Annotated in this window: 53 protein-coding genes (1 of these 53 running past the window's edge); 22 read left to right on the forward strand and 31 right to left on the reverse strand. The window is 65.6% G+C overall.

Annotation, left to right across the window (positions count from 1 at the left end; genetic code table 11):
• Positions 1-102 precede the first annotated feature (102 nt).
• Positions 103-1101 (reverse strand): TRAP transporter substrate-binding protein, encoded by a 999-nt coding sequence (locus L995_RS17050; RefSeq protein WP_047472746.1) that lies wholly within the window; start codon positions 1099-1101, stop codon positions 103-105.
• A gap of 267 nt (positions 1102-1368) precedes the next feature.
• Between L995_RS17050 and L995_RS17055 the strand changes: the two genes are divergently transcribed.
• Positions 1369-2601 carry a multidrug effflux MFS transporter gene (locus tag L995_RS17055; RefSeq protein WP_016445793.1) on the forward strand — a complete coding sequence of 411 codons (1233 nt, stop codon included), beginning with the start codon at positions 1369-1371 and terminating at the stop codon, positions 2599-2601.
• 28 nt (positions 2602-2629) lie between these two features.
• Here L995_RS17055 and L995_RS17060 read toward each other — a convergent pair whose 3' ends face one another.
• From L995_RS17060 to orn, 3 genes are all read right to left on the reverse strand, one after another.
• Positions 2630-4099: a sensor domain-containing diguanylate cyclase gene (locus L995_RS17060; RefSeq protein ID WP_016451114.1), complete on the reverse strand. Its 1470-nt coding sequence runs from the start codon at positions 4097-4099 to the stop codon at positions 2630-2632.
• A gap of 150 nt (positions 4100-4249) precedes the next feature.
• Positions 4250-6316: a DEAD/DEAH box helicase gene (locus L995_RS17065; protein ID WP_047472747.1), complete on the reverse strand. Its 2067-nt coding sequence runs from the start codon at positions 6314-6316 to the stop codon at positions 4250-4252.
• A gap of 332 nt (positions 6317-6648) precedes the next feature.
• The gene (orn, locus tag L995_RS17070) at positions 6649-7254 is read right to left on the reverse strand and encodes an oligoribonuclease (RefSeq protein ID WP_016445790.1); all 606 of its coding nucleotides are present in this window, start codon (positions 7252-7254) and stop codon (positions 6649-6651) included.
• 30 nt (positions 7255-7284) lie between these two features.
• On the opposite strand from orn, the gene L995_RS17075 reads away from it, so the two are divergent.
• The 3 genes from L995_RS17075 to rsgA are packed head-to-tail and all read left to right on the forward strand — an operon-like array spanning position 7285 to position 9922.
• Positions 7285-8586: a M48 family metallopeptidase gene (locus L995_RS17075; protein ID WP_047472748.1), complete on the forward strand. Its 1302-nt coding sequence runs from the start codon at positions 7285-7287 to the stop codon at positions 8584-8586.
• A gap of 16 nt (positions 8587-8602) precedes the next feature.
• The gene (locus L995_RS17080) at positions 8603-8935 is read left to right on the forward strand and encodes a 4a-hydroxytetrahydrobiopterin dehydratase (protein WP_047472749.1); all 333 of its coding nucleotides are present in this window, start codon (positions 8603-8605) and stop codon (positions 8933-8935) included.
• A gap of 18 nt (positions 8936-8953) precedes the next feature.
• Positions 8954-9922 carry a ribosome small subunit-dependent GTPase A gene (gene rsgA / locus L995_RS17085; protein ID WP_016445787.1) on the forward strand — a complete coding sequence of 323 codons (969 nt, stop codon included), beginning with the start codon at positions 8954-8956 and terminating at the stop codon, positions 9920-9922.
• Positions 9923-10013: 91 nt separating this feature from the next.
• Here rsgA and L995_RS17090 read toward each other — a convergent pair whose 3' ends face one another.
• The 6 genes from L995_RS17090 to rpsP all read right to left on the reverse strand — a co-directional run bounded on the left by L995_RS17090 (position 10014) and on the right by rpsP (position 14109).
• Positions 10014-11003: a CobD/CbiB family protein gene (locus L995_RS17090; RefSeq protein ID WP_026062341.1), complete on the reverse strand. Its 990-nt coding sequence runs from the start codon at positions 11001-11003 to the stop codon at positions 10014-10016.
• Positions 11004-11071: 68 nt separating this feature from the next.
• A complete protein-coding gene (locus L995_RS17095; RefSeq protein ID WP_047472750.1) occupies positions 11072-11800 on the reverse strand; it encodes a CoA pyrophosphatase in 729 nt (242 codons plus the stop codon).
• A gap of 87 nt (positions 11801-11887) precedes the next feature.
• A complete protein-coding gene (gene rplS / locus L995_RS17100) occupies positions 11888-12268 on the reverse strand; it encodes a 50S ribosomal protein L19 (RefSeq protein WP_016445784.1) in 381 nt (126 codons plus the stop codon).
• A 110-nt stretch (positions 12269-12378) separates the two neighbouring features.
• Entirely contained in the window at positions 12379-13149 is a 771-nt protein-coding gene (gene trmD / locus L995_RS17105; protein ID WP_017405202.1) for a tRNA (guanosine(37)-N1)-methyltransferase TrmD, read from the reverse strand.
• 12 nt (positions 13150-13161) lie between these two features.
• A complete protein-coding gene (gene rimM, locus L995_RS17110) occupies positions 13162-13731 on the reverse strand; it encodes a ribosome maturation factor RimM (protein ID WP_016445782.1) in 570 nt (189 codons plus the stop codon).
• A 123-nt stretch (positions 13732-13854) separates the two neighbouring features.
• Positions 13855-14109 carry a 30S ribosomal protein S16 gene (gene rpsP / locus L995_RS17115; RefSeq protein ID WP_012207143.1) on the reverse strand — a complete coding sequence of 85 codons (255 nt, stop codon included), beginning with the start codon at positions 14107-14109 and terminating at the stop codon, positions 13855-13857.
• Between the two features lie 145 nt (positions 14110-14254).
• Here rpsP and L995_RS17120 point away from each other — a divergent pair, with 145 nt between their 5' ends.
• The gene (locus L995_RS17120; protein WP_047472751.1) at positions 14255-14779 is read left to right on the forward strand and encodes a GNAT family N-acetyltransferase; all 525 of its coding nucleotides are present in this window, start codon (positions 14255-14257) and stop codon (positions 14777-14779) included.
• A gap of 7 nt (positions 14780-14786) precedes the next feature.
• Positions 14787-15290, forward strand: a complete 504-nt coding sequence (locus L995_RS17125) for an NINE protein (RefSeq protein WP_016445780.1) — start codon at positions 14787-14789, stop codon at positions 15288-15290.
• Positions 15291-15366: 76 nt separating this feature from the next.
• Here L995_RS17125 and L995_RS17130 read toward each other — a convergent pair whose 3' ends face one another.
• From L995_RS17130 to L995_RS17160, 7 genes are all read right to left on the reverse strand, one after another.
• Positions 15367-16377, reverse strand: coding sequence for an inorganic phosphate transporter (locus L995_RS17130; protein ID WP_016445779.1), 1011 nt, complete (start codon positions 16375-16377; stop codon positions 15367-15369).
• A 22-nt stretch (positions 16378-16399) separates the two neighbouring features.
• Entirely contained in the window at positions 16400-17047 is a 648-nt protein-coding gene (locus L995_RS17135) for a DUF47 domain-containing protein (protein ID WP_016445778.1), read from the reverse strand.
• 143 nt (positions 17048-17190) lie between these two features.
• The gene (locus L995_RS17140) at positions 17191-17553 is read right to left on the reverse strand and encodes a DMT family protein (protein WP_016445777.1); all 363 of its coding nucleotides are present in this window, start codon (positions 17551-17553) and stop codon (positions 17191-17193) included.
• Positions 17554-17805: 252 nt separating this feature from the next.
• Positions 17806-18552: an ABC transporter ATP-binding protein gene (locus tag L995_RS17145; protein WP_047472753.1), complete on the reverse strand. Its 747-nt coding sequence runs from the start codon at positions 18550-18552 to the stop codon at positions 17806-17808.
• Positions 18553-18555: 3 nt separating this feature from the next.
• A complete protein-coding gene (locus tag L995_RS17150) occupies positions 18556-19350 on the reverse strand; it encodes an ABC transporter ATP-binding protein (protein WP_016445775.1) in 795 nt (264 codons plus the stop codon).
• Between the two features lie 17 nt (positions 19351-19367).
• The gene (locus L995_RS17155) at positions 19368-20447 is read right to left on the reverse strand and encodes an ABC transporter permease subunit (RefSeq protein WP_013800924.1); all 1080 of its coding nucleotides are present in this window, start codon (positions 20445-20447) and stop codon (positions 19368-19370) included.
• A gap of 10 nt (positions 20448-20457) precedes the next feature.
• Complete coding sequence (locus tag L995_RS17160; protein ID WP_016445773.1) at positions 20458-21387, reverse strand: branched-chain amino acid ABC transporter permease; 930 nt, start codon at positions 21385-21387, stop codon at positions 20458-20460.
• A 305-nt stretch (positions 21388-21692) separates the two neighbouring features.
• Between L995_RS17160 and L995_RS17165 the strand changes: the two genes are divergently transcribed.
• Positions 21693-22040, forward strand: coding sequence for a GFA family protein (locus tag L995_RS17165; protein ID WP_016445772.1), 348 nt, complete (start codon positions 21693-21695; stop codon positions 22038-22040).
• 8 nt (positions 22041-22048) lie between these two features.
• On the opposite strand, the gene L995_RS17170 is transcribed toward L995_RS17165, so the two are convergent.
• Together L995_RS17170 and L995_RS17175 are read right to left on the reverse strand one after the other, a co-directional pair.
• Complete coding sequence (locus L995_RS17170) at positions 22049-22654, reverse strand: 2-hydroxychromene-2-carboxylate isomerase (protein ID WP_047472754.1); 606 nt, start codon at positions 22652-22654, stop codon at positions 22049-22051.
• 52 nt (positions 22655-22706) lie between these two features.
• Positions 22707-23435, reverse strand: coding sequence for an SDR family oxidoreductase (locus tag L995_RS17175; protein ID WP_016445770.1), 729 nt, complete (start codon positions 23433-23435; stop codon positions 22707-22709).
• 91 nt (positions 23436-23526) lie between these two features.
• Here L995_RS17175 and L995_RS17180 point away from each other — a divergent pair, with 91 nt between their 5' ends.
• Positions 23527-23976 (forward strand): winged helix-turn-helix transcriptional regulator, encoded by a 450-nt coding sequence (locus L995_RS17180; RefSeq protein ID WP_016445769.1) that lies wholly within the window; start codon positions 23527-23529, stop codon positions 23974-23976.
• A 38-nt stretch (positions 23977-24014) separates the two neighbouring features.
• Here L995_RS17180 and L995_RS17185 read toward each other — a convergent pair whose 3' ends face one another.
• On the reverse strand, positions 24015-25325 hold the full coding sequence (locus L995_RS17185) for a replication-associated recombination protein A (RefSeq protein WP_047472755.1): 1311 nt from the start codon (positions 25323-25325) through the stop codon (positions 24015-24017).
• A gap of 442 nt (positions 25326-25767) precedes the next feature.
• On the opposite strand from L995_RS17185, the gene brnQ reads away from it, so the two are divergent.
• Positions 25768-27081 carry a branched-chain amino acid transport system II carrier protein gene (gene brnQ, locus L995_RS17190; protein WP_016451105.1) on the forward strand — a complete coding sequence of 438 codons (1314 nt, stop codon included), beginning with the start codon at positions 25768-25770 and terminating at the stop codon, positions 27079-27081.
• Here brnQ and L995_RS17195 read toward each other — a convergent pair.
• From L995_RS17195 to L995_RS17205, 3 genes are all read right to left on the reverse strand, one after another.
• Positions 27068-28558 carry a methyl-accepting chemotaxis protein gene (locus L995_RS17195; protein WP_231574454.1) on the reverse strand — a complete coding sequence of 497 codons (1491 nt, stop codon included), beginning with the start codon at positions 28556-28558 and terminating at the stop codon, positions 27068-27070. The genes brnQ and L995_RS17195 overlap by 14 nt on opposite strands.
• A gap of 203 nt (positions 28559-28761) precedes the next feature.
• Positions 28762-29397, reverse strand: coding sequence for an outer membrane lipoprotein chaperone LolA (gene lolA, locus L995_RS17200; protein WP_047217411.1), 636 nt, complete (start codon positions 29395-29397; stop codon positions 28762-28764).
• A 28-nt stretch (positions 29398-29425) separates the two neighbouring features.
• On the reverse strand, positions 29426-31789 hold the full coding sequence (locus L995_RS17205; protein WP_016445764.1) for a DNA translocase FtsK: 2364 nt from the start codon (positions 31787-31789) through the stop codon (positions 29426-29428).
• A 260-nt stretch (positions 31790-32049) separates the two neighbouring features.
• Here L995_RS17205 and trxB point away from each other — a divergent pair, with 260 nt between their 5' ends.
• The 3 genes from trxB (at position 32050) to rpmG (ending at position 33696) form a co-directional block, all read left to right on the forward strand.
• Positions 32050-33003, forward strand: a complete 954-nt coding sequence (trxB, locus tag L995_RS17210) for a thioredoxin-disulfide reductase (RefSeq protein WP_016445763.1) — start codon at positions 32050-32052, stop codon at positions 33001-33003.
• A 268-nt stretch (positions 33004-33271) separates the two neighbouring features.
• Positions 33272-33505, forward strand: a complete 234-nt coding sequence (gene rpmB / locus L995_RS17215; RefSeq protein WP_012207163.1) for a 50S ribosomal protein L28 — start codon at positions 33272-33274, stop codon at positions 33503-33505.
• 20 nt (positions 33506-33525) lie between these two features.
• Positions 33526-33696: a 50S ribosomal protein L33 gene (rpmG, locus tag L995_RS17220; protein ID WP_012207164.1), complete on the forward strand. Its 171-nt coding sequence runs from the start codon at positions 33526-33528 to the stop codon at positions 33694-33696.
• Between the two features lie 66 nt (positions 33697-33762).
• On the opposite strand, the gene L995_RS17225 is transcribed toward rpmG, so the two are convergent.
• Positions 33763-35247 carry an aminotransferase-like domain-containing protein gene (locus tag L995_RS17225; RefSeq protein WP_016451100.1) on the reverse strand — a complete coding sequence of 495 codons (1485 nt, stop codon included), beginning with the start codon at positions 35245-35247 and terminating at the stop codon, positions 33763-33765.
• Between the two features lie 211 nt (positions 35248-35458).
• Here L995_RS17225 and L995_RS17230 point away from each other — a divergent pair, with 211 nt between their 5' ends.
• A complete protein-coding gene (locus L995_RS17230; protein ID WP_016445761.1) occupies positions 35459-35827 on the forward strand; it encodes a hypothetical protein in 369 nt (122 codons plus the stop codon).
• Here L995_RS17230 and L995_RS17235 read toward each other — a convergent pair.
• The gene (locus L995_RS17235) at positions 35802-37025 is read right to left on the reverse strand and encodes a DesA family fatty acid desaturase (RefSeq protein WP_016451099.1); all 1224 of its coding nucleotides are present in this window, start codon (positions 37023-37025) and stop codon (positions 35802-35804) included. The two genes, L995_RS17230 and L995_RS17235, sit on opposite strands and share 26 nt — an antisense overlap.
• A 116-nt stretch (positions 37026-37141) precedes the next feature.
• Positions 37142-38470: an RsmB/NOP family class I SAM-dependent RNA methyltransferase gene (locus L995_RS17240; RefSeq protein ID WP_047472756.1), complete on the reverse strand. Its 1329-nt coding sequence runs from the start codon at positions 38468-38470 to the stop codon at positions 37142-37144.
• Positions 38471-38562: 92 nt separating this feature from the next.
• On the opposite strand from L995_RS17240, the gene L995_RS17245 reads away from it, so the two are divergent.
• On the forward strand, positions 38563-38835 hold the full coding sequence (locus L995_RS17245) for a DUF1653 domain-containing protein (protein ID WP_047472757.1): 273 nt from the start codon (positions 38563-38565) through the stop codon (positions 38833-38835).
• A gap of 7 nt (positions 38836-38842) precedes the next feature.
• Here the strand turns inward: L995_RS17245 and purN are convergent, their stop codons facing one another.
• Positions 38843-39421 (reverse strand): phosphoribosylglycinamide formyltransferase, encoded by a 579-nt coding sequence (gene purN / locus L995_RS17250; RefSeq protein ID WP_016445757.1) that lies wholly within the window; start codon positions 39419-39421, stop codon positions 38843-38845.
• A 96-nt stretch (positions 39422-39517) separates the two neighbouring features.
• Here purN and L995_RS17255 point away from each other — a divergent pair, with 96 nt between their 5' ends.
• The 3 genes from L995_RS17255 (at position 39518) to L995_RS17265 (ending at position 42674) form a co-directional block, all read left to right on the forward strand.
• The gene (locus L995_RS17255) at positions 39518-40198 is read left to right on the forward strand and encodes a YceH family protein (protein WP_016445756.1); all 681 of its coding nucleotides are present in this window, start codon (positions 39518-39520) and stop codon (positions 40196-40198) included.
• A gap of 109 nt (positions 40199-40307) precedes the next feature.
• Entirely contained in the window at positions 40308-41489 is a 1182-nt protein-coding gene (locus L995_RS17260; protein ID WP_017405188.1) for an acyl-CoA dehydrogenase family protein, read from the forward strand.
• 69 nt (positions 41490-41558) lie between these two features.
• Positions 41559-42674, forward strand: a complete 1116-nt coding sequence (locus L995_RS17265; RefSeq protein ID WP_047472758.1) for an acyl-CoA dehydrogenase family protein — start codon at positions 41559-41561, stop codon at positions 42672-42674.
• Between the two features lie 102 nt (positions 42675-42776).
• Here L995_RS17265 and L995_RS17270 read toward each other — a convergent pair whose 3' ends face one another.
• The 3 genes from L995_RS17270 to L995_RS17280 form a co-directional block, all read right to left on the reverse strand.
• Complete coding sequence (locus L995_RS17270; protein WP_016445753.1) at positions 42777-43724, reverse strand: bestrophin family protein; 948 nt, start codon at positions 43722-43724, stop codon at positions 42777-42779.
• A gap of 124 nt (positions 43725-43848) precedes the next feature.
• The gene (locus L995_RS17275) at positions 43849-46104 is read right to left on the reverse strand and encodes an IPTL-CTERM sorting domain-containing protein (RefSeq protein WP_231574455.1); all 2256 of its coding nucleotides are present in this window, start codon (positions 46102-46104) and stop codon (positions 43849-43851) included.
• Positions 46105-46511: 407 nt separating this feature from the next.
• Complete coding sequence (locus L995_RS17280; RefSeq protein ID WP_047472760.1) at positions 46512-47213, reverse strand: response regulator transcription factor; 702 nt, start codon at positions 47211-47213, stop codon at positions 46512-46514.
• A 168-nt stretch (positions 47214-47381) separates the two neighbouring features.
• Here L995_RS17280 and L995_RS17285 point away from each other — a divergent pair, with 168 nt between their 5' ends.
• The 3 genes from L995_RS17285 (at position 47382) to L995_RS17295 (ending at position 52856) form a co-directional block, all read left to right on the forward strand.
• Positions 47382-49361 carry a sensor histidine kinase gene (locus L995_RS17285; protein ID WP_047472761.1) on the forward strand — a complete coding sequence of 660 codons (1980 nt, stop codon included), beginning with the start codon at positions 47382-47384 and terminating at the stop codon, positions 49359-49361.
• Complete coding sequence (locus L995_RS17290; protein WP_047472762.1) at positions 49349-51418, forward strand: sensor histidine kinase; 2070 nt, start codon at positions 49349-49351, stop codon at positions 51416-51418. The genes L995_RS17285 and L995_RS17290 overlap by 13 nt, the downstream gene beginning before the upstream one ends.
• 121 nt (positions 51419-51539) lie before the next feature.
• Complete coding sequence (locus L995_RS17295; RefSeq protein ID WP_197065154.1) at positions 51540-52856, forward strand: methyltransferase domain-containing protein; 1317 nt, start codon at positions 51540-51542, stop codon at positions 52854-52856.
• 9 nt (positions 52857-52865) lie between these two features.
• On the opposite strand, the gene L995_RS17300 is transcribed toward L995_RS17295, so the two are convergent.
• Positions 52866-53474, reverse strand: coding sequence for an HNH endonuclease (locus tag L995_RS17300; protein ID WP_016445747.1), 609 nt, complete (start codon positions 53472-53474; stop codon positions 52866-52868).
• 157 nt (positions 53475-53631) lie between these two features.
• Between L995_RS17300 and L995_RS17305 the strand changes: the two genes are divergently transcribed.
• Both L995_RS17305 and ileS read left to right on the forward strand, forming a co-directional pair.
• On the forward strand, positions 53632-54681 hold the full coding sequence (locus L995_RS17305; RefSeq protein ID WP_034399628.1) for a bifunctional riboflavin kinase/FAD synthetase: 1050 nt from the start codon (positions 53632-53634) through the stop codon (positions 54679-54681).
• Between the two features lie 105 nt (positions 54682-54786).
• Positions 54787-56321, forward strand: partial view of an isoleucine--tRNA ligase gene (ileS, locus tag L995_RS17310; protein ID WP_047472764.1) — the 5' portion only. 1321 nt of this gene lie beyond the right edge of the window; only the first 1535 of its 2856 coding nucleotides appear in the window; the start codon lies at positions 54787-54789; its stop codon lies off the right edge, out of view.

Consider the following 56321-nt stretch of genomic DNA (forward strand, 5'->3'; position numbering starts at 1 on the left):
CTCAGCTGGTAGAGCAGCGGACTCTTAATCCGTTGGTCGAGTGTTCGAATCACTCAGGGCCCACCACCAACACCCCGAAAAAGGCACTCAGCGCACCGGCGCTCAGTGCCTTTTCTTGTTGTACTCCATCAGCACCGACATATTGCTGCTGCCGGCCTTGGCCACCCACTCGCGACCAAAGCGCTCGCCCACCAAATCCAGCATGTGGCGCAGATCCGCCGACGGCGCGGCCACGGACACCTTGTTATCGGCAAGGATCTTCTTGCCCAGCTCATCGGCCTGCTGGGCCAGCGCCCAGCCATCTTTTTCAGCCGACTCGGCAGCGCGGCCAATGGCCTGGCGCTCGGGCTCGGTGAAGCCCCTCCAGGCAAGTTCGCTGACGCAAAGCATGTTCTTGGGAATCCAGGCCTTGATATCCAGAAACACCTTCATGGCCTTCCAGGCCTGGATGTCGGCGCCCGTGGCGCTGGAGGTAATCATGGCATCGATGCCACCTTGCTCCACGACGGCACCCAGATCGCCTGCGGCAATCACCACCGGCTGCGCCCCCCAGAGCTCGGCCAACCGCTTGGTCGCATCGCTTTGCACACGCAGCCTGAGGCCCTTGAGATCCGCGATGCTGTGGACCGGGCGCCGACTCAGGAGACCCTGCGCCGGCCAGGGCACGGCAAACAGCAGGCGCGCGCCCTGCTGGGCCAGCAAGAACTCCTGCAGCACGGGGCGGGTCAACTGCCACAGGCGCGCGGCCTCGTCAAAGCCACGCACCATGAAAGGCAGCGAGTCCATGGCCAGCAGCGGGTGGATATCCGCACAGGACGACATGAGCACTTCGCCGAACTGGAGGTCATTGCGCTTGAGCGCAGGCAGCACCTGCGCCATGGGCTTGAGCGCCGAGCCGGACACCACCTCGATCTCCAGCGACTGCCGGGTGTCGGCACCCACGCGTGCCGCGAAATTGCGCAGGTTCTGCGTGTGGAAGATGCCATCGCCATAGGCCGCCGACAGCTGCAGCCGGTGGCCCTTGGACCAGGCCGCGCCGGCGGTCAGCTGCAACGCGGCCGGAGCCAGGCCTGATATCAACGTGCGGCGAGAAACAGTCATGAAAGATCCTTGGCGAAAGCGCCCAGAACCATGCCATCCACCCGACGGCGGACCTGTGCATGCGGGCGAAAAAGATAAATTTTATCGATATTTATATAATTTAGATACAAACTATCAACTCATTCCATCGCCCAGGTCATTCGCCAAGCCATCCGTCACACCGGATTCCAGCCAAGCCGCTACAGTGTCACCCTGCCGCAGACGCATGAGTGTGCGGCCCTCTTCTGCGCCTGTGGCCCGCCTGCAGCGCACAACCGCCTCGCCTGCATGCCACAAAATGTTTCCCCGCTCTGGCAGGGCCCGCGCTGGGCCCTGGCCGTCCTGCTTGCCATCCTGGGCATGCTGGGGCCGTTCTCGATCGATACCTACATCCCGGCCTTCTCGGGCATCGCCCAGGCCTTGAACGCCACGCCGCTGCAGATGCAGCAGACGCTGTCGGCCTATCTGTTCGGCTTTGCCTTCATGAACCTTTTCCATGGCGCCATGGCCGACAGCTTTGGCCGCCGCCCCGTGGTGCTATGGGGACTGGCCGTGTTCACGCTGGCCTCGGCAGGCTGCGCGCTGTCGCAGAACATCACGCAACTGGTGCTGTTCCGGGCGCTGCAGGGCCTGTCCACGGGCGCCGGCATCGTGGTGTCGCGCGCCGTGGTGCGCGACCTGTTTCCGCCTGCCCAGGCCCAGCGCGTGATGGCCCAGATCACCATCTTCTTCGGCATTGCCCCGGCGCTGGCGCCGGTGCTGGGCGGCTGGCTGTTCGTGCACCTGGGCTGGGCGGCCGTATTCTGGTTCCTGACGCTGGTGGGCGTGCTGCTGTGGAGCATCAACTGGCGCTTTCTGCCCGAGTCTCTGCCGCAGGCGCAGCGCCAGCCCTTCCGGTTCAAGCCACTGATGCAGGGCTACAAGGCGCTGTGCAGCGATCCGCGCTTTGTGCTGCTGGCCTTTGCCAGCGGCGTGCCGTTCAACGGCATGTTTTTGTACGTGCTGTCGGCCCCCGCCTTCCTGGGCGACCTGCTGCACCTGCAGCCGCAGCAGTTCTTCTGGTTCTTCGTGATTTCGATCTCGGGCATCATGGGCGGCGCCTGGGTGAGCGGCCGGCTGGCCGGGCGCATTCCACCCAAGCACCAGATCCGCCACGGCTTCGTGATCATGTTCGTGGTGTCCATCGTCAACCTGGTTGCCAACCTGATCTGGCCTGCCCATGTGAGCTGGGCGTTGATTCCCGTGGGTGTGTTCGCCTTCGGCTGGGCCATGATGGTGCCCGTCGTGACCTTGCTGGTGCTGGACATCCATCCCGAGCGGCGCGGCCTGGCCTCATCGCTGCAGGCCGTGGTGGGCTCCACGGCCAATGGCATCGTGGCCGGCGTGCTGGCGCCTCTGGTGATGCATTCGACGGTGCTGCTGGCCCTGGGCTCGATCAGCATGATGCTGATCGGGCTGGCGTCGTGGATCTACCTGCATCACCGCTGGCCCGAAATCGGGCGGCATGCCTCGGAGGCCTGAAGGCCACTGCTCCCGGGATCCCGGGCGTCTATGCCCGGCCCGCGCGGCGGTCCAGCATTTTTTCCTTGTAGTAGCGCGCCTTTTCGGCATACATGGCCTGGTCCGCGCGTGACACGGTGGCCTCCAGCTGGCTGCCCTCGTTGCAACAGGCCACGCCCATGGACAGGCTGACCAGCTGACCCGGATAGAACTGGTTGTTGAGCTCCAGCAGGGACAGGATGCGCTCTTTGACGGCTTCGGCGCCGCGCTCGTCCGAGGCTGGCAGCAGCACCATGAATTCGTCGCCGCCCACGCGTGCCGCACAAGCGGGCGCATCCACGGCCTTGGTCAGCACTTCGCCCACGCGGCGAAGCATGTCGTCGCCTGCGGCATGGCCATGCTCGTCATTGGCCTCCTTGAGACCATTCATGTCGATGGCGATCACGGCCAGCGGCCACGGCCCCTTGCGCGCCAGGCGGTTCAATTCCTCGATATAGAAGGCGCGGTTGCGCAGTTGGGTGAGCACGTCGTGCTTGCCCAGGTATTCCAGATAGGCCTCGGCCTTCTTGCGTGCCGTGATATCCACCAGGGACAGCAGCACCAGCCCCCAGTCGTCCGCATGGCCGTCCAGCACGGCCAGCTGCATGTGGATGTGCAGCGTGTCGCCCGACAGCGCGTAGTTCACCACTTCGCGGTGCTGCACGAGCTTGCCGTTCCACAGGTCCTGGAGTTGATCGGCAAAGGAGTCGATCATTTCATCGCGGAAGATGCGGCCCAGCCGGCTCAGCAGCTGCAGCTTGTCGGTGGCACCGAACATGCGCAGCGTCTGGCGGTTCACGTCGATGACGCGAATCTCCTGCATGCAGCGCGAGATGAATTCCGGATGCACCTTGAGGAAGGTGGCGAAATCGCTGATGCCCTGGGCGCGCACATCGTCGAGCAGGCGCTTGATGGAGCTGAAGTCCTCGACCCACAGCGACACGGGCGAGTACTCGAACAGGTCGCGCGAGTACTGCTCGCTGCGGTGCAGCTGCCGCGTGCTGCGCATCTCGGCCGTCACGTCCTCCAGCGACACCAGCACGCAGTCCCAAAGCTCCTCATGGCCGGGCAGGATGCGGCCACGGATCTGCACGTCCAGCCGGCGCCCGTCCAGCGTGTAGTTGGCGGTGCGGTTGGCAAAAGTCGGCGAGCCCTTCCAAAGCTCCTGCAGCTCGCAGGCCAGGCCGGCATGCATGTCGTCACGGAACACCTGGCCCAGGCTGTCGAGAAAGGTCTGCTGGTCCGCGGCGCCGAACAGGTCCAGCGTGCGCTGGTTGACGCGAACCACCCTGAGCGCGGCACTGCACTGCTGCAGTGCCTGCGGATGGGCAGAAAAATGCGCCTGCAGATCGGTCACGCCCTGTGCTCGCCACTGGTCGAGCAGGCGCTTGAGCGCGCTGTAGTCCTCCAGCCATAACGAGACGGGGGCCAGTTCGAACATGTGCTCAAAATCCACACTGGACGCGATCAAAGACTCCACAGGGCACCTCCGCGCCGCGATTATGGCAGTCGCAGAGCCCGCCAGACAGCAGGTTCTGCGCCACGAACACAGGCAGCGCCAGGCAGGCAGGCGGATTGCCCAAAAAAAACCGGCCCCGAAGGGCCGGTCTGCATGCAAAGCCGGAATCGATCAGCGCACGGCGCGCTTGCGATCGCCGCCCTGGGGCGAGTAAGGCTTGGGAGCGCTCTTGCCAAAGGCCGGACGGCGCTCACCACCGCCGAAGCCGCCGCGGGATTCACCGCCGAAGCCACGCGACTCACCGGATGCACCACGGAAGCCGCCATCGCGGTGGCCGCCATCGCGGTGGCCGCCATCGCGGGGAGCACCCTCACGACGGTCGCCGCCGCGCGCAGCGCCACGGTCGCCGCCGAAGCCACGGCCTTCGCCGCCACGGCCAAAGCCGCCTTCACGCGGAGCCTGGCTGTAGCCGCCTTCGCGCTGGCCCTGGCCAAAGCCGCCTTCGCGCTGACCCTGGCCGAAGCCGCCTTCACGCTGGCCGCCACCGAAGCTGCCGAAGCCGGCCTTGCGGCCATAGCCTTCCGAATCACGGCGGGGGCCGAAGCCACGGTCGCCACCGCGATCACCAAAGCTGCGCTCGCGGTCACCACCGCCGAAGCCGCGGTCGCCACCGAAACCACCACGACCACCGCCGGCGGAGCCTCGGCGATCACCACCACGGCCTTCAAAGCCGCCGCCACGACGGCCGCCACGGCCTTCGTTGCTGCTGGGTGCGCGCTGTGCAGGCTCGAGACCAGGAATCACCTCGGCCTTGAATTGCTGACGGCTGTAGCCTTCGATATCGAAAATGCGGCGGCGGTCACGGAATTCCGCGAACGTCACGGCCACGCCTTCGCGACCGGCACGACCCGTGCGGCCGATGCGGTGGGTGTAGTCCTCGGCCTTCATGGGCAGGCCGTAGTTGAAGACGTGGGTGATGGAGGGCACGTCAATGCCGCGTGCCGCCACATCGGTCGCCACCAGCACCTGCACCTGGCCGCTGCGCAGCGCCATCAGGCGGCGGTTGCGCAGGCCCTGGCTCAGGGCGCCGTGCAGCGCCACGGCCGAGAAGCCGTCCTGCTGCAGGTCGTTGGCCAGGCCGTCGCACTCGACCTGGGTCGATGCGAAGACGATGGCCTGGTTGATGGTGGTGTCGCGCAGCCAGTGGTCCAGCAGCTTGCGCTTGTGCTGGGAGTTGTCGGCCCAGAACAGCACTTGCTTGATGTTGGCGTGCTTTTCCTGGGGCGTGTCGATGGTGACCTTCTTCACGCCCGATCCGCCGTCATGCATCACGCGCATGGCCAGCTGCTGGATGCGGGGCGCGAAGGTGGCGCTGAACATCATGGTCTGCTTGCGCTGGGCCGTCAGGTCGTTGACTTCGGCCAGATCGTCCGAGAAGCCCAGGTCCAGCATGCGGTCGGCCTCGTCGACCACCAGGAACTGCACCTGGTCGAGCTTGATCTGCATCGAGCGCTGCAGGTCCAGCAGACGGCCAGGCGTGGCCACCACGAGGTTGGCGTTCTGCAGCTTGGCAATCTGCAGCTGGTAGGGCATGCCGCCCACCACGTTGGCAATGCGGATGCCACGGCAGTGCTTGACCAGTTCGATGGCGTCATGCGCCACCTGCTGAGCCAGCTCGCGCGTGGGGCACAGGATCAGGGCGCCGGGAACGGCCGCCTTGAAGTTGCGGGGATTGGTGGGGTCCTTGCGCTTGTTGCGCTTGGGCGTGGGCTGGCCGCTGGCAGTGGCCTCGGCGCACTGGCGGTCATATTCGGCGCGGATGGCGGCTTCCTCGTCAGCCTTTTGCTGGATCAGCGTGTGCAGCACGGGCAGCAGGAAGGCGGCGGTCTTGCCCGAGCCGGTCTGGCTGGAAACCATCAGGTCGATGAAGGCCTGATCACCACTGCCCATGGCCAGGGGAATGGCTTGCGCCTGCACGGCCGTGGGCTGGGTGTAGCCCAGATCGGCAACGGCGCGGACCAGCTCTTCAGCCAGGCCCAGCTCGACGAAGGCGTTGGGGAGTTCGGGAGCTGCCTGAGCGGCTTCGGCGCCCTCGACGGTTTCAGCAGCGGCCTGCGACTCGGCGGCCTGCTCGGCACCGGCAACGGCGGCGTCCAGCACGGAAGAGGCTTGGGCAGCGCAAGCAAAAGAGGAATCGGCAGCGGCAATGATGCCCTGCTCTTGAGAGATGTCGTTCATGAATGGCTCTAACGAAAAGCACGCGCAGTCAGCGATCTGCCACGCTTTTCTCGACGGTTGGGTCAACATCCACCGTCAGACTTGACCGGCCCTTCGCAAAAGGGCGGATGGGCGTTTTCGGCTGGTCCGAAACCGATGGTCCCGCCATCCATGAAAGCCTTCATGGATGGTCTGTGGACATCGACCTCAGACACACAGCGCAGGAGCCCTTGTGTGATGGAGATGTGCAAATTGCCCCTTGTTGATGGAGGCAAGCTGTAGATTGTCGCACTCCTGGGGTTTTCCCGCAAGCCCCCTGCACAAAAATGGCCGGAGGGCCCCGGCTCCGGGCGCTAGACGCTCAGCAGGCGTGCGCGATAGTGCGCCAGCTCATCGATGGATTCATGCACATCGGCCAGCGCCGTGTGGCGCTGGGCCTTCTTGAAGGATGCGTAGGCATCGGGCTTCCAGCGCCTGGCCAGTTCCTTGAGGGTGCTGACATCAACGTTGCGGTAGTGAAAGAAGTCGTTGAGCTTGGGCATGTAGCGCTCCATGAAGCGCCGGTCCTGGCCAATGCTGTTGCCGCACAGCGGCGCCTTGCCCTTGGGAACGTACTGCGCCAGGAACTTGATCAGCGCGGCTTCCGCATCGGCCTCGGTGGTGGTCGATGCCTTGACGCGCTCGATCAGGCCGCTCCTGCCGTGCGTGCCCTTGTTCCAGGCGTCCATGCCGTCGAGCAGGGCATCGCTTTGATGGATGGCGAACACAGGACCCTCGATGCGCGTGGCAAGGTCCGGGCTGGTGACGACCACGGCGATCTCGATGATGCGATCGGTGTCGGGCTGCAGCCCGGTCATCTCGCAGTCGAGCCAGACGAGATTGAGGTCGGATTTGCTCAGGGTGACGGGCGTGCCGGATTCGGCGGGGACGGGAATGCAGGCGCTGGAGGCTTCGGACATGGCCCAAATTGTCGCCTACACTGCGGCCACATGGTCTTCAACCCCGATTTTTCATCGACGCTTTCCCTGCTGTTTGCCGCAGCCGTGCTGGCCCAGTGGCTGCTGCGCGCCTGGCTGGCCTCGCGCCAGGTGCGCCATGTGGCAGGCCACAGAGCGCAGGTGCCCGAGGCCTTTGCGCAGCGCATCAGCCTGGCCGCCCACCAGAAGGCCGCCGACTACACACTGGCGAAGGCACGCGCTGCCCTGATCGACATGACGCTGGGCGCCGTGGTGCTGCTCGCATGGACGCTGCTGGGCGGGCTGGATGCACTCAACCAGCAGTTGCTGGAATGGATGGGCGCCGGCCTGTGGCAGCAATTGGCGCTGCTGGCCAGCTTTGCTCTGATCTCCGGCCTGGTGGAGCTGCCGCTGTCGCTCTACCAGACCTTTGTGCTGGAGCAGCGCTTCGGCTTCAACCAGATGACGCTGCGGCTGTGGCTGGCCGATGCCGCCAAGTCCACGGCCATGGGCGCAGCCATCGGCCTTCCGATTGCGGCACTGATCCTGTGGCTCATGGGTTCGGCCGGCGACCTGTGGTGGCTCTGGGCATGGGCCGTCTGGACGGGCTTCAACCTGCTGCTGATGTGGATCTTCCCGACCTTCATCGCACCGCTGTTCAACAAGTTCGATCCACTGGAGGACGGCCCGCTCAAGGAGCGCGTGAGCGCACTGATGCAGCGCTGCGGCTTCACGGCCAAGGGCCTGTTCGTGATGGACGGCAGCCGCCGCTCGGCACATGCCAATGCCTATTTCACGGGCTTCGGCCACTCCAAGCGCGTGGTGTTCTTCGACACCTTGCTCAAGCAGCTGGACGCCGACGAGGTGGAGGCCGTGCTCGCGCATGAGCTGGGCCATTTCAAGCACCGCCACATCCTCAAGCGCATGCTGCTGATGTTTGCCGCCAGCCTGGCGGGCTTTGCGCTGCTGGGCTGGCTGTCGCAGCAGCTGTGGTTCTACCTGGGCCTGGGCGTCCGTCCGGGTCTGGACCTTGCGCTGGGACACAGCGGCATCGGCGCCGGCAACGAGGCCGTGGCGCTGCTGCTGTTCCTGCTGGCCGTGCCGGTGTTCAGCTTCTTTGTCACCCCACTGTTCTCGGCCCTGTCGCGCCGCGACGAGTTCGAAGCCGATGCCTACGCCATGCAACAGGCCAGCGGCGCCCACCTGGCCTCGGCACTGCTCAAGCTGTACGAGGACAATGCTTCAACGCTCACGCCCGATCCCTGGTACGTGAGCTTTTACTACTCGCATCCGCCCGCCCTCGCCCGGCTGGCGCGCATGCCCTCTCCGACCTGAACCATACGCACTCACCATGAGCACACAACGCTTGCAACAACAGGACTGGTCCAACCAGCAGCGCCGCGCGCTGACTTCCGACGAACTGCACACCGCACTGGCCGCCCTGCCGGGCTGGCAGCTCGATGGCGATGCCATCGCCAAGAGCTACGCCTTCGCCAACTACTACGAGACCATGGCCTTCGTGAATGCGCTGGCCCTGATCGCCCACCAGCAGGACCACCATCCCGACCTGACCGTCAGCTACGGCCGCTGCGGTGTACGCCTGAACACGCATGACGTGAACGGCATCTCGTCCACCGACATCGAATGCGCACGCCGCATCGATGCGTTGCTGACGCGCCCATGAATCGCACCCCGCTGACCCATGGCTGAGCGCTCCGCACTGCACGAAGGCCTGGTCGTCTCCAGCCATGGCCGCCATTGCGTGGTCGAGACCGAAGACGGCTCGCGCCACATCTGCCACCCGCGCGGCAAGAAGAGCCAGACCGTGGTGGGCGACCGCGTGCGCTGGCAACTTCCGCCCCCAGGCCAGGGGGAGGAAGGCACCATAGAAAAGGTGCTGGAGCGGCGCAACCTGTTCTACCGGCAGGACGAGATACGCACCAAGTCCTTTGCAGCCAACATCGACCAGGTGCTGATCCTGATCGCCGCCGAGCCGGTCTTCTCCGAAAGCCAGCTGGCCCGCGCCCTGATCACTGCCGAAGCCACCCACATCAAGCCCCTGATTGCCCTCAACAAGCGTGACCTGGCCGAGCCCTTTGCCGACGCCTGGGAGCGCCTGGAGCCTTATCGCGAGATGTACCTGGGCCAGGAAAAGCCGCACTACGAGGTGCTGTCGCTGTCGCTGGCCAATGAGGGCGAGGCCGATCGGCAGCTGCTGATGAAGCACCTCAAGGGCAAGGCCACGCTGGTGCTGGGCCCTTCCGGCTCGGGAAAGAGCACCCTGATCAACCTGCTGGTCCCCGGCGCACGCGCGGCCACCAACGAGATCTCGCAGGCACTGAACTCCGGCAAGCACACGACCACCACGACCAGCTGGTACTGGATGGACGAGGAGCGCACGACAGCCCTGATCGACTCGCCGGGCTTCCAGGAGTTCGGCCTGCGCCACATCGAACCCACCGACCTGCCCCGCTGCATGCCCGACATCGGCGCCCATGCGCAGGAATGCAAGTTCTACAACTGCACCCACCTGCACGAGCCCGGATGCGCGGTCATGCCGCGCGTGGAGGATGAGGAACACGGCATGGACGCCGACCATGACATCAGTGCCAACCGGTACTGCATCTATGCCGAGCTGTTTGATGAGTTGAGTCAGGCCACGAAGTATTGAGCCTCCCCCAAACGCCACCGGGCCGCTCCGGGAGGGAGGAAACGACGCCTCCAAAGGGGCGTCATCCAGGACTCGCCCGCAGGCTCCGCACTCAGCCCAACAGGCGCGCCAGCGACAGCAGCGCCAGCAGCAGCAGCCAGACCACGACCGAGCGCCAGACCAGGCCGACCACGCTGCGCAGGTGGCCGATCTCGGGCTCACGGCCCGGCGTGGCTTCGCTGTCCACGTCGAGGTCGATCTCCTCGCCGTCGTCCCGGGTCACCGAGATGCCCTCGCGGCGCTTGAGTGCCTCGCCGCCCAGGCGCACGTTGATGGCGCCCGAGGTGGCGGCCAGGATCACGCCGTCGTTGTCGTTGGGAAAGCGCTGGGCATGGAAGCGCCAGCCCTCGATGGCCTCCTCGAAACTGCCGACCACGGCAAAGGAAAGAGCCGTCAGCCGTGCGGGCAGCCAGTCGATCACGGTCCAGGCCAACCGTGAGGCGTGCTGCAACTGGACACTGACCTGGCTGCCACCCAGCAGGCCCTTGCGCGACCAGGAGCGCGACAGGTGCTCGGTCATGCGGTAGAACACGGCACCCAGCGGACCCAGGCCCAGCGCCGCCAGTGCAGAGAACCAGAACAGCACGCCAAACACATGGCGATGCGCCGCCAGCACCGAGTACTCGATCACATGGCGCACCACCTCGCTGCGGGGCACTTCGCTGGCGTCCACCTGCTGCCAGTGGGCGAGGGCTTCGCGCGCCGCGTACTCGTCACCTGCATCCAGCGCATCGCGGATGCGCGTGAAGTGGTGGCTGAACTGGCGAAAGCCCAGCGTGACGTAGAGCACGGCCACATTCCAGACCATGGCCAGCGGCCAGCCCACGCCCCACAGCAGCAGCAGATAGATGCCTGTCACCAGCACGCAGGGCAGCGCCACCGCCACGGTCCAGGCCAGCCAGCCGTGGTGCGCCTGGCCGGCATCGAAGTTGCGGCGCACCGAAACCGTCCAGGCCCTATAGCCTGTGTGCACCAGGTTGGCCGGCGTCAGGGGGCGCGCCTGCTCGATCAGCAAGGCGATCAGAATGGCAAAGAAACTCATCCGGCCATCATACTGGCGCATGCGGGCAGGCCCGTGACCCCGGGGTGGCACGGCACCCCATCCGGGCATCAGGCCGACAGGAATCGGTAAAGATTGCGCAGCATGCCGGCCGTGGCGCCCCAGATGTAGCGCTGGCGGTCTCCATCCTGGTAGGGCATGGCAAACCATTCGCGCGGCACGCCGTTCCAGACCATGGCGTGGCGCTCATGGTTGGCAGGATCGAGCAAAAAGGACAGCGGCACCTCGAACACGTCCGCCACCTCGTAGGGATTGGGATGCAGGCGCGCCCGGGGATCGACCAGGGCCACCACCGGCGTGATCAGAAAGGCCGTGCCCGTGGTGTAGATGGGCAGGTTGCCCAACACTTCCACATCGCCGGCAGCAAGCCCGACTTCCTCCTGCGCCTCGCGCAGGGCCGTGGCCTGGGCAGACACATCCTCAGGATCGCGCTTGCCACCCGGAAAGGCCACCTGGCCCGAATGCGTGGACAGATGGGCCGTGCGTTCGGTCAGCAGCACCGTGGGCTCGGAGCGCAGCACGATGGGCACGAGCACGGCGGCATCGGTGGGCTGGCGATCGCTGAAGCGTTTCTCGCACACCACCTCGGGAGCCCAGCGGGGCGGCCGCGCAAAGCGCTGGCGCAGGGCATCCGGCGCGCGGGCCTCCAGAGGCACGGCGGGCAGGTGGCTGTCCCTGCCCACCAGTTGCGCCATGCGCGGGTCGGCGACCGAGGCGACGGCCGCTGGCGTCGGGCCGCCGGTCGGCACGGGTATGGCGGTATCGGGCAGAGAGGACACGAATGAAGGAATGTGGTGAGAAACGACCGGGCAACAAAAAAGCCGCTACAGGCGACTGTAGCGGCTTTCCAGCTGTGACGCAGGTGCTCAGGCTTCGGCAGAAACCTTGACACGCGACGGCAGCTTTTCCTTGATGCGGGCCGACTTGCCGCTGCGCTCGCGCAGGTAGTACAGCTTGGCACGACGCACATCACCGCGACGCTTGACTTCGATGCCGGCGATCAGGGGCGAGTAGGTCTGGAACGTACGCTCCACGCCTTCACCACTGGAGATCTTGCGCACGGTGAAGCCGCTGTTCAGGCCACGGTTGCGCTTGGCGATCACGACGCCTTCGTAGGCCTGCACGCGCTTGCGGCTGCCTTCGACCACGTTCACGCTCACGATGACGGTGTCACCGGGGGCGAACTGGGGGATGGTCTTGTTCAGACGGGCGATTTCCTCTTGCTCGAGGGTCTGGATCAGATTCATGGTCAACATCCAATCGATCTTGTCCGCGCCAGGATTGGCAAGCGCCGGGATTGGCGCCATGGCTGCTTTGTTCGTAGCAGCGGCCGGATAGAGGATCGAAGAATCGCGGATTATAGCCCGGCGGCGTTTTTTGCCAAAAACCCCTCGTCCTTGGCATTGAGCAGGCCCTGGGCGCGCGCCTGCTCTATCAGCTCGGGCCGGTGCCTGGCCGTGATGGACAGGCGCTGGTCGCGGCGCCAGCGCTCGATCTGCGCGTGGTGCCCAGACAACAGCGGCGCCGGCACTTCGCGCCCTTCCCAGACTTCGGGGCGCGTGTAGTGCGGGCAATCGAGCAGGCCGTCGAGCGCGGGATTGAAGCTGTCCTGCTGGAAGCTGCCCTCGTCGTTGAGCACGCCGGGCTGCAACCGGGCCACGGCATCGAGCAAGGCCATGGCGGCAATCTCGCCACCGGAGAGCACGAAGTCGCCCAGGCTCAGCTGGTGCGTGACATGGGCATCGATGAAGCGCTGGTCCAACCCCTCGTAGCGGCCGCACAGCAAGATGGCACCCTGCCCCTGCGCCCAGTCGGCGACCACGCAGTGGCGCAGCGTCGTGCCTATCGGCGAAAACAGCACCACCGGCGCCGGCTCGGTCTCGCCCGCGTCGCGGCGCGCCTGCTGCGCCGCCTCCAGGCAGCGCTGCAGCGGCTCGGCCATCATCACCATGCCCGGCCCGCCGCCGAAGGGGCGGTCGTCCACGCGCCGGTAGTTGCCCTGGGCATGGTCGCGCGGATTCCACAGGTGCACGCCGACCTGGCCCGAGGCATAGGCCCGGCGCGTCACGCCGCTTTCGAGAAACGGCGTGAACAGCTCGGGAAACAGCGTGAGGATGTCGAAGCGCATGGATGTCGGCGATCAGTAGTCGGGCTGCCAGTCGGCAACGATGGTCTTGCCCGGCAGATCCACCTTGTCCACATAGGCGTCGACAAAGGGAATCATGCGCTCGCGCTCCTTGCCATCCTCTTCATAGGCCAGCACCAGCACGGTCTGCGGGCCGGTGGACAGCAGGTCTCGGACGATGCCCAGGGCCACGCCTTCGCGGTTGACCACGGACAGGCCCAGCAGGTCGACCCAGTAATACTCGCCATCCTCGGGCTGCGGAAAATCGCTGCGCGCCACGAAGATGCGTGCACCGCGCAGGGCCTCGGCAGCGTTGCGGTCGTTCACGGCGGGCGAGGTGGCGACGACGGAGTCGGAGTGCACGCGCGCCTGCTTGACCGGCAGCAGCACGGTTCCGGTGAACTGCCGGGCGCCTTTTTCGGCGGGCTGCAGATACCACTGCTTGGCCGTGAACAGGGCCTCGGGGTCGGAACTGAAGGCCGCCACCTTGAACCAGCCCTTGATGCCCCAGGCATCGGCGATGCGCCCGACCTCCACGGCATCGGCAGGCAGGACGCTGGCTTCGAGTTCAGGCATGTGGCTCATGGCAGTCGGTAGGCAGTAGGTGGACGGTCAATGCAGATCGGTGCAAGGCGATCCGGAGGGGGAAAACAAAAACGGGCCCCGTCAGACAAGCCAACGGAACCCGATTTCAGAAGGGGTGCTGGATTAAGCAGCAGTCTTCTGGGTGGCCTGCTTGATCAGGCGCTCTGCGGTCTCGGAAGCCTGCGCGCCAACGCCCTTCCAGTAGTTCACGCGGTCCAGAGCAACGCGCAGACCCTCTTCGCCACCACGGGCGTTGGGGTTGTAGAAGCCCAGACGTTCGATGAACGAACCATCGCGGCGAACGCGCTTGTCAGCAGCAACGATGTTGTAGAACGGACGGGCCTTGGAACCGCCGCGAGAGAGTCGAATGACGACCATGATTTTCCTTCGGGTGGCGCAGCCACCACGTAATTAACACACAATAAATGGCTGCACAGAGTTTTGCGGCGTTTGAGACACGCGACATGGCCACCCGGCCAGCGACACGCCGTAAAACCAGCGATTATATCGAACTTCTTTTCTCATGCCTACCATCCGCCCAAGCCAGTACAGCGATCTCGCTGCCATCACCGCCATCTACCGCCACCACGTGCTGCATGGCACAGGAACGTTCGAGACCGATCCCCCTTCCGAAGCCGACATGGCCACGCGCCGCGCGGATGTGCTGGCCAAGGGCCTGCCCTATCTGGTCGCCGTGGACGCACAGGGCCAGGTGCTGGGCTTTGCCTACGCCAACTGGTTCAAGCCGCGCCCGGCCTATCGTTTTTCTGCCGAGGATTCCATCTATGTGCATGACGCGGCACGCGGCCAGGGCGTGGGCCGCCTGTTGATCGATGCGCTGTCGCACGACTGCGAGGCGGCCGGCGTGCGCAAGCTGCTGGCGGTGATCGGCGACTCGGCCAATGCCGGCTCCATCGGGGTGCACCGCGCTGCAGGCTTCACCCCTGCGGGCACGCTGCGCTCCATGGGATGGAAGTTCGGCCGCTGGCTGGACATCGTGCTCATGGAGAAGACCCTGGGAGACGGCGACCGCAGTTCGCCCGAATAATGGGCGCATGAACCGACCCAGCACGCCCCTGCCCCAGACCACCGGCGCCGACCGGGCTCCCCGCCCCAGGAACAAGACACTGGCCGCCTGGCTGGCCTTTGTGGGCGGGCCGCTGGGGCTGCATCGCTTTTACCTGCATGGGCTCGGCGACTGGCTGGGCTGGCTGCTGCCCGTGCCCACGGCGCTGGGCGTGTACGGCATCGAACGCGTGCAGCAACTGGGACAGGACGACCAGCTCAGCTGGCTGCTGATTCCGCTGCTGGGCTTCACCATCGCCGGCTGCGCGCTGCGCGCCATCCTCTACGGGCTGACCGATACCGAAGCCTGGAACCGGCGCCACAACCCCGGCATTGACGTGCAGGCGCAGGCCGGACGCACGGGCTGGTCAACCATCTTTGCCATTGCGCTGTCGCTGATGCTGGGCGCCGCCGTGCTCATGGCCAGCATTGCCTACAGTTTCCAGCACTACTTCGAGCACCAGGTGGAGGAGGCGCGCAAGATTTCGCAGTGAGGCGCAGCCAACGCCTCCCCCGAAAAAAGAAAGACCGCCATGAGCGGTCTTTCTTTTTGGCGGCAGCAGCCCCGGCTCAATACAGCTGCAGGCTGATCCAGTAGGCAATCGATGCCACGAAGGCGCTGGCAGGGATCGTCAGCACCCAGGCCCAGACGATGTTGCCTGCCACGCCCCAGCGCACGGCGCTGGCGCGCTGGGTGGAGCCCACGCCGACGATGGCGCCGGTGATGGTGTGCGTGGTCGAGACCGGCACGCCCAGGAAGGTTGCAAAGAACAGCGTCAGTGCACCACCGCTTTCGGCGCAGAAGCCGCCCACGGGCTTGAGCTTGGTGATCTTCTGACCCATGGTCTTGACGATGCGCCAGCCGCCGAACATGGTTCCCAGGCCGATGGCCAGGTAGCAGCTGACGATGGTCCACAGCGGCGGCTCGGCGTCGCCGGCATTGGCATAACCGGTGGCGATCAGCAGCAGCCAGATGATGCCGATGGTCTTTTGCGCGTCATTGCCGCCGTGGCCCAGGCTATAGGCACCGGCGGAGACCAGCTGCAGCCTGCGGAACCAGCGGTCCACCCTGTTGGGCGCGGCGCGCCGGCAGACCCAGGCCACCAGCACCATCATCAGCGAGCCTAGCAGGTAGCCCAGCAGCGGCGAGACGAAGATGAAGGCCACGGTCTTCCCGATGCCGCTGGCAATCAGTGCGCCTGCGCCGGCCTTGGCCATCACCGCGCCCACGATGCCGCCGATCAGCGCATGCGAGGAACTGCTGGGGATGCCGTAGTGCCAGGTGATCACGTTCCAGGCAATGGCACCGACCAGGGCACCGAAGACCACATGCGTGTCGACGATGCCGGGCTGCACGATCCCCTTGCCCACGGTGGCTGCCACGCTCAGGTGAAAGACAAAGACCGCCACCACGTTGAAGAAGGCCGCGAAGGCCACGGCCTGCGTGGGCTTGAGCACGCCCGTGGAGACCACGGTGGCGATCGAGTTGGCAGCATCGTGGAAGCCGTTCATGAAGTCGAACAGCAGGGCCAGCACCACCAGCAGGATCACGACCCACAGGGCCGCTTGTACGGATTCCATAGAGAAACGACTCCGCGAGGGCTCAGGAATTCTCGAGGACGATGCCCTCGATCAGGTTGGCCACGTCCTCGCAGCGGTCGGTCACCGTCTCCAGCAGCTCGTAGATGGCCTTGAGCTTGATGACTTCGCGCACATCGGGCTCTTCGCGGAACAGCTTGCTCATGGCCGAGCGCATCACGCGGTCGGCGTCCGATTCGAGGCGGTCGATTTCCTCGCAGGTCTTCATCGCCGCGTCCACCACCGAGGGATCGGAGATGCGCGACAGCAGCTTGACCGCATCGCGCAGCCGCTCGCAGCAGCGCACGCACAGGTCCGTCAGGCGCGTGATCTCTTCCGTCATGTGGCGCACGTCGTACAGCGCCATGGTCTCGGCCGAGTCCTGGATCAGGTCGGCCACGTCGTCCATGGTGTTGATCAGCGAGTGGATGTGCTCGCGGTCCAGCGGCGTGATGAAGGTCTTGTGCAGCGCCTTGGTGACGTCGTGCGTCACGCGGTCTGCGGCACGCTCGGCGTTGTTCACGTCCTCGTTGTACTTCTCGCGAAGATGAGGATCGTTGTAGTTGGCGACAAGCTGCGAGAAGGCATGCGCGGCTTCGACGATGCGATCGGCATGCTGGTTGAACATCTCGAAAAAATTGCCTTCGCGCGGCAATAACTTGCCAAAAAGCATGAATGCTCCTTACCGGGAAACAGGGGGAACCAGGCGACTCACTGCGTCACATTGCGGATGCTTGGCATGGCTTCCCGGCTTGAACGGGGCGAAGTGTACTCTTGAGTCCCAGGCGCGTTTTTGCGCGCCGGCGCGCCGCCCTGTCAGCCGCTGCGAAAAATAAAGTACACCGCGCCCACCATGCACAGCCCGGCCCAGAGGAAGTCCCATTTGAGCGGCTGGTTCAGGTAGAGCACGGCAAAGGGCGCGAACACCGCCAGCGTGATCACCTCCTGGATGATCTTGAGCTGCGCCACGCTGAACTGCGTGTGGCCTATGCGGTTGGCGGGCACCTGCAGCAGGTACTCGAACAGCGCGATGCCCCAGCTGACAAGGGCTGCCACGTACCAGGGCGACGAGGCGTGGTTCTTCAGGTGGCCATACCAGGCGAAGGTCATGAAGACATTGCTCATGGCCAGCAGGACCACGGTCTGCAGCCCGACGGGGATGTGTTGGAGCCAGTTCATGTGATGTGCAGCCCGACGCGGGGAAACCCAAATTATCGCGTCCGGCACTGGGCAGGGCCGATTTTCGATTTCTTTCCAAAAATTGCCTTTTTGCGCGAATTTCCTCGAATAACCCATTCCATCGCACAAATACGCAAAGTCTCGCACCGATCGACGCTTGATGAATCTTCATCAAATCGTCATATTTTTGCCATATCCCGTCAGTGGCACGGGGCATTCCATCCATCCCCGCGCTCACGGCAGCCGTGGCGCTCACTCGCCCAGATAGGCAGCCCGCACGCGCGGGTCGCTGAGCAGGGTCTGGCCGGGTCCCGTCATGGTGATCAGGCCGGACTCCATCACATAGCCGCGATCGGCCAGCGCCAGCGCACGGCTGGCATTTTGCTCGACCAGCACAAGGGTCACGCCCAGGCCGTGCACGTCGCTCACCACCTCGAAGATCTTGTCCACCATGATGGGCGACAGGCCCATGGAGGGCTCGTCCAGCAGCAGCACCTTGGGCTGGCTCATCAGCGCGCGCGCCATGGCCAGCATCTGCTGCTCGCCACCCGACATGGTGCCGGCCAGCTGGTCGCGGCGCTCCTTCAGACGCGGGAAGATGCCGAACATGCGCTCGATGTCGGCGGCAATGCCGGCCTTGTCGTTGCGCGTGTAGGCGCCCATGAGCAGGTTCTCGGTGATGGTCATGCGCGCGAACACGCCGCGCCCCTCCGGCACCATGACCAGGCCCTGGGCCACCAGATCCCAGGCGCCCACGTTGCGGATGCTGCGGCCCAGGTAGTGCACGTCGCCGTCCGCCATCTGCAGGCTGCGCGTGACGGCCTTCATGGTCGTGGTCTTGCCCGCACCGTTGGAGCCGATCAGCGAGACCAGCTCGCCCTGGCGCACCTCGAAGTCCACACCCTTGACGGCCTGAATGCCGCCATAGGCCACCTTCAGGCCCTCGACCTTCAGCAGCACCGGAGGGGACACGCCCTTGTCTTGCTCTTGCTCGCCCATGGTTCAGTGTCCTCCCGTGCCCAGATAGGCTTCGATCACCTTGTCGTTCTTCTGCACCTCGGCCGGCGTGCCTTCGGCAATGGGCTTGCCATAGTCGAGCACGGTGACGCGGTCGCACAGGCCCATGACCAGCTTCACGTCGTGCTCGATCAGCAAGATGGTGCGCTGGTCGCGGCGGATGCGGTCGATCAGCTCGCGCAGCTGCACTTTCTCGGTGGCATTCATGCCGGCGGCAGGCTCGTCCAGCGCGATCAGCTGCGGGTCGGTGGCCAGGGCCCGCGCGATCTCCAGGCGCCGCTGGTCGCCGTAGCTCAGCGTGCGGGCCTTGAAGTCCGCGTACTTGGAGATGCCCACGTAGTCCAGCAATTCACGGGCGCGCGCGCGGATGGCGGCCTCCTCGGCCTTGAAGCCGCGCGTGCGCAGCACCGCGCCGATCAGGCCCGAGTGCGTGCGCACATGGCGCCCGACCATCACGTTCTCCAGCGCCGTCATCTCGGCAAACAGCCGGATGTTCTGGAAGGTGCGCGCAATGCCGGCCTTGGCCACCTTGTGCACGGCCGTGGGCTCGTAGGCCTTGCCGGCCAGCTCGAAACTGCCGCTGTCGGGCGTGTACAGGCCCGTGATCACGTTGAAGAAGGTGGTCTTGCCCGCGCCATTGGGTCCGATCAGTCCGTAGACCTGGCCCCGGCCAATGGTCATGCCCACATCGGACAGCGCCTGCAGCCCGCCGAAGCGTTTGGAAATGCCCGAAACCCTGAGCACCGGAGCGCTGGAGCTGTTGTCTGCCGTATTCGCCATCTGCGGTTTCTCCATGCTCAGGACTGGTGCGGCAGGTTCTTGCCATGCTCGGGCGACGGCCACAGGCCGCGCGGACGCATCAGCATGATGACGATCATGGCCAGCGCGATCAGCAGCTGGCGCAGGATGGAGGCATCGAGCCGCCCATCGGTCATCTGCTGCAGGGGACCGGCCACATAGCGCAGCACCTCGGGCAGGGCCGACAGCAGCACCGCACCCAGGATCACGCCGGGCAGATGGCCCAGGCCGCCGAGCACCACCATGGCCACGATCATGATGGACTCCATGAGGCTGAACGACTCGGGAGAGACGAAGCCCTGGAAGGCCGCGAACATGGCGCCCGAGACACCACCGAAGGAAGCGCCCATGCCGAAGGCCAGCAGCTTCATGTTGCGCGTGTTGATGCCCATGGCTTTGGCGGCGATCTCGTCCTCGCGGATGGCCATCCAGGCGCGGCCTATGCGCGAGTCCTGCAGGCGCCAGCAGATCACGATGCTGACCAGCACCAGGAAGAGGAACAGGTAGTAGTACAGCGTGACCGAGCTGATGTCGTAGCCGAAGATCTCCTGGCGCTTGGCCAGGTCCAGCCCCAGAATCTTGACCGAGTCGATCTGGCCTATGCCCTTGGGGCCGTTGGTGATGTTGACCGGCTGGTCCAGGTTGTTCATGAAGATGCGGATGATCTCGCCGAAGCCCAGCGTGACGATGGCCAGGTAGTCTCCGCGCAGCTTGAGCACCGGGATGCCCAGCAGTATTCCCGTGATGCCCGCCAGCAGCGCCGCCAGCGGTATCACCAGCCAGATGGAGGTATGCAGCCCGTCCGGGAACATGGCGGCAAAGCCCTCGAAGGTCTCCGCCAGATGCGGCGAGGCCATCAGCGCAAACATGTAGGCGCCCACGGCGTAGAACGCCACGTAGCCCAGGTCCAGCAGGCCTGCATAGCCCACCACCACGTTCAGGCCCAGTGCCAGCAGCACATAGAGCAGCGCCAGGTCGGCGATGCGCACCCAGGCATTGCCGAAGTACTGCAGCACCAGCGGCAGCACCATCAGCGCCAGGCCGCCCAGAATCCATTGCACGGTCTTCTTGCTGTTCATGCGTCTCTCCTCAGGCGCGGTCGGCCACACGCTCACCCAGCAGGCCCGAGGGGCGCAGCGTCAGGATGATGATGAGCACGATGAAGGCGAAGATGTCGGTGTAGTGGCTGCCCAGCACGCCGCCCGTGAGATCACCGATGTAGCCCGAGCCAATGGACTCGATCAGCCCCAGCAGCATGGCGCCGACCACGGCGCCCGCCAGGTTGCCGATGCCGCCGAACACGGCCGCCGTGAAGGCCTTGAGCCCCGGCAGAAAGCCCATGGTGTGGTGGGCCGTGCCGTAGTTGGAGGCGTACATGATGCCCGCGATGGCCGCCAGCACGGCGCCGATGATGAAGGTGGCAGAGATCACCATGTCAGGCTTGACACCCATCAAGGCCGCCACGCGCGGATTCTCGGCCGTGGCCCGCATGGCGCGCCCGAGCTTGGTGTAGTTGACCAGGTAGGTCAGCGCAGCCAGCGCAATCGCCGTGACCACCAGCACCAGGATCTGGGTGGGCGTGATCACCGCCGTGCCGATCTCGAAGGGCGTGCTCGGCAGCAGCGTGGGATAGGCCTTGTAGTTGGGCTTCCAGATGATCATGGCCAGCGTCTGCAGCAGCAGCGAGACGCCGATGGCCGTGATCAGGGGCGCCAGGCGCGGGCTGCTGCGCAGGCGCCGGTAGGCCACTTTCTCGATCACGAAATTCAGTGCGGCGGCCACCACGCAGGCGATCACCGTCGCCAGCAGCAGGATCAGCCAGCCCGGTGCGCCCGGCATGGCCTCCTGCATCAGGCCTATGCAGCTCCAGCTGGTCAGCGCCCCGACCATGAGCACCTCGCCATGGGCGAAGTTGATGAGCTGGATGATGCCGTACACCATGGTGTAGCCCAGGGCGATCAGGGCATACATGCTGCCCAGGACCAATCCGTTGATGACCTGCTGAAGCAGTATGTCCATATGCGCTCTCCCCTTTTGCTCAGGATGGAGACATTCAGCGTGCCTCGCATCCAAACGAACGGAGCCAGCAATGCCATGGTGGTGGAAGCTCTCCTGCCGCATCCCGGCTTGTGATCAGGAAGCCGCAGGGGATGGGCGATTCTAGGCACCCCCCGGTGGCCTGCAACGCCTTGTTGCAGCGGGGTTTCCCGAGGCTTTACAAGCCACGCGCTCTTATGTAGCACTGCAGCAATTTGCCGCAGCCAGCATGAACTCCTACCATCAACGACAGTGCCGCCAGCAAGCGGTGGCCACGGAGAACCCCGATGAAATACCACGGCAGCTGCCACTGCGGCGGCATCGCTTTCGATGTGGAAGGCGAACTCACCCAGGTCATGGCCTGCAACTGCTCCATCTGCGCGCGCAAGGGCGCCCTCATGTGGTTCGTGCCCCGCGAACAGCTGCAGCTGAGCACGCCCGAGGAGCAGATGCGCTCCTACACCTTCCACCGGCATCTGATCCAGCACCGCTTCTGCCCGACCTGCGGCATCCACCCTTTCGGCGAAGCCACCGATCCCAAGGGCCGGCACATGGCGGCCGTCAACGTGCGCTGCCTGGAAGGCGTGGATGCCGAAGCCTTGCGCATCACGCGCTACGACGGACGGTCGGCCTGAGGCTGGCTTCAGGCCCGCAGCGCTTCTTCCTCCACATCGCGCAGGCGGTCCTTGCCGAAATAGATCTCGTCGCCAACAAAAAAGGTGGGCGCTCCGAAAGCGCCACGGTGGAAGGCCTGCTCGGTATTTGCCAGCAGCCGGGCCTTGACTTCTGGCGTCTGGCTTGCGGCAATCAGGGCTGGGGCGTCCAGACCCGCCCCGGACAGCTCGGTGCCGATCACCTGGGCATCGTCCATCTTGCAGCCCTTCTCCCACATGCTGGAGAACACCGCATCGACATAGCGCTCGAAGCAGCCCATGTCCTGGGCGGCCACGGCCCCACGCATGATCTGCAGGGTGTTCACGGGAAAGTGAGGATTCATCCGGAAGCGCGTGAGGCTGTGCCTGTGCACGAAGCGCTGCAGCTCCAGCGCCTCATAGGCGCGCTTGTTGGGAATGTCGGCATTGGCCTCGGCCGGGGAGCGGTTGTTGGCCAGCTTGAACAGGCCTCCCAGCAGGACAGGCACATATTCGAAGCGGATGCCGCTGCGCGCCTCGATCCGGGGAATGACCTGGTGGCAGAGATAGGCGTTGGGGCTGCCGAAGTCGAAGAGAAATTGCACCTTGGTGTTCATGGCGTGGCCTGCGGGAGTGGGAGGAAGTGACGATGCGATAAGGCAAGGCGGCTCACCACGGCTCCATCCAGGGACGGATCTCGGTCTCGTGCGTCCAGGCGTCGCGCGGCTGCTGGTGCAGTTGCCAGTAGAGGTCGGCAATGTGCTCGGGATTGAGGATGCCGCCCTGCTCCTTGAGGGCATAGCGCTCGGGGAAATTGCTGCGGATGAATTCGGTGTCTATGGCGCCGTCGATCACGGGATGGGCCACATGGATGCCCTTGGGCCAGAGTTCGCGCGCCATGCTCTGCGCCAGGGCGCGCAGGCCGTGCTTGGCACCGGCAAACGCGGCAAAGCCCTCGCGCCCGCGCAAGCTGGCCGTGGCGCCCGTGAAGATGATGGTGCCCCGGCCGCGCGGCAGCATCACCCTGGCCGCCTCCCGCCCCATCAGAAAGCCGGCGAAGCAGGCCATCTCCCAGACCTTGAAGTAGACGCGCGCCGTGGTTTCGGTGATGCCGAAGCGCACATTGGCGCCGATGTTGAAGACGGCGACCTCGATGGGTGCGATCTCGGCCTCGATCTTCTGCACCAGGGCCACCATTTCCTCTTCCTTGCGCGCGTCGCTGCCAAAACCATGGGCTTCACCCCCTGCGGCGCGGATCTGCTCGACCAGCGGCTGGAGTTTGTCGGCATCGCGGCGGGTGACGCAGGCGATATAGCCTTCGCGCGCAAAGCGCCGGGCAATCGCCCCGCCCGTGGCGTCACCGGCACCGATGACGAGGATGGCTTTCTTGTCGGTCATGGAATCTCCGTGGATGAAGAAGTAAGTTCATTTTTTGAACTTTATGCACAGTAGGTTTAAAATCTGAACCCGTCAAGCGGGGAACTGCCCAATGAAATGGAACGAACTGGAAGAGGAGCGCTGCTCCATCGCACGCACGGTCTCGGTCATCGGTGACCGCTGGACGCTGCTGGTGCTGCGCGACTGCTTTCTGGGAGTGCGCCGCTTCGATGAATTCCTGGGGCGCCTGGGCATTTCACGCCCCATGCTGTCGGACAGGCTGGCCAGGCTGGTCGAGGCCGGCGTGCTCAAGAAGGTGGCCTACCAGGAGGCGCCGGTGCGGCACGAGTACCGCCTCACGTCCAAGGGACTGGACCTGCATCCCGTGGTCATGGCCATCGTGCACTGGGGCGATGTGCACATGTCCGGCGAGGAAGGCCGGCCCCTGCTGCACCGGCATTCGGTGTGCGGCCACACGTTCGATCCCCTGATCGTCTGCTCGCACTGCCACGCTCCCTTGCACGCGCGGGATGTGACGGTGGAGCCCGGCCCGGGCGCCTAGCCCTGGCTCCAGCCCCGGCCTGCTCTCACGGGATTCGGCTATGCGCCGCCGCCGCCAGCCTCTTCATCCCACTTGCGCAGCACGGCCAGCTTCTCGCCGATCTTGATCTCCAGGCCCCGTGGCACGGGCTGGTACCAGCCCGGCTCCGCAATGCCCTCGGGCAGATAGGTCTCGCCGGCCGCGTAGGCGTTGGGCTCGTCGTGCGCGTAGCGGTATTTATGGCCGTAGCCCAGCTCCTTCATGAGCTTGGTGGGCGCGTTGCGCAGGTGCACGGGCACCTCGCGGCTCCTGTCCTGCTTCACGAAGGCCCGGGCCTTGTTGTAGGCGTTGTAGCCGGCGTTGCTCTTGGGAGCCATGGCCAGATAGATGACGGCCTGGCCCAGGGCCAGCTCGCCTTCAGGGCTGCCCAGGCGCTCGTAGGTCAGGGCCGCATCGTTGGCGATCTGCATGGCGCGCGGATCGGCCAGGCCTATGTCTTCCCAGGCCATGCGCACGATGCGCCGCGACAGGTAGCGCGCATCGGCGCCGCCGTCGAGCATGCGGGTGAGCCAGTAGAGCGCTGCATCCGGATGGGAGCCGCGCACGGACTTGTGCAGGGCCGAGATCTGGTCGTAGAAGTTGTCGCCCCCCTTGTCGAAGCGCCTGGCATTCAGGGTCAGCGCGTTCTGCACGAATTCGGCATCGATCCGGGTGACGCCTGCAGCGCCCGCCGCCGTCTGGCATTGCTCCAGCAGGTTCAGGAACCGCCGGGCGTCGCCATCGGCATAGCCGATGATGGTGTCCCGCGCCAGGTCGTCGAACTGCAGGCCGCCCAGGGCCTTTTCCTGCGCACGCTGCAGCAGCTGCCTGAGCTCTTCGTCGGTCAGGGACTGCAGCACATAGACCTGTGCGCGCGACAGCAGGGCCGAGTTCACCTCGAAGGACGGATTCTCCGTGGTGGCGCCGATGAAGGTCACCAGGCCGCTTTCCGCATAGGGCAGCAGCGCATCCTGCTGGGATTTGTTGAAGCGGTGGATCTCGTCCACGAAGAGGATGGTGTGCCGGCCCATGGCCAGGTTCTGCTGCGCCTGCTCCATGGCCGCACGGATGTCCTTGACCCCGGAGAACACCGCAGACAGCGCAATGAACTCGCACTTGAAGGCCGTGGCCGTGAGCCGGGCCAGCGTGGTCTTGCCCACGCCGGGTGGCCCCCAGAAGATCATGGAATGCGGCTTGCCCGACTGGAAGGCCAGGCGCAGCGGCTTGCCTTCGCCCAGCAGGTGGGACTGGCCCACGACCTCGTCCAGGGTCTTGGGCCGCAGGGCTTCGGCCAGTGGTGCGGAGGGCTCCTGGGTGAACAGATCAGCCATGGGGCAGCTCTCTCGAAGGCCGCTCCCCGCACGCGAGGTGCGGCAGCCCGTGTTGCGGATTCTTCGCCAAAGGGAACAGATGCAGTTGCAGAACCATGGCGCCATTGTCCACGCCATGGCTGGCGCAGGTGCGCCAGGCCTTGATGCCTGATGTCGGCCGTGGACTGAAACTCCTGATCTTCAGACGGGAATATGGCCATCGCCTCCAGGCATGTCACTGAAACGACATGGATTGTTTGCATGCACCCCATCAAGAGCAATCACTGACATTTCACACCTGCTTCGGGCCGCAGCCCTAAAATGCTGCCCTTTGCGGAGCCGGCCGCGCGATCCGCACGCGACCTTCGGGCCTGCGTCATCGCAGCCTTCCAACCCCGCGCCTCCCTCCGTTTACGGAACCGCCTGCCATGCGGCAATGCGGGGCCTTTTCATTTCTGCATCCATGCAAACACTCAAGACCAGGGACCTGATCGCCCTAGGCTTCATGACCTTTGCGCTGTTCCTCGGCGCGGGCAACATCATCTTTCCGCCCATGGTCGGCCAGGGCGCCGGCGAGCACGCGGCTGCCGCGGCCACCGGCTTCCTGCTGACGGGCGTGGGCCTGCCCCTGCTCACGGTGGTCGCACTGGCGCGCGTGGGCGGCGGCATGGACGCACTGACCTCGCCCGTGGGCCGCAAGGCCGGAATGGTGCTGGGCCTGCTGATCTATCTCATCCTGGGGCCGCTGTTCGCCACGCCGCGCACGGCGACGGTGTCGTTCGAGATGGGCTTTGCGCCCTTCATGGGCCACAGCAGCACAGCCCTGTTCATCTACTCTGCCGTGTACTTCGCCCTGGTCATGGGCCTGTCCCTGTTCCCGGGCAAGCTGATCGACAACATCGGCAAGCTGATCACGCCCGTGTTGATCCTGGCGCTGGTGGTGCTGGGCGCCGCCGCCGTGCTGCTGCCGGCCGGGGAGGCCACCAGGGCCAGTGGCGACTACCTGGTGTCGCCGCTGACTGAAGGTTTCCTGGAGGGCTACCAGACCATGGACGCGCTGGGGGCGCTGGCCTTCGGCATCGTCATCGTCAACGCCATCCGTGACCGCGGCATCTCCGATACCGGCCTGCAGACGCGCTACGCCATCGTCGCGGGCGTGATCGCCGCCGTCGGACTGGGCATGGTGTATCTGTCGCTGATCCATCTGGGCGCCACCAGCCAGTCCATCGCCCCGCAGGCACAGACCGGCGTGCTCATCCTCACGCGCTATGTGGATCACACCTTCGGCCCCATCGGCAGCCTGCTGCTGGCCGTGGTGATCTCCCTGGCCTGCCTGACCACGGCCGTGGGCCTGGTCAGTGCCTGCGGCGCCTACTTCAGCCAAATGCTGCGCCTGCCCTACCGTGCAGTGGTGGTGGCCATCGGCCTGGCCTGCATTCTGGTGTCCAACCAGGGCCTGGCCCAATTGATCGCCGTATCCGGACCCGTGCTCGTGGGCATCTACCCGCTGGCCATCGCCCTGGTGGTGCTGAGCCTGCTGTCTGGCCTGTGGCGCAATGCGCAGCGGGTGTTCGCACCGGTGCTGGCCGTGGCCCTGTTGTTTGGTCTCATCGATGCAGCCAGGGCTGCCGGCTGGCAGGACTGGCTGCCCGCGTTCCTGAACAGCCTGCCGGGCAACGGCATGGGCTGGGCCCTGCCCGTGGCCGCGACCCTGGTGCTGGCCGCCCTCCACGACCGGCTGCGCCCTGCGCCCGCCGCCGCGTTCAAGCCGTCCTGAACCTTGACATGAGTTCGACCAGCTGATGGGCCTGCTTGCGCAGGCTCTCGGCGGCCGAACTGGTCTGCTCCACCAGCGCGGCGTTCTGCTGGGTGCCTTCCTCGATGCGGACGATGGCGCTGTTGACATGGCTCACGCCCGCGCTCTGTTCGCCGCTGGAATGGCTGATGGCGCCGATCATGCGCGAGACCTTGGCAATCGCCTCCTGCACCGAGGCCATGGTCGCGCCCGCACTGTCCACCTCCTGGGCGCCCAGGGCCACGCGCTGGGCGTTGGCCTGGATCAGGTCGCGGATCTCCCGCGCCGCACCCGAGCTGCGCTGGGCCAGCGTGCGCACCTCGGCGGCCACCACCGCAAAGCCCCGGCCCTGCTCGCCGGCCCGTGCGGCCTCCACGGCCGCGTTGAGCGCAAGAATGTTGGTCTGGAAGGCAATGCCGTCGATCACCTCGATGATGCTGACCACGCGTTCGGACGCATCCTGGATGCTGCGCATGGTGCCCACGACGGCCGAGATGGCATCGCCGCCGCGCGTGGCAATGTCGCTGGCGGACGAAGCCAGCAGGTTGGCCTTCTCTGCGTGATCGGCATTGCCGCGCACGGTGGAGTCGAGCTGGTCCATGGACGATGCCGTCATCTGCAGGGCCGACGCCTGCTGCTCGGTGCGCTGGGCCAGGTCGCTGTTGCCCGCTGCGATCTGCGAGCTGGCGGATGCCACCTGCTCCGCATTGCCGCGCACTTCCACGACGATGCTGCGCAGCTGTTCCTGCATGGCGCCCAGCGCCCGCAGCAGCTGGCCCAGCTCGTCGCGGCCGCCGCTCGCTATGGCATTGGTCAGATGGCCACGGGCCACGTTCTCGGCCAGCCGGACCGCGCTGCGCAGCGGTGCCACCACGGCGCGGGTGATGAGCCAGCCAATGGCCACGCCGGCCACGGCCGCCACCAGCATCAGCGCCAGGCTCAATTCCGTGGCGCGCCTGCCGCTGCTGTAGGCATCATCGGCCACGGACTTGCTCTGGGCAGCGATGCCGGCCTTGAGCCGGGACAGCAGCTCGGCCGGCTCGCGGTCCACGCCGCGCACGGCCATGTCGCCCACGGAGGGGTCGAAGCCCGTGGCCTCGAACTTGTCCAGGCCCACGCGATAGCCCTCGGCCATCTTGCGGTGCTGTGCCACAAAGCGCTGGGCCATCTCGCGCAGGGCGGTGTCTTCCACCAGGGCCAGCAAGGCGGTGGTCTTGTCCTGCACGGCGCGCTCATCGGACAGAAAGCCCTTCCAGTGCCGCTCGCGCAGCGCGTTGTCCGAGCCGCGCAGCAGCACGTTCTTCCATTCCTGGACCTGGGTCTTGAAGTGGCCTTCCACTTCTGCGGCAAGGCGCTCTGCGGCCATGTGGCGCTGTACGTCGCCGTGAAAGACGCCAAGGGATTGATGGGCCGACCAGAGGCCGAAGAATCCGGCGGCCAGGGTGAATAGCAGCGCCATGGCAATGGCGAGCGGCAACTTGCGACTGAGGTTCATAAAGACATGCGAGAGCCGGCCAGCATGTCCTCGAAGGGACGTAGAAACAGTCGCTGGCCGCAGGCCGCCATTGTCTCGACGATATTAGGCAAAACCATTACAAAACCTCACAAACTGCGCACCGCAGCGTGTGAGGTTCTTGAAGGGCCGCCCTGTGCAGCGGTGGATTACTGCTTGAGCACGTCGGCGCCCGCAGGCACCTTGAACTCGAAGGTCGAGGCCGGCAGGGATGCCTGGGTCTGCAGCTTGCTGAAGCGGATCAGCGAACGCTGGCCAAAGCTGTCGAGGATGTCCAGCGCCGAAAGCTGCCCATCGGCTGCAAAGCCCACGCGCACGCTCTTGAGCTGGCCGTTCCTGTCCTTGGGGCTGGCCTGGACCCATTGCAGGCCATCCTGCTCGGGCGCGGACTGCAGATCGAAATCGGCGCTCAACGCCTTGAGATCGCTGGCCGACGCCAGGATGGCGGCAGGCGTGCTGCCCAGGGCCTGGGCCTGCGCGCGCTGCGTGACCTGGTTGAGGTCGGCGTCATAGAGCCACAGCGTCTTGCCGTCGGCCACGATGGTCTGCTCGAACGGCTTGGTGTAGACGAACCTGAACTTGCCGGGACGCTGGAATTCGAATTGGCCGCTGGAGTTCTTGGTGCGCGGCGGCTGGCCATCCTTGGACGGGGCCGTGACGGCCTGGGTGAATTCGGCGCGGCCGGCCTGGGAATTCTTCATGAAGGCTTCCAGGCTCTTGAGGCCATCGGCCCACGAGGCCGTCGCGCTTGCCGCGATCACAACTGCAGTCAACAGACGTTTCATTCTTTCTCCATGATTGCGAAATGCGGGCTCATTCCCCGGCGCGCGCCGGCACCAGCACTTCGCGCTGCCCGCTGGCCGTGAGACCGCTGACCAGGCCCGCCTTTTCCATATCTTCCAGCAGGCGGGCCGAGCGGTTGTAACCAATCCTGAGCTTGCGCTGCACATACGAGATGCTGGCCTTGCGGTCCTTGAGCACCACTTCCACGGCCTGGTCGTACATGGGATCCTTCTCGCCGTTGCCACCGTCGCCGGACTCCGCGCCGAACTCGCTGTCGCCCTCGGCCGTGCCGCCTTCGAGCACACCCTCGATATAGTCGGCCTCGCCCTGCTCCTTGAGGTAGCCCACGACGCGGTGCACTTCCTCGTCGGACACAAAGGCGCCGTGCACGCGCACGGGCAGGCCCGTGCCGCTGGCCATGTAGAGCATGTCGCCCATGCCCAGCAGGGACTCGGCACCCATCTGGTCGAGCACGGTGCGGCTGTCGATCTTGCTGCTGACCTGGAAGGCGATGCGCGTGGGAATGTTGGCCTTGATCAGGCCGGTGATCACGTCCACGCTGGGGCGCTGGGTGGCCAGGATCAGGTGGATGCCGGCCGCGCGGGCCTTCTGGGCCAGGCGCGCGATCAGCTCCTCGATCTTCTTGCCGACCACCATCATCAGGTCGGCCAGCTCGTCGATGACGATGACGATGTGCGGCAGGCGCTGCAGCGGCTCGGGCTCCTCGGGCGTGAGGCTGAAGGGGTTGGGAATAGATTCCTCGCGCGCCTTGGCCTCGTCGATCTTGGTGTTGTAGCCCGCCAGATTGCGCACGCCCAGCTTGCTCATGAGCTTGTAGCGGCGCTCCATCTCGGCCACGCACCAGTTCAGGCCATTGGCGGCCTGCTTCATGTCGGTGACCACGGGGCACAGCAGGTGAGGAATGCCTTCGTAGACCGACATTTCCAGCATCTTGGGGTCGATCATCAGCAGGCGCACATCGCGGGCCTCGGCCTTGTACAGCAGCGACAGGATCATGGCGTTGATCCCCACCGACTTGCCCGAACCCGTGGTGCCGGCGACCAGCACGTGCGGCATCTTGGCCAGATCGGCCACCACCGGGTTGCCCACGATGTCCTTGCCCAGGCCCATGGTCAGCATGCTCTTGGCATCGTGGTAGACCTGCGAGCCCAGCACCTCGGACAGGCGGATGGACTGGCGCTTGGCATTGGGCAGCTCCAGTGCCATGAAGTTCTTGCCGGGGATCGTCTCGATCACGCGGATGGACACCAGGGACAGCGAGCGCGCCAGATCCTTGGCCAGGTTCACGATCTGCGAGCCCTTGACACCCGTGGCCGGTTCGATCTCGTAGCGCGTGATCACGGGGCCGGGCATGGCGGCCACCACATGCACTTCCACGCCAAAGTCCTTGAGGCGCTTTTCGATCAGCCGGCTGGTCATCTCCAGCGTCTCGGGCGAGACGCTTTCCTGGCGCTGCTGCGCCGCATCGAGCAGGTCCACCTGGGGCAGCTTGCTGTCGGGCAATTCGGAGAACAGCGGCTTCTGGCGCTCCTTGACCACGCGCACGCTGGGGGCCGCCGCCTCCTGCAGCACGGGCTCGATGATCTGCACGGGCTGCGGGTGCTGCACGGCGCTTTCCGTGCGCTCTTCCTGCAACACCTCTTCGCGCTCGCGCGCGGCACGGCGGCCTGCGGCCTCGTCCCGGGCCTTCTCGCGGCGCGCGAAGAGGAAATGCACCCATCCATCCAGGCGTGCGCCCATGGATTCGGCCAGATGCCCCCAGGAAAAGCGGAACACCATGGCCAGGCCGATCACGGCCACGCAGATGCCGATCAGGCCCGAACCCATGAAGCCCAGCCATTGCAGGCTGTGGTAGCCCAGCATGTAGCCAAAGACGCCGCCGGCAGGGCCTGGCAGCACGCTCTCGAAGCGGTACAGCCGCGTCCATTCCAGCGCGCAGCTTGCGCCCAGCAGCAGCAGCAGGCCACCCCAGAAACGCAGGCGCCGGCGCCACAGCGGCGGCAGTTGCACGCCATCGCGGGGCACGCCGCCCCGCAGCCAGCGGGCGAAGGAAGACATCCAGGTCTGCACCGAGGCCAGCACCAGCCACCAGACCGACATGCCGAAGCCGAAATAGCAGGCGTCGGCCAGCCAGGCTCCGACGCGGCCCATCCAGTTGGCGACCAGGCGCGCGTGTCCCGCCCCGGAGGTGGACCACGCTGGATCCTGGGGCGAGTAGCTGAGCATGGAGGCAAGCCAGAACACCAGGGCCAGCAGCCCCGCCAACAGCAGCATTTCATGACCGAAGCGCGCCACCATGCCGGGGCGCGCCGCAGACTTGGATTTGCCCTTGGCGGATGTGGAAGCGTTCAGAGCGTTCAATGAGTAGGTCATACGCAGGCGGGAGCTTACCCCAGCCCCCTCGGGCTGGCCGCAAAAACAGCCAGGACGGCCTGCTAGCGTAATGCAAGCACTTGCAACAGAACATGACGCCGCTGCATGACGGCGCCATGTCGATCATTTTTGACAATCCGGGCCATTGATCCGCATGGCAACGGGAACCCGGCTGCGGAGCGATACTCCATGGCTGTTCCCGATGTATCTTTTTTCTGCACGCCGACTGCCGGCGTGCGCCTTTTTCAAGAACTGCATCCATGTCTTCTACGCAACACGCCAAAGTCCTGATCCTCGGCTCCGGCCCTGCCGGCTACACGGCCGCCATCTACGCCGCGCGCGCCAACCTCAACCCGCTGCTGGTGACCGGCATGGCCCAAGGTGGCCAGCTGATGACGACGACGGAAGTGGACAACTGGCCTGCGGACGTGAACGGCGTACAGGGCCCCGAACTGATGCAGCGCTTCCTGGAGCACGCAGAGCGCTTCAAGACCCAGGTGGTGTTCGACCACATCCACAGCGTCGATTTCTCCAAGCGTCCGTTCACGCTGACCGGCGACTCGGGCACCTACACCTGCGACAGCCTGATCATTGCCACGGGCGCCTCGGCCAAGTACCTGGGCCTGCCCTCCGAAGAGGCCTTCATGGGCCGCGGCGTCTCGGGCTGCGCCACCTGCGACGGTTTCTTCTACCGCGAGCAGCCCGTGTGCGTGGTCGGCGGCGGCAACACCGCCGTCGAGGAAGCCCTGTACCTGTCCAACATCGCCAGCAAGGTCACCCTGGTGCACCGCCGCGACAAGTTCAAGGCCGAGCCCATCCTCGTGGACAAGCTCATGGACAAGGTCCGTGCCGGCAAGATCGAACTCAAGACCCACTTCGTGCTCGACGAGGTGCTGGGCGACCAGTCCGGCGTGACCGGCATCCGCATCAAGAGCACCCAGGATGGCCATGCCGAGGACATCCAGCTGCAGGGCTGCTTCATCGCCATCGGCCACGCGCCCAACACCGAGATCTTCAAGGGCCACCTGGAGATGGACGAGACCGGCTACATCATCACCCAGGGCGGCCTCAAGGGCTTCGCCACCCAGACCAGCGTGCCCGGCGTGTTCGCGGCCGGCGACGTGCAGGACCATGTCTACCGCCAGGCCATCACCAGCGCCGGCACGGGCTGCATGGCCGCGCTGGACGCCCAGCGCTTCCTCGAGCAGGAATAAGCGGGAGGCCATCCCGCCCGCCCTGCCCTCGTGCAGGGCGGCAAAAGCCCCTGGCTGCCGCCGTGATTGGCTGGCCCAGGGGCTTTTCTCATGAAGACGCTATAATCCGTGGCTTTGCTGAATTTGAAGCGCGCCTTGCTTGCATGGCCAGAACACTTTCAGCGATGGGGTTACCGCCACCCTTTATGGCGAGGTGAGGTTGCCGGCAGGCCCTGCAGCAAATGCAGGGCATCAGCGTCGGCGGCTGTACAACTATCGGAGTGTCCTCATGGCACGCGTATGTGAAGTAACGGGCAAGAAGCCCATGGTGGGAAACAACGTTTCCCACGCCAACAACAAGACCAAGCGTCGTTTCCTGCCCAACCTGCAATACCGCCGTTTCTGGGTTGAGAGCGAAAACCGTTGGGTGCGCCTGCGCGTTTCCAGCGCTGCTCTGCGCCTGATCGACAAGAACGGTATCGACTCCGTGCTCGCAGACCTGCGTGCCCGTGGCCAAGCCTAAATCCCTCAAGGAGAAACACCATGGCTGCTAAAGGCGGACGCGAAAAGATCAAGCTGGAATCCACTGCAGGAACCGGCCACTTCTACACCACGACCAAGAACAAGAAGACAATGCCCGAGAAGATGGCGATCATGAAGTTTGATCCCAAGGCTCGCAAGCACGTCACGTACAAGGAAATCAAGCTGAAGTAATTCAGCCTGTCCCTGGTACCGACAAAGAAACCGCCCGGCGCAAGCCCGGCGGTTTTTTTGCGTCCCTCACCCGTGGCGCGCGGGCTGGCCCAGCTGCGCGCAGGCCATGGCGCCGAGATCGCGGCAGGCCTGCTCGACCACGCCATCCACGGGCAGGGTGCAGCCCAGGCGCATGCAGTGCTCGTAGCGGCCCGAGTTGGAGAACATGCTGCCCGGCGCCGTGCGTATGCCGCGCGCCAGCGCCTGCGTGAACAGCGCGGACGTGGACACGCCAGCCGGAAGCTCCAGCCACAGGCTGAGCCCGCCGGGCGGCAGGCTCAGCCGCGTTCCCAACGGGAAAAAGCGCGCCACCAGCTGCGCCATGCCCTCGCGCTGGCGCCGCAGCTGCTGCTTCAGGCGCTGCAGATTGCGCAGATGCGCGGGCGAGCCCACGCAGGCGGCCGCCAGCAACTGGGCCAGGGTCTGGGTCCCCCGGCTGCGCGCGAACTTGAGCATCTGCACACGGCCATGCCACTGGCCGGCGTTCATCCAGCCCTGGCGCAGGCCTGGCGCCATGCTCTTGTTGAAGGCCTCGCAATAGATCACATGTCCCGGCAGGCGGTCCCAGGCCTTGATGGGGCGCACGGGCTGGCTGCTTTCCACGAACAGGCCGTAGGAGTCGTCCTCGATCAGCGCCACGCCGTGGGCGGCGCACAGCTCGACCAGTCTGGCCTTGTGTTCATCGGGAATGCGCGTGCCCAGCGGCATCTGCAGCTCGGGCACGACCACCACGGCCTTCAGCCGGGGCTGGGTCTGCAGGGCCAGCTCCAGTGCCTCGAGGGACAGGCCGGTGCGCGGGCTGCAGGGAATCTCCAGCGCCTGCATCTGCAGCGACTCCACCACCTGCAGCAGGCCGTAATAGGTCGGCGACTCCACGGCCACCACGTCGCCGGGCGAGGCCACGGCGGCCAGCGCCAGGCTCACGGCCTCGGAATTGCCCGTGGTCGCCAGCACATCGGCCGGTGCGACATGGATGCCCGCCGCCAGCGCGCGCCGCGCCATGGCCCGCTGGAAATCAGGGTGGCTGCCCATCATGGAACGCCCCAGCACCAACAGGTCGGGCTGCTCGCGCAGCAGCCGGGCAGCCGCCTGGTTCAGGTAGCCGCGATCGAACAGTTCCGGCGGCGGCGTGGCACCGCCCAGGTCCACCTGCACATCGGCCTGGCGGCCGCGCTCCAGCATGAGCGAGATGTGCTCATTGATGCCCGCAAAGTGCTGTTGTGGCAACGGCTGCACGGGCTGGCTCAGATCCGGTTCGCTGGCAGGCGCCAGCCCTGCAGGCCGGGCATCGCGAACGAAGTAGCCCACGCGCGGGCGGGCCTCGAGCTGGCCCAGATCCTCCAGATGCCGCAGCGTCTGCAGCGCCGTGGACAGGCTGACCTCGTGGCGGCGCATCAGTTCGCGCACGGAAGGCATGCGCTCGCCCGCCTTGAGCGTGCCCATCTCCATGGCCAGGCTGTAGTCGGCCGCCAGGCGGCGGTACAGGGTGGGGGCGGCGCTTGCGGCGGTCATGGGCAGGATGGAAAACGGCTGGGGATGGAAGTGCTTGACCGAGATCTTGTCTCAAAGCGCTGTTACGCAACAGATACAGATCATCAGGTCATGCAGCAGAACAGAACATGGACTGCCTGCACTGCTGCGGCGCAACAAACCATAGGCTGTGCCTGTGCCAAAGAGGGCCGAATGCCTACGCTTGGGGCCTGGAACTACAGGACACCGACCCATGCACAATGCCCACACCCGCTCTTTCGAACTGCGCCATCTCGCCCCCGGAAACGACCTGTATCTGTCCATGCAGGAGGGCTGCGAGCTGTTCTGCCGCCAGGGCAGCCTGGAAATCAGCGTCCCGCAGCAGGCCTGGGCCGATGCAGCGCCGGGGCTGACCCTCAGGCTGCAGCCGGGCCAGGGCTGGCGCGCAGGCGCGGACCTGCGGATAAGAGTCCGCTCCGTGTCCCAGGCCACGGCAGGTCTGGAACTGCAGCCGAACCCCGCAGCAAAAAGCCGCATCGCCTCCGAAGAGAAGATGCGGCCCCGGGAATGGACGCTTGCCGGCTGGCTTCGCAGCTTCAGGCGTGGGCAGCGCGCAGCTTGACCGAGAACTCCTTGAGCGCGGCAATGCCGCTGGCCTCGGCGCGATGGCACCAGGCCTGCAGATGGGCCGTCAGCTGCTCGCGCGACAGCGAGGTGTTGAGCCACAGCTGGCGCAGCTCCTCGCGCATGACCAGCATCTGGTCCAGCACGGGATGGGCGGCGCGCGCCTGGGCCAGCTGGTCCTGCGCCTGGGCGGGCACCTTGTCGGCATCGCGGTGCAGCCAGCGGCGCGCCGTCCTGAGCAAGGACAGGTCGGCCTGCTGCGCCTTGCGCTGCTTGAGCGCATCGAGTTCGAACTGCACGGCGGCACGCACGCCGCGCGCATAGCGAGCCATGACCTCGTAGCGGTTGGCGATCACGGCCTCCAGCGTCTTTTCGTCGGCCACAGGCTTGATGGCGCCCATGACCAGCCTGGGCGGCGTTTTCTTGACCTTGGCCCAGCCGACCGCCTGCATCGCCCGGATGTAGGCCCAGCCCACATCGAACTCATAGCGCTTGACCGAGAACTTGGCCGAGGTCGGATAGGTGTGGTGGTTGTTATGCAGTTCCTCACCGCCGATGACCAGGCCCCAGGGCACGAGGTTGGTGCTGGCGTCCTGGGCCTCGAAGTTGCGATAGCCCCAGAAATGGCCCAGGCCGTTGACCACGCCGGCAGCCCAGAACGGAATCCAGGCCATCTGCACGGCCCAGATGGTCAGTCCGATGGCGCCGAACAGCAGCACGTTGATGACCAGCATCAGAGAAGGACCCCAGATCGAATGCCGGCTGTAGAGATGGCGCTCGATCCAGTCGTCGGGCGTGCCGTGGCCGAACTTCCTGAGCGTCTCGGCGTTCTTGGCCTCTTCGCGGTACAGCTCCGCGCCCTGGCGCATCACGGTATCCAGCCCGCGCGTTTGCGGGCTGTGGGGATCGTCCTCGGTTTCGCACTTGGCGTGGTGCTTGCGGTGGATGGCCACCCACTCCTTGGTGACCATGCCCGTGCCCAACCACAACCAGAACCGGAAGAAATGCGAGGGCACCGGCCCCAGGTCCAGCGAACGATGGGCCTGGCAGCGGTGAAGGAAGATGGTGACGCCCGCAATCGTGACGTGGGTGGTGACCAGGGCATACAGCAGCAGCTGCCACCACGACAGCTGCCACAGGCCATGGGCCATCCAGTCCAGGGCAATATTCCAAACCGACGCGAAATCCACAGACATGACCCAAGCCTTTGCCAAAGCCGGCGCCCAGTGGCACCGATGCCTCAATTTTAGGCGAGCCCCCCGTGAAGGCGTTCGGCAATCTCCCGCGATTTACAGCTTATTGCGTCTGCAAGTTACGGCTTCCGGGTCCAAACGGCGGCGAAAAACCCGTCCGTCTCATGGCGCTGGGGCCACAGGCGCAGGTACTGCGTGCCGGTCTCGCCGCCGCTGCACAGCACATCGCCCCGCTCCACCTTGAGCTGGGCCAGAAGTTCTCCGGCATCCATGGCCACGAAGTCAGAGTGCTCCGATGCAAAGGCGTCGGCGATGGCTTCGTTTTCCTGGGGCAGGACCGAACAGGTGGCATAGACCAGGCGCCCGCCCGGCTTGACCAGCCGCGCAGCACTGGCCAGGATGGCCGCCTGCTTTTGCGTGAGCTCCTCAATGGCCTTGGCCGACTGGCGCCACTTGAGGTCGGGGTTGCGGCGCAGCGTGCCCAGGCCCGAGCAGGGCGCATCGACCAGCACGCGGTCGATCTTTCCGGCCAGGCGCTTGACGCGGTCGTCGCGCTCGTGGGCGATGGCCGCGGGGTGCACGTTCGACAGGCCCGAGCGCGCCAGGCGCGGCTTCAGGGCCTCGAGCCGGTGGCCCGAGACATCGAAGGCGTACAGACGCCCCGTGCTGCGCATCGAAGCACCAATGGCCAGGGTCTTGCCGCCTGCGCCTGCACAAAAATCGACCACCATTTCGCCGCGCTTGGCATCGAGCATCAGCGCCAGCAGTTGCGAGCCTTCGTCCTGCACCTCGATGGCACCGCGCGTGAAAGCGTCCATCCGGGCCAGCGCCGGCTTGCCCTGCACACGCAGGCCCCAGGGCGAGTAAGGCGTGGCTTCGGCGGCGATGCCGGCATCGGCCAGTTCCTTTTGCACATCGGCACGCTTGGCGTTCAGCGCATTGACGCGCAGATCCAGCGGCGCGGCCTGTTCCATGCTCTGGGCAAAGGCCCAGAAGTCATCGCCCAGTTGCTGCTGTAGCGGCGCGACCAGCCATTCGGGAAGGTTGTGGCGGTGCGGCTCCATCAGTTCGTCGGGACGCACGGCCTCGCAGGCGTCCAGCCATTGCAGCTCCTGCGGCGACAGCGCGGCGCGCACGAAGCTGCGTGCGTCCTTGACACCTTGCTCGGTCTTGCCAGCCACGCGGGCCAGTGCCTCCTGGCTGTGGGCAAAGCCCAAAATGGCCAGCCTGCGCTCACGCGAGCCGCTGCCAGAACGCGCCAGGCTCTCAAAAAGCAGCTTCTTGCGCAGCACGGTGTAGGCGGTCTCGGCCAGCGCAGCGCGCTCGCGCGGGCCCAGGTTGCGGTTTTCACGGAAAAAGCGTGACACCACGGCGTCGGCCGGGTGTTCGAAAGTCAGGGTGCGCTTGACCAGTTCGGCGCAGGCGTCGAGAAGCTGTTTGGGATGCATGGCCGCGATTGTCCCACTGCCTTGCAAATCCGAGAGGGGCGCAGGTCGGAACCCGGAGCAACGCCGGGCTGGCACGGCTACCATGGCGCCCCATGACCGATGACGACCTGCCCCCTCTGATTGCCACGCCCCCGGGCCTGTACCGCCACTACAAGGGCGCTCCCTACGAGGTGCTTGCCACCGTGCGCCAGAGCGAAACGCGCGAGTCCATGACCCTGTACCGCGCGCTCTACGGCGAGCGCGGCCTGTGGGTGCGGCCGGCCGCCATGTTCAACGAAACCGTGGTCATCAACGGCGTGGAGCAGCCCCGCTTTGCACGCTGCCCCGAAGTGGAGCAGCAGGCCTTTCAGAGCGAAGGCCTGTGAGCAGACCCTAGCCCCGCATCAACTGCGCCACGGCGCGCGGGTAGATGATGTGCTCCTGCACCAGCACGCGCGCGGCCAGTGCCTGGGCCGTGTCGCCGGGCAGCACGGGCACCACGGCCTGCTCCAGGATGGGGCCCACATCCAGCTCGGCCGTCACGCGGTGCACGGTGCAGCCGGCGAAGCGGCAGCCTGCATCGATGGCCCGCTGGTGCGTGTGCAGGCCCGTGAAGGCGGGCAGCAGCGAGGGGTGGATGTTGATCATGCGACCTTCGTAATGCGCAACGAAGCCCGGCGTGAGGATGCGCATGAAGCCGGCAAGCACGACCAGCGCGGGCGCGTGCCGGTCGATCACCTGGGCCAGCTCGGCGTCGAAGGCCTCGCGACTGGGGAACGGGCGGTGGTCCAGCACCTCGGTGGCAATGCCCTGCTCGCGCGCGAAAACCAGGCCCGAAGCCTCGGCCTTGTTGCTGACCACGGCGGCCACGCGGGCGCCATAACGCCGCGCCCAGTCCTGTTGCTGCGAAGCACGCACAATGGCAGCCATGTTCGAGCCGCCGCCCGAGATCAGGATCACGATATTTTTCATGGGCGGCGATTGTCGCACCGCGGGCCGCGCGGCCTGCGCCAGCCCCGGCAAGGCCCATGGCCCTGCCGGGCCTTGTCACCTCTTGCCCTCAGACCCATGCCATTCGATCCCCGCTCCACCCCCTTGACCGCCGTCGAAGCCCGCGTGCTGGCCACCCTGATGGAGAAGGCGCGTACCGTGCCCGACAGCTACCCGCTCACGCTCAACGCACTGGTGACGGGCTGCAACCAGAAAAGCAGCCGCGATCCGGTGATGGAAGTCAGCGAGGGCGAAGCCCAGGAAGCGCTGGACAGCCTGCGCCTGCGCACCATGTCCGTGCAGATCAGCAGCGCACGCGCCACGCGCTGGGAACACAACTTCCCGCGCGGCGTGGGTGTGCCCGACCAGAGCGCCGTGCTGCTGTCCCTGCTGATGCTGCGCGGCCCGCAGACGGCTGGCGAGCTGCGCATCAACTCCGAGCGCTGGCACCGCTTTGCCGACATCTCCTCGGTCGAAGCCTTCCTGGAAGAGCTGCGCGAGCGCAGCGAGGAAAAAGGCGGCCCGCTGGTCGTCCTGCTGCCCCGCGCGCCCGGCGCACGCGAACAACGCTGGGCCCATCTGCTGTGCGGCCCCGTGGACGTGAACGCGATCGCCTCGGCCCCTGCGGCAGCAGGCGCACGCGGCGATGCCCTGGCCCAGCGCGTGGTCGATCTGGAAGCCCAGGTACGCCAGCTGCAGGCACGTCTGGCACATGTCTACGCCCAGCTGGGTCTGGAAGAACCCGATCAGCCTGCCTGATATCCGGCGGCCGTGAAGCCATCAGGGATTGCCATAGGTTGTCACGCCCTGGACAGTTCAAAAAAGAACGCGCGTGCTACAAAAGCCGGGATTGAAGGAGACACAGTCCATGGACCTGGCATTTACCCCTGAAGAACAGTCCTTTCGCGAGGAAGTCCGCGCCTGGGTGCGGGCCAACCTGCCCCAGGACATCGCGCACAAGGTGCGCCATTCGCTGCGCCTGACGCGCGACGACCTGCAGAACTGGGCCAAGATTCTTGGCAAGAAAGGCTGGCTGGGCTACGGCTGGCCCAAGCAGTTCGGCGGACCCGGCTGGAACGCCGTGCAAAAGCACCTGTTCGAGGAGGAATGTGCCCTGGCCTGCGCGCCGCGCATCATTCCCTTCGGCCCCGTGATGGTGGCGCCCGTGATCATGGCCTACGGCACGCCCGAGCAGCAGCAGCGCTTTCTGCCCGGCATTGCCAGCGGCGAAGTGTGGTGGAGCCAGGGCTACTCGGAGCCGGGCTCGGGCTCGGACCTGGCCAGCGTCAAGACCCGCGCCGAGCGCGTGGGCGACAAGTACATCGTCAACGGCCAGAAGACCTGGACCACGCTGGGCCAGTACGGCGAATGGATCTTCTGCCTGGTGCGCACCAGCAACGAGGGCAAGCCCCAGACCGGCATCAGCTTCCTGCTGGTGGACATGAAGAGCCCTGGCGTGACCGTGCGCCCGATCAAGCTGCTGGACGGCGAGTGCGAGGTCAACGAGGTCTTCTTCGACAATGTGGAAGTGCCGGCCGAGAACCTGATCGGCGAGGAGAACAAGGGCTGGACCTACGCCAAGCACCTGCTCAGCCACGAGCGTACCAACATCGCCGACGTGAACCGCGCCAAGCGCGAGCTGGAACGCCTCAAGCGCATCGCCAAGGCCGAAGGCGTCTATGAGGACCAGCGTTTCCGCGACGAGATCGCCAAGCTCGAAGTCGACGTGGTGGCGCTGGAGATGCTGGTGCTGCGCGTGCTGTCGGCCGAGAAATCGGGCAAGAACCCGCTGGACATCGCCGGCCTGCTCAAGATCAAGGGCAGTGAAATCCAGCAGCGCTACTCCGAGCTGATGATGCTGGCCGCAGGCCCCTTCAGCCTGCCCTTCATCGAAGAAGCCATGGAAGCCGGCTGGCAGGGCGACTTCCCCGGCGGCGTGGCGGACAACGCGCCGCTGGCGTCGACCTATTTCAACATGCGCAAGACGACGATCTACGGCGGCTCCAACGAGGTCCAGAGAAACATCGTCGCTCAGACGGTGCTGGGCTGATTTTGGCTGGAGTTTCGCTGACCCCAGAAGTGCGCCGGACGCGCTTCGATCAGCTTCGGGAGACAGAAAATGGACTTTGATTTTTCGGATGACCAGCAGCAACTGCGCGACGCGGTGCGCCGCTGGGTGGACAAGGGCTACACCTTCGAGCGCCGCCGCTCCATCGTCGAGGCGGGCGGCTTCTCGCGCGAGGCCTGGGGCGAGCTGGCCGAACTGGGCCTGACGGCACTGACCGTGCCCGAGGAGCACGGCGGCCTGGGCCAGAGCGCCACCGACGTGATGGTGGTGATGGAAGAGCTGGGCCGCGGCCTGGTGATGGAGCCGTTGGCACAGGCCTTCGTGGCATCCAGCGTGCTCGGCCAGCATGCCGACGCCACCGTGGCCGGCCAGTGGCTGCCGCGCGTGGCCAGCGGCGAGGCCCTGGTCGTGCTGGCACACCAGGAGCGCCAGGCCCGTTACCGGCTCGACGTCTGCGCGGCCACGGCCGGCAAGAGCGGCAGCGGCTACACGGTGGATGCCACCAAGAGCGTGGTGCCCGCAGGCGACGCGGCCGATGCCTTCCTGGTGCCGGCCCAGCTGGACGGCAAGATCGCCCTCTTCCTGGTGGAGCGCGGCGCCAGCGGCGTCAGCACCCAGGGCTACCGGACCCAGGATGGCAGCCGCGCCGCCGAGCTGCGCTGCCAGGCGGCCCCCGCCACGCTGGTGACGACCGATGGCCTGGCCGCCCTGACACTGGCCCAGGACGTGGCCAACGCCGCCCTGTGCGCCGAAGGCGTGGGCGCCATGGAGCAGACACTGAAGCTCACCACCGAGTACATGAACCAGCGCAAGCAGTTCAACACGGTGATCGCCAGCTTCCAGGCCCTGCGCCACCGCGTGGCGGACATGAAGATGCAGCTGGAGCTGGCCCGCTCCATGAGCTACTACGCCAGCCTCAAGATGAACACGCCCGAGGCGGAGCGCCACGTGGCCATCGCGCGCGCCAAGGTCCAGCTGGGCCAGTCGCTGCGCTATGTGGGCCAGCAGTCGGTGCAGCTGCACGGCGGCATCGGCGTGACCGACGAGTACGCAGGCAGCCACTACTTCAAGCGCCTGACGCAGATGGAGATGACGGGCGGGGACACGCTGCACCATCTGGGCATCGTGTCCGGGAAGATGCAGGACACGGCCGGCGTGTTTGCCTGAGCCTCGGGTCCCGCTTCAGACCACCAGGCCCCGCAGGAAACTGCGGGGCTTTTTCATGGGCTTTTCATGGGCCTTTGCTTTTTCCCATGCTTGCCCGCCGCCTCAGGTCAGCCTGTAGCCCTCGGGCCTGAGCGGCGCGGGCAGATCCGTCTCGCCCAGCGTGCGGCCCAGGCTGATCTCGATGGAGCGGCAGATGGTGTCCAGCGGCAGGTCGTTGCTCTCCAGGCCAAAGGGCTCTTCGAGTTCATCGCCAAGGGCGTCGAGCCCATAGAAGGTGTAGGCCACGATGGCCACGACGAAAGGCGTCATGAACCCGGTCGTGTCCACCAGGCCGAACGGCAGCAGAAAGCAGTACATATAGGCCGTGCGGTGCAGCAGCAGCGCATACGAGAACGGCATGGGCGTGTTGCGTATGCGCTCGCACGAGGCGGCAGCGGCCGTCATGCGTGTGAAGGTCTTGTCCATGGACGCGGCCAGGCAGGGTTCCATCTCGCCACGGCGCACACACTGCGCCAGGTCATGCCCCATGGACATCATCAGTGCGTCGCAGCGCTGCTCCAGCGGCAGGGCCTGGATTTGGCGCCATTCCCTGTCCACGAGCCAGCGGCCGGCTTCGGCATCGTCGTGCAGGCCCCGCAGCTGGGACCGCAGCGAATGCGCGAAGGCAACAGCCCGGTGCACCATGCGCACGCGCACGTCGCTGTCGCGGCGCCGGGGATCGGGCACCGTGTCCAGCGCAATCAGGCTCTGGCACTGGCGCGCCAGCGTGCGCGCGCAGATCACCATCTCTCCCCAGAGCTTGCGCCCTTCCCAGTAGCGGTCGTAGGCGGTGTTGTTGCGAAAGCCCAGGAAGATGGCCAGCGGCAGGCCGATCAGCGTGAAGGGGATGGGCGTCACCGTGATCTTCACGTCGAAGAGATTGCCGTGCACCAGGGTGATGATGGCGGCAAACACGATGTTCACGAGCAGCGTGACCTGGATGCGCTGGAGCACCGAGCCCCGCAAAATCAGAAACAGCCTGAGGCCGGCGGGGCGATCACGGACGATCATGGGGCGAATGATAGGTATAAACCCTTATTCGATCACATATTGAGCATGTCAATGGGCTGCGGCCATGCTCCGAACCAAAAAAAAGGCGCCCCGAAGGGCGCCCTGCGTCACGACCGGTTGCCGGTCACAGCGCGTTGAAGCGGCGGCGGCGCACCATGCCCCAGCCCATGATGCCCATCAAGCCGGACATCAGGATCAGGCCCCATTCGGAGAGGGTGGGGATGGAGGCGGGCGATACGGCCACGGCCACCGCGCGGGAAGCCGTGTTGTTGGCCGGGTTGGCATCTCCGGTCGCACCGGTGCTGCCCGTCAGTGCCACCGCCCCCACGGAGCTGGGCGTTCCGCTGACCGTGCAGGTCACGCTGGCGCCCGCAGGCACGGCATCCCCTGCGGACCAGGCTGCATTGGAGGGGCTGATGCGGCAAGCGCCCTGGCTGACGCCAGGCGGCAGTCCCGTGACTGCGCACGAGGTCCCTGCCGATGCATCGGCCGAGCCCTGGTTCTTGCAGACAAAACTGCCGCTGTAGGGCGTGCCGGCAGTGAACGCGGTCGGCAGGCCGCTCAGATCGACGCCCATGTCGGGCACTGCAACGGTGGACACATTCATGGTCGCGGTGTTGTTTGCCGCATTCGAATCATCCGTTGCGCCCGTGGTGCCCGTGACCGTGGACGAACCTGCGGCTGTGGGCGTACCGCTCACCTGGCAGGTGACCGTGGCTCCCACCGGCACCGCATTGCCCGCCACCCACGCGGCATTGCCGGGGCTGATGGAGCATGCGCCTTGCGTCACGCCAGCCGGCAGGCCGGTGACGGCGCAGGAGGTGCCGCTCACGGCGTTGGCCAGGCCCTGGTTGCTGCAGGTGAAGCTGCCGCTATAAGGAATGTTCAGCGGCGAGGTGGAGGGCAGTCCGCTCAGATTGATCTGCATGTCCGGCGTTGTGGTGACCGCGATGTTCGACGTGGCCGTGTTGTTGCCCGGGGTCAGATCGTTGTCGCCGCCCGTGGTCACCGTGACCGTCGAGCTGCCGCCTGGACCCGTCGGTGTGCCGGAGACCTGGCAGACCACCGTCTTGCCCGCAGGCACCACGGCGGGCTGCATCCAGGCCGCGCCGTCTATCGTGCATTGGCCTGCCGTCACGCCAGGGGGCAGACCGGAGGCATCGCAGATGGCCTGGCCTGCGCTGGCTGCACCATCGTTCTTGCAGGAGAAGCTGCCGGTGTAGGGGACGCCGACCACGGCGGTGGGCGGGAGTCCGGAGACATCAGGCACCATGTCGCTGCTCGCCGCGGGAGCCAGCAATTGGGTCTGCACCATGGCACCGAGCAGGGTCGAGGTCAGGTCGCCTCCGATGGTGTAGTTGCCGTTGTTGATCTGGTCTGACGGCGTGCCCGCAGGAACCTTCACGGTCATCGTGAACGTGCCCGACTGCCCGGGAGCCAGGGTCCCAAAGTCGCACTGTGCAGGATCTGAACTGCCCACGGCCGGGGCCGTGCAAGCGCCGCCGTCGCCGGCCAGCGACACGAACGTGGTCGGACTGATGCCCGCATCCGTGCCCACGGGCATGGCGGGCGTGACCTTCACGTTGTTCACCGGGGTGCTGCCGTTGTTCGTATAGGTATAGGTGTAGGTGATCTCCGTGCCGTCCGCCTTGGGCGCGCTGACAGGCCCGGACGCGCTGATCCACAGGGTCTTGGGCAGGGTCGTGCCGAAGTTGTCAACGTACAGATGGCCTGCGTGGCCACCGGCACTGCAGGCCGAGGCCACGGCCTGCAGCCTGACCTTGTCGCCTACCCGCAGGTAGGCATTGCCAGGAGCGACATCGTAGGCCTGGGGGTCGGTATAGTTCTGGATGGCACCGCCCTTGTCGGTAAAGGCCTTCCAGGGTGCTCCCGGCTCGCCGCCGTAGTGGTATTTGAAGAACAACTCCTGGGGTGAGCCCGTCAGATCCGTGGAGGTCTGGGCGTCATAGGTCTTGACCAGCGAGATGGCAAAGTAGGGGCGATCCTCGCCTCCGTGATTGCTGGCGTACTCAAGCACGGGCGCCGCGACAAATCGGATGTGGATCTTGCCGTCCTGGTCGATGTCATCTGCAGTCAGCGTCACTTCCTGGGTGATGGAACTTGCCGTATTGACCTGCTGGGTCCAGCCGGCGAGTCCCCCCGTGACCTTGCTGGACCGAGGTATCACGTTGCTGGCTGGGGTGGCGCTGTTCGCCTTGAGGTTGATGCGGGCAGAGTGGGAGCCTGCCAAAGTCAGTTTGAGGGCGGACTGGCCGGCGTCACCCCGGAACAGGACTTCGTCTGCAGCGCCTTCCGAGCCGCTGGCGATTTCGACCAGATGGGACTTGGTGCCAGGTGGCTGCAGGCGCAACTCGCTCAAGCGCTTCGGATTGGCCTGGGTGCCATTGTTGGTCCAGGCCTGGGGGGTCCAGCCAGTCAGGTCCCCTGCCTCGAAGTCCCCATTCAGAAATGCCGCCTGCGCAACTGCACTCACCATTGCCAGGGTGCCGGCTGCAACCAGACTTCTGGCCTGCCTCCAGGCCTTCATGCGCGGCCCTGTGGGCCGGATATGCAAACTCTGTCTCGCCATACCATTCCTCTCTTCATGTGTGTTTGATCACGGTTGAAAACTCCGACGGCCCACGCCGCCCGCCTGCGCACACCGCCAGCACCAAGCCGCCCAATCACGCGCACGCGCTTTTGCAGCAAAAAAATGGGCGAACGAATCCCTTCCGCATGCCCGGACGGCAGCGGTTCAAAAAGCTGAAATGGAGAAGAAAAAGGCGCCTAAGGCACGAACACCAGCCCTCGACCGAACACGGCCCTCACCGGCAGGGCCAGCCCGGAGATATCCAGGGTCTTGCGGCGAAGCCGCGTCAGCTGCGATTCAATGCGATGAAAACCGTCATCCACATCGGCATAGCCCATGGCCTCGATCAGGGTCTGCTTGGACACCATGGTCCCGGGGGTTGCCATCAGGCAGCCGAGCAATTCCAGCTCGCGGCTGGTCAGGGCAATGATCTGGTGGTTGGGTGCGACCATGCAGGCCGACAGGGGGTCAAGGCGCCAGGTCAGGAATGGGGCGGACGCCCTGCCCGGCTGACCGGTGTTGCGGCGAAGCTGGGAGCGGATGCCGGCCACCAGCTCGTTCATGTCGGTGGGCTTGACGAAGTACTGCAGCGCGCCGGCATTGAGGCCGGCAATGCGGCTGTCCAGATCGCCGCGTGCCGTGAGCACCACCACGGGGATCTCCTGCTCGGCCAGGCGCTTGACCAGGCTCAACCCGTCCTCGCCGGGCAGACCCAGGTCGACGACGACCAGATCTGCCTTTTCGCGCAGTAGCTTTATGTAGAAGTCTTCTGCAGAATCCGTGCCCCAGGCATACAGGCCAGACTTTGTTAAAAATCGACACACATTGATACGAATATCCTCGTCGTCCTCTACGACGGCGACGGTGAACTCGATCGATGGCTCTAGTGTCTGCTGCATGATGTTTGCCTATTGGTGCGCGGATTTTCATTGGGGTGAACGTCCGCCGCCATGCACGAACACTCTCGAATGCTCACAGTTCAGAGAAACACACAAAAATTTACTTTTATTGCATGGATCACGGTATCGCTCGGGCTGCTCGCATTTTTCGTGCTGAGCCCGGCAACCATGTCTCCCCCTGACAAGGGACTGCGTCTGGGCAAGGACCTGCCGATGCAGGTGCTTGCCGATGCGGGCCGCAGCATGACCATTGAACAGGTCGCGGCCCTGCCCGATGATGCCTTCGAAACCCGGCGCACGCCTCTGAACGAGGGCTATACCCGCCAGCCTTACTGGGTGAGGGTTGCCATGCCTGCCCTCGCACCCGCCAGTGCGCTGGCCGGCAATGATCCGCTGTGGCTGGAGATCACGCCCACCTATCTGGACAGGGTCACGCTCTACCAGCAGGCGAATGGCCTGTGGCAGGCACGCGAAAGCGGTGACACGGTGCCCATGGCCCAGCGCATCCATGTGCGCCAGCTGGTGTTTCCACTGCGCGCCGGCCAGCCCTTTGTGCTGCGCATCGAGACCAGCAGCGCCATGCAGCTGTACGCCACGGTCTGGCGCAGCACGGGGCTGATGGCCTGGCTGTCCAGCGTGGAGTGGGCCTCGGGGGTGCACCAGGGCGTGAACCTGGTGCTGACCTTGCTGATCGCCGGCGCAGCCCTGGCCCTTCGCATGCGCAGCCTGATGGCCATGACGCTGCTGGCGTTCGTGGTTCTGACCCACAACGCCAATGTGCGCGGCTATGCCCAGCTGTGGCTGCCCGAGCCCTGGGCGCCGCATGCGGATATCTGGGTGAGCGTGGGCGTCTTCCTGCTGCCTGCCGCCTTTGCCTGGCAGGCACGCGAGACCTTGACGCGCGGCACGATCTGGCGTCGCATCGACCGCATGCTGGTGCTGCTGACCTTGGCGCCGCTGCTGGCCTTGCTCAGCATTCCCATGGGGCACTACACGCAATGGGCCTGGCTAGGAGTCAGCGTCCCCTGGATGGCCAGCATGCTGAGCGCTCTGGTGGCCTGGAAGAACCTGCTCCGCCAGGGCCCCAGCATCGTCAACCTGCTGGTGCTGATTCCCTACACGCTGCATGCGGTCATGGGCATCCACGTGGCTGCAGCGTTCACGGGGCTGGTGTCCTCCGACATCGAAGCCGGCATGTACTGGCAACTGGAATCGCTGCTGCTGTACATCCTCATCATCATTGCCGTGGGCGCCAGCCTGGTCGAGAAATTCCAGAACTCCATGGACAGGCAGGCGCAACTGGTGGAGTCGCTGGCCCGTTCCGAGCACGCGCTCGAAGGCCGGGTACGCACACGCACGGCCGAGCTGCTGCATGCACAGAACGCGCTGCAGGCCGCATTGCATGGCGAGCGCACCCTGCGGCTGGAGCAGCGCCAGTTCTTCAACATGGTCAACCATGAATTCCGCACGCCGCTGGCCGTGGTGGACAGCGCGGCCACGGAGCAGTTGACCTTTCCGTCCACCGACATCGACTCCCAACTGGAGCGGGCCGCCCAGATCCGGCGTGCCTGCAGGCGCCTCACGGCCCTGGTGGACAACTGCCTGGTCAGCGACCGCCTGGACGCGCCTGCGTTCCGGCTGCAGCTCGACCGGGTTCCGGTGACGGACCTGATCGACGATGCCGTACAGCTCGTGCACTGGTCGCGCCGCCATCATCTGAGGCTGGAGACTGCCGGCATCCCCGCCTCCTGGCAGTGCGATCCCACGCTGGTGCGCATCGCCCTGTCCAACCTCGTGGACAACGCCGTGAAATACGCCCAGGCCGGCGAAATCGCCGTGTGTGCCCGCCTGGACGGGCAGGGCCGGCTGGAGCTCACCGTCAGCGACGAGGGCCCTGGCCTGGCGCCCGAGTTGGCGCAGCGCATCTTCGAGCTGCACGAGCGCGGAGAGCGCTCGGACCAGACCCGAGGCTTCGGCCTGGGCCTGTGGGTGGCCCGGCGCGTGGCCCAGATGCATGGCGGCGATGTGCAGGTCACGCCAGCTGCGGGCGGAGGCACCTGCTTCATGCTGACGCTGCCCTGCAGCATTCCCGAAGACAGCGGCCTTGCCACAGCTGCAACACAGCCCGCCTCGCCATGCGTATCCTGAGCCTGCTGCGTGTCATGAACCGTCTGGCGCTGCCGGGCTGGCTGGTATTTTCGCTGGTGCTGGTGGTCTGCTTCATCCTCAGTCCGGCCTGGCAGTCCCTTCCAGCCAAGCGCCTGCAGCTGGGCACGGACCTGCCCATGCTGGCGCTTGTCGATGCGCAGGGCAGCCTCACCATCGACCAGGTGGCAGCCCTGCCCGATACGGACTTCACCGCGCTCGACACACCGCTGAACAAGGGCTACACGCGCGATGTGTATTGGCTCAAGGTGCAGGCTCCCTATATCGCGGCCGGGAAGATCGACCCCGAGCATGACCCTCTGTGGCTGGAGATCCTGCCCAGCTACCTGGACCAGGTCGCGCTGTACCAGTACATGGACGGCGCCTGGCGCATGCGCAGCAGCGGCGATACGGCAACCGGCGAACCACGGGTCCATGTGCGCCAGCTCGTGTTTCCGCTGCACACGGACCAGCCCTTCATCCTGCGCGTGCAGACCTCAAGCCCCATGCAGCTGGACGCCACGATCTGGCGCAGCAGCGGTCTGATGACGCAGTTCTCGGCCGTGGAATGGGCATCGGGCATCCACCAGGGCATCAACCTCATGCTGGCCCTGCTGATCATCGGGGCAGCCCTGGCCTTGCGGTTGCGCAAACTTGCCGCCATGGCCGTGGCAGCCATCGCCGTACTGATACACGGCGCCAGCGACCGGGGCTACCTGCAGATCTGGCTGCCCGACCATCTGGCGCACTGGGGCCATCTGTGCGTCAGCCTTGGCACCCTGATGCTTCCCGCCGCCCTGGCCTGGCAGATGCGCGAGCTGCTGACCCGCGACACACGCTGGCGGCGCATGGACCGGGCCCTGGTCGCCCTGGGAATCATCCCGTTGCTGTGCCTGCCAAGCATCCCGCTCGGCCGCTACCAGGACTGGGCCTGGATAGGGGTCGGCGCGCCCTGGGCCATCAGCGCGCTGTTTGCGGTGGTCGCATGGAGCAATCTGCTGCGCGATCGTGCCAGCCTGGTCCATGTGCTGATGGTCGTTCCCAGCACCATGTACGGGCTCATGGGACTGTATGTGACGGCAGCCTATGTGGGCCTTGCCAGCCTGCCCACCATAGAGACCAGCGTTTTCTGGCAGCTCAACACCTTGCTGGTCAACATCGTGATCACCGTGGCCGTCGGCGCCAGCCTGATCCAGAAATTCCGGGACTCCATGGCACGCCAGGCACAACTGCTCGAATCCCTGGCCAAATCCGAGCATGCGCTGGAAGAGCGCGTGCGGCTGCGCACGGCCGAGCTGCTGCGGGCGCAGAACGCGCTGCAAGCGGCGCTGCACAGCGAACGCACGCTGCGACTGGAGCAGCGGCAGTTCTTCAACATGGTCAACCATGAGTTCCGCACGCCGCTGGCCGTGGTGGACAGTGCCGCCACCGAGCAACTTTCCTTTCCCTCCCCCGACATCGACTCCCAGCTCGAACGCGCCGCCCAGATCCGGCGCGCCTGCAGACGCCTCACGGCCCTGGTGGACAACTGCCTGATCAGCGACCGCCTGGACGCTCCCGCCTTCAGGCTGCAGTTGCACCGCGCTCCCGTCATGGAGCTGGTCGATGATGCCGCGCAGCTCGTGCACTGGTCTCGCCGCCACCGTCTGCGCCTGGACAGCGCGCAGGCGCCCGCCATCTGGGAGTGCGACTCCACGCTCATCCGCATCGCACTGTCCAACCTCGTGGACAACGCCGTGAAGTACGCCAAGGCCGGAGAAATCACCGTGCGTGCGCGCACCGACGACCGTGGTCAGCTGGAACTCACCGTCAGCGATCAGGGCCCAGGCCTGGCGCCCGAGCTGGCGCTGCGCATATTCGAGCGCTTCGAGCGCGGCCACCGCTCCGACCAGGCCCGCGGCTTCGGCCTGGGCCTGTGGGTCGCCCGGCGCATTGCGCGACTGCATGGCGGCGACATACAGGCGGCACCTTCACCGGAGGGCGGCACGAGCTTCACGCTCACGCTGCCGCCGCATCCCGCTGCCGCTGCGCAGTTCAAAACCTTGCAGACAGCAGCTTGAAACAAGGCGCCCTGGAGAATCCACGATAATGAAAAGTTAGCCACTGGCGCAATCCCTGTTTGGAACGCGTGCTCCAAGCCACCTCCGGCCCATGCGCCCGCGCACACCTATTTTTCTGTCCATGAGCGTTATCTCTACCCCCGTCGACATCAATCGCAAGCATCTGGAAGCGGCCCGCCAACAGATTGAGCAAGGCAATCTGAAGAAAGCCGCACAGACCCTGAACAAGGCCCAGCGCCAGATGCCGAACGACGCACGCGTCTTCATGTTGGCGGCGCTGATGGCGGAGAAAGCCGGCAATCACGCCAAAGCCGAAGAGACATTCGAACGCTGCCTCGAACTGGCGCCCATGTGGGGACCAGGCCTGCTGGAAACCGCTCTCTATCGGGCTCGTCGCAGCCAATTCGATTCTGCTCTGGAACTGGCTGAGAAAGTGGCGCGCATCGAGCCTGGAAATCCGCAGGTACTGGCAGGCGTGGTGGACATCGCCCACCGCGCCGGTCATACCGCAATGGCCGTGGAGCACCTGCGCAGAGGCTTGGAGCTATTTCCCGGCGACACCATGCTGCGCCAGTATCTGGCCAACGATCTGAGCAGCCTGCAGCAACACGCCGAGGCAGGGCAGATCTGGGACGCCCTGGTACAGGAGCAGCCCGAGCAGCCGTCACTGCGCATTGGCCGAATCAAGGCCTGCATCGCACGCGGCGAGCCTGCTGCGGCACTGCCTGACATCCGCATGCTGCAGGAACGATCCCCCGAGGATGCCACGCTGATCTACTACGCAGCCCTGGCCCGGGGCGACACCCCGGCCCACCAGCCTGTTGAGATGCACAGGCCCTTGTTCGACGGAATGGCCGAGCAATACGATATGCACATGGTGCGTGGCCTCGGCTACCAGCTGCCCAAACGCGTCGCAGAACAGTTGGTCGCGCGCAATCCAGAAAAGGACTTTAACCTGCTGGACCTGGGCTGTGGCACAGGCCTGCTGGGTGTCTGTCTGGGCTCCATGCAGGGCTTCCTGATCGGCGTGGACAGTTCCGTGAAAATGATCGAACAGGCGGCACGGCATGGCATCTATGACCGTTTCCACAACGTGAGCCTGCTGGATGCCCTGCGCGACACTCCGGACAGCGAGTATGACGTGATCACCTGCCTCGATGTACTGATCTACGTTGGCGATGCAGCTACGGTCATCCCCAATGCGGCGCGCATTCTGAAGACGGGTGGCGAATTCATCTTCTCCTGCGAAACTGCGCCAGAAGACGGCCCCGACCTGGTGCTGCAAAACAGCCAACGCTACGCCCACAAGCGCAGCCATATCGAAGCACTGTGCAAGCAAGCGGGCTTCAGCGTATCGACCGAGGAACTGGTGCTGCGGCAGGAAGGCGGGCAACCGGTTCAGGGCTTCGTCGTGACCGCAACCAAGACCGCTGCCTGACAGTTCTCATCAAGCCCACGCCACCTCGTGCGTGGGCGCACCACCGTCCCCGACAAGGCTATCGCGCGCCCAGCGCGAGCTTCTGGGCACGTGCAGCAGCAGAAACTCCATCTGGTCCGCCAGAATCCGCCGGTTGCGCAGGATGAAGTCTTCCCAAAGGCTGGGTACATAGGGCGTGTAGAGCAGGGGCATGCGCGCCTGTTCAGGCGTGCGGGCGCCCTTGCGGTGGTTGCAGGAACGGCAGGCAGTCACCAGATTCATCCAGTGATGGCCGCCACCTGCGGAGATGGGCACGATGTGTTCGCGCGTGAGGTCGTTTTCGTGGAAGACCCGGCCGCAGTAGGCACAGATGCAGCGGTCGCGTGCGAACAGCTTGCCGTTGGTCAGGCCCGGCTGCAGGCTGTGCGGATTGATGGAGGGCGCACCGCGCGTGCCGATGATGCTGTTGATGTGGATGACCGACTGGCAGCCCGTGACGGCATTGTGGCCACCGCGGAAACAGGCGACTTCCCCGCCGGACTCCCAGCGCACATCGTCCGCCGCGTAATGCAGCGCCGCCTGCTCCAGCGTAATCCAGGATTGGGGCAGCCCTTGGGCCGACAGCTTCAAGACCTTCACGACACGCCTCCTCTGACACCAAGGTGAACGGGAATGCAGCCAGTGCACAGGGCCTGCAAGGCAGGCCTTATCGAGGCAATATACTCTGTTTCCGTGTCGGATTGACAGCCTGCGCTGGCTGCGCGCGTGCCAGCCGCTATTGAAAACAAAGCGTCCCATGAAGATTTTTCGAGGCTTCAACCATCCAGGGCGAGAACCGGCCTGCGCCGTCACCATCGGCAATTTCGATGGTGTTCACCGGGGTCACCAGGCCATGCTGGCCCTGCTGTCGGCTGAAGCTGCCCAGCGTGGCGTGCCCACCTGCGTGCTGACCTTCGAGCCCCATCCGCGCGACTACTTCGCCCAGGCCCTGGGCCGGCCCGAGATCGCGCCGGCGCGCATAGGCACGCTGCGCGACAAGCTGTCGGAGCTGCAGCGCTGCGGCGTGGACCAGACCGTGGTGCTGCCCTTCAACCGGGCGCTGGCCAGCCAGGCGCCCCAGGCCTTCATCGATGAGGTGCTGGTGGCCGGCCTGGGCGCGAAATACGTGCTGGTCGGCGACGATTTCCGCTTCGGCGCCCAGCGCGCGGGCGACTACGCCATGCTGGACGCGGCAGGCCAGCGCCAGGGCTTTGACGTGGCCCGCATGAACAGCTACGAAGTGCATGGCCTGCGCGTGTCCAGCACCCATGTGCGCTGCGCCCTGGCCGAGGGGCGCATGCAGGATGCGGCGCGGCTGCTGGGTCATCCCTACACCATCTCCGGCCATGTGGTCCACGGGCGCAAGCTGGGCCGCAGCCTGGCCGAAAGCCGCCAGGGCGCGGGCGACGGCTTTCGAACGCTGAACCTGCGCTTCAACCATTGGAAGCCCGCGGCCAGCGGCATCTTCGCGGTACTGGTCCACGGACTGCATGAGCGTCCTCTGCGCGGCGTGGCCAACCTCGGTGTGCGCCCTTCCCTGGACCCGACGGATGTCAACGGCGGGCGCGTCCTGCTGGAAACCCACTGCCTCGATTGGCCCGGCGCGCCGGGTGGCGAAGAGGCCTACGGTAAAATCATCCGTGTGGAACTTCTGCACAAACTGCACGACGAGCTGAAGTACGACAGTCTCGACGCCCTCACCGCCGGCATCGCCAAGGACTGCGATGACGCGCGCGCGTTCTTCGCCACCATCCACACACCCATCTACACCGAGACCCGTCGCCAGACCACGCGCGACCGAATTTGACGATCTCCGTCACCTGCCCGGGCGCGGGTGCGCACCAGGCTTCCTCCCCTTTTTCCCGTGCCTGGACCAGACGGTCCGGGCTCTGGCCTGCTTTCAAGGTTCTCCATGTCTGATTCGAAAGTCTCTCCCAACGCCAATGCGGGCTATCGCGCCACGCTGAACATGCCCGACACGCCCTTCCCCATGCGCGGCGATCTGCCCAAGCGCGAGCCGGGCTGGGTCCAGGAATGGGAGGACAAGGGCATCTACAAGAAGCTGCGCGATGCGCGCCACGGTGCGTCCAAGTTCATCCTGCACGACGGCCCGCCCTACGCCAACGGCAAGATCCACATCGGCCATGCGGTGAACAAGGCGCTCAAGGACATGATCGTCAAGAGCCGCCAGCTCGAGGGCTTCGACGCCATGTACGTGCCGGGCTGGGACTGCCACGGCCTGCCCATCGAGAACGCCATCGAAAAGCTGCATGGCCGCAATCTGCCGCGCGACGAGATGCAGGCCAAGAGCCGTGCATTCGCCACCGAGCAGATCGCCCAGCAGATGGTGGACTTCAAGCGCCTGGGCGTGCTCGGCGACTGGGACCATCCCTACAAGACCATGAACTACGCCAACGAGGCCGCCGAGCTGCGCGCCTTGAAGCGCGTCATGGAGCGCGGCTTCGTCTACCGCGGCCTCAAGCCGGTGTACTGGTGCTTTGACTGCGGCTCCTCGCTGGCCGAGTTCGAGATCGAGTACGCCGACAAGCAAAGCCAGACGCTGGACGTGATGTTCCCCACGGCCGAGCCCGACAGGCTGGCGGCCGCCTTCGGGCTGACCTCGCTGGCCAAGCCCGCCTTCATCGTCATCTGGACGACGACGGCCTGGACCATCCCTGCCAACCAGGCGCTCAACGTCAACCCCGAGCTGGAATACAGCCTGGTGGATACCGAGCGCGGCCTGCTGATCGTGGCCTCCGCCCTGGTCGACAAATGCCTGGCACGCTGGAAGCTCGAAGGCCAGGTCCTTGCCACCGCCGTGGGAAGGAAGCTGGACCACCTGCAGTTCAAGCACCCGCTGGCCCACGTGGACAAGGGCTTTGACCGCGTCTCGCCCGTGTTCCTGGCCGACTACGCCACGGCCGATGACGGCACCGGCATCGTGCACTCGGCCCCCGCCTACGGCGTGGACGACTTCAACAGCTGCATGAACAACGGCATGACGCGCGATGACATCCTGAGCCCCGTGCAGGGCAACGGCGTCTACGCACCCGAGCTGCCGCTGTTCGGCGGCCAGCACATCTGGAAGGCCGTCCCCGTCATCATCGACGCGCTCAAGCTGGGCGACCGCCTGCTGGATACCACGACCATCACCCACAGCTACCCGCACTGCTGGCGCCACAAGACACCGGTGATCTACCGCGCCGCCGCCCAGTGGTTCATCCGCATGGATGAGGGCGAGGGCGTGTTCACCAAGCCCGGTGACAAGCCCGCGCAGACGCTGCGCCAGATCGCGCTGGAAGCCATCGAGCACACCCAGTTCTACCCGGAGAACGGCAAGACCCGCCTGCGCGACATGATCGCCGGCCGGCCCGACTGGTGCATCTCGCGCCAGCGCAGCTGGGGCGTGCCCCTGCCCTTCTTCCTGCACAAGGACAGCGGCGAACT

Origin of the sequence: Delftia sp. ZNC0008, from assembly GCF_000799035.1 — a bacterium.
GTDB classification, from domain to species: domain Bacteria; phylum Pseudomonadota; class Gammaproteobacteria; order Burkholderiales; family Burkholderiaceae_C; genus Comamonas; species Comamonas tsuruhatensis.

Bases quoted from the DNA above. Each gene is read 5' to 3' on its own strand.
- L995_RS17285 (WP_047472761.1), top strand. From the start codon at position 47,382: ATGTCTCCCCCTGACAAGGGACTGCGTCTGGGCAAGGACCTGCCGATG.
- L995_RS17120 (WP_047472751.1), top strand. From the start codon at position 14,255: ATGCCTACCATCCGCCCAAGCCAGTACAGCGATCTCGCTGCCATCACC.
- L995_RS17195 (WP_231574454.1), bottom strand. From the start codon at position 28,558: ATGGCGCTGCTATTCACCCTGGCCGCCGGATTCTTCGGCCTCTGGTCG.
- L995_RS17270 (WP_016445753.1), bottom strand. From the start codon at position 43,724: ATGATCGTCCGTGATCGCCCCGCCGGCCTCAGGCTGTTTCTGATTTTG.
- L995_RS17055 (WP_016445793.1), top strand. From the start codon at position 1,369: ATGCCACAAAATGTTTCCCCGCTCTGGCAGGGCCCGCGCTGGGCCCTG.
- rpsP (WP_012207143.1), bottom strand. From the start codon at position 14,109: ATGGTCGTCATTCGACTCTCTCGCGGCGGTTCCAAGGCCCGTCCGTTC.
- L995_RS17130 (WP_016445779.1), bottom strand. From the start codon at position 16,377: ATGGAATCCGTACAAGCGGCCCTGTGGGTCGTGATCCTGCTGGTGGTG.
- brnQ (WP_016451105.1), top strand. From the start codon at position 25,768: ATGCAAACACTCAAGACCAGGGACCTGATCGCCCTAGGCTTCATGACC.
- L995_RS17295 (WP_197065154.1), top strand. From the start codon at position 51,540: ATGAGCGTTATCTCTACCCCCGTCGACATCAATCGCAAGCATCTGGAA.
- L995_RS17075 (WP_047472748.1), top strand. From the start codon at position 7,285: ATGGTCTTCAACCCCGATTTTTCATCGACGCTTTCCCTGCTGTTTGCC.
- L995_RS17265 (WP_047472758.1), top strand. From the start codon at position 41,559: ATGGACTTTGATTTTTCGGATGACCAGCAGCAACTGCGCGACGCGGTG.
- L995_RS17145 (WP_047472753.1), bottom strand. From the start codon at position 18,552: ATGGGCGAGCAAGAGCAAGACAAGGGCGTGTCCCCTCCGGTGCTGCTG.
- L995_RS17175 (WP_016445770.1), bottom strand. From the start codon at position 23,435: ATGACCGACAAGAAAGCCATCCTCGTCATCGGTGCCGGTGACGCCACG.
- L995_RS17050 (WP_047472746.1), bottom strand. From the start codon at position 1,101: ATGACTGTTTCTCGCCGCACGTTGATATCAGGCCTGGCTCCGGCCGCG.
- L995_RS17245 (WP_047472757.1), top strand. From the start codon at position 38,563: ATGACCGATGACGACCTGCCCCCTCTGATTGCCACGCCCCCGGGCCTG.
- rsgA (WP_016445787.1), top strand. From the start codon at position 8,954: ATGGCTGAGCGCTCCGCACTGCACGAAGGCCTGGTCGTCTCCAGCCAT.
- L995_RS17140 (WP_016445777.1), bottom strand. From the start codon at position 17,553: ATGAACTGGCTCCAACACATCCCCGTCGGGCTGCAGACCGTGGTCCTG.
- L995_RS17205 (WP_016445764.1), bottom strand. From the start codon at position 31,789: ATGACCTACTCATTGAACGCTCTGAACGCTTCCACATCCGCCAAGGGC.
- orn (WP_016445790.1), bottom strand. From the start codon at position 7,254: ATGTCCGAAGCCTCCAGCGCCTGCATTCCCGTCCCCGCCGAATCCGGC.
- L995_RS17260 (WP_017405188.1), top strand. From the start codon at position 40,308: ATGGACCTGGCATTTACCCCTGAAGAACAGTCCTTTCGCGAGGAAGTC.
- L995_RS17225 (WP_016451100.1), bottom strand. From the start codon at position 35,247: ATGACCGCCGCAAGCGCCGCCCCCACCCTGTACCGCCGCCTGGCGGCC.
- L995_RS17165 (WP_016445772.1), top strand. From the start codon at position 21,693: ATGAAATACCACGGCAGCTGCCACTGCGGCGGCATCGCTTTCGATGTG.
- rplS (WP_016445784.1), bottom strand. From the start codon at position 12,268: ATGAATCTGATCCAGACCCTCGAGCAAGAGGAAATCGCCCGTCTGAAC.
- L995_RS17180 (WP_016445769.1), top strand. From the start codon at position 23,527: ATGAAATGGAACGAACTGGAAGAGGAGCGCTGCTCCATCGCACGCACG.
- L995_RS17185 (WP_047472755.1), bottom strand. From the start codon at position 25,325: ATGGCTGATCTGTTCACCCAGGAGCCCTCCGCACCACTGGCCGAAGCC.
- purN (WP_016445757.1), bottom strand. From the start codon at position 39,421: ATGAAAAATATCGTGATCCTGATCTCGGGCGGCGGCTCGAACATGGCT.
- L995_RS17305 (WP_034399628.1), top strand. From the start codon at position 53,632: ATGAAGATTTTTCGAGGCTTCAACCATCCAGGGCGAGAACCGGCCTGC.
- L995_RS17155 (WP_013800924.1), bottom strand. From the start codon at position 20,447: ATGAACAGCAAGAAGACCGTGCAATGGATTCTGGGCGGCCTGGCGCTG.
- rimM (WP_016445782.1), bottom strand. From the start codon at position 13,731: ATGAGCCACATGCCTGAACTCGAAGCCAGCGTCCTGCCTGCCGATGCC.
- L995_RS17240 (WP_047472756.1), bottom strand. From the start codon at position 38,470: ATGCATCCCAAACAGCTTCTCGACGCCTGCGCCGAACTGGTCAAGCGC.
- L995_RS17150 (WP_016445775.1), bottom strand. From the start codon at position 19,350: ATGGCGAATACGGCAGACAACAGCTCCAGCGCTCCGGTGCTCAGGGTT.
- L995_RS17280 (WP_047472760.1), bottom strand. From the start codon at position 47,213: ATGCAGCAGACACTAGAGCCATCGATCGAGTTCACCGTCGCCGTCGTA.
- L995_RS17170 (WP_047472754.1), bottom strand. From the start codon at position 22,654: ATGAACACCAAGGTGCAATTTCTCTTCGACTTCGGCAGCCCCAACGCC.
- trmD (WP_017405202.1), bottom strand. From the start codon at position 13,149: ATGCGCTTCGACATCCTCACGCTGTTTCCCGAGCTGTTCACGCCGTTT.
- lolA (WP_047217411.1), bottom strand. From the start codon at position 29,397: ATGAAACGTCTGTTGACTGCAGTTGTGATCGCGGCAAGCGCGACGGCC.
- L995_RS17135 (WP_016445778.1), bottom strand. From the start codon at position 17,047: ATGCTTTTTGGCAAGTTATTGCCGCGCGAAGGCAATTTTTTCGAGATG.
- rpmG (WP_012207164.1), top strand. From the start codon at position 33,526: ATGGCTGCTAAAGGCGGACGCGAAAAGATCAAGCTGGAATCCACTGCA.
- trxB (WP_016445763.1), top strand. From the start codon at position 32,050: ATGTCTTCTACGCAACACGCCAAAGTCCTGATCCTCGGCTCCGGCCCT.
- rpmB (WP_012207163.1), top strand. From the start codon at position 33,272: ATGGCACGCGTATGTGAAGTAACGGGCAAGAAGCCCATGGTGGGAAAC.
- L995_RS17255 (WP_016445756.1), top strand. From the start codon at position 39,518: ATGCCATTCGATCCCCGCTCCACCCCCTTGACCGCCGTCGAAGCCCGC.
- L995_RS17065 (WP_047472747.1), bottom strand. From the start codon at position 6,316: ATGAACGACATCTCTCAAGAGCAGGGCATCATTGCCGCTGCCGATTCC.
- L995_RS17090 (WP_026062341.1), bottom strand. From the start codon at position 11,003: ATGAGTTTCTTTGCCATTCTGATCGCCTTGCTGATCGAGCAGGCGCGC.
- L995_RS17080 (WP_047472749.1), top strand. From the start codon at position 8,603: ATGAGCACACAACGCTTGCAACAACAGGACTGGTCCAACCAGCAGCGC.
- L995_RS17160 (WP_016445773.1), bottom strand. From the start codon at position 21,387: ATGGACATACTGCTTCAGCAGGTCATCAACGGATTGGTCCTGGGCAGC.
- L995_RS17235 (WP_016451099.1), bottom strand. From the start codon at position 37,025: ATGTCTGTGGATTTCGCGTCGGTTTGGAATATTGCCCTGGACTGGATG.
- L995_RS17125 (WP_016445780.1), top strand. From the start codon at position 14,787: ATGAACCGACCCAGCACGCCCCTGCCCCAGACCACCGGCGCCGACCGG.
- L995_RS17290 (WP_047472762.1), top strand. From the start codon at position 49,349: ATGCGTATCCTGAGCCTGCTGCGTGTCATGAACCGTCTGGCGCTGCCG.
- L995_RS17230 (WP_016445761.1), top strand. From the start codon at position 35,459: ATGCACAATGCCCACACCCGCTCTTTCGAACTGCGCCATCTCGCCCCC.